A 57671-nucleotide genomic window follows, 5' to 3' on the forward strand; every position below is an offset into this window, starting at 1 on the left:
CGATTTATCTTCCGCCCCCCCCGATTGGGGAGTAGGTGTCCTTCCCAGCGCTGGGAAGGACACCTACTGCCATCTCGCGGGGCATGATGCTGGCCAAGGCGTGGCGTCATTGGCATGAATCGGCGCTCCGGGAAATAAATCACGACGGTGCCGACTTGTGCTTTAAGTGCCCTCCGGCACTGTTTTCCCCCACAGCATGGAGATATATGTCTACCGCACGCGCTTATGCCGCCACCTCGCCCACCGATGACCTGGTTCCCACCACCATCGAACGGCGCGACGTCGGCGCCCATGACGTCCTGATCGACATCGCCTACGCCGGTGTCTGCCACTCTGACATCCACACCGTCCGCGGCGAATGGGGCCAGATCAAGTACCCGCAGGTGGTGGGCCACGAAATCGTGGGCACCGTTGCCGAGGTTGGCGCCGAAGTTACCCGCCACAAGGTTGGCGACCGCGTGGGCGTTGGCTGCATGGTCAACTCCTGCCGCGAGTGCGAGAACTGCAAGGCCGGCATGGAAAATTACTGCCTCAAGGGCAACACCGGAACCTACACCAGTGTGGACCGCGACGGCAGCATCACCCAGGGCGGGTACTCCACGTCCATCGTGGTGGTTGAGGACTTCGTTCTCAGCGTTCCCGAGAGCATCCCGTACGAAGCAGCCGCCCCGCTGCTCTGCGCCGGCATCACCACCTACTCGCCCCTGGCCCACTGGAACGCGGGCCCGGGCAAGAAGGTTGCCGTCGTCGGCATGGGCGGACTCGGCCACATGGCCGTCAAGATCGCCGCCGCGATGGGCGCCGAAGTGACCGTGCTGTCACAGTCGCTGAACAAGCAGGAAGACGGCCTGCGTTTCGGTGCCGAGCACTACTACGCGACGAGCGACGCCGGCACCTTCGAGAAGCTGGCCAACACCTTTGACCTGATCATCAACACGGTCAGCGCTCCGGTGGACATGCAGCAGTACCTGTCGCTGCTGCGCCTGGACGGGACCATCGTCAACGTGGGCGCTCCGCCCGAGCCCCTGCCGATCTCCGTGTTCAGCCTCATGGGCAACCGCCGTTCCTTTGCCTCCTCCGGCATCGGCAGCATCGGCGAAACCCAGGAAATGCTGGACTTCTGCGCCGAGCACAACATCGCGCCGGAGATTGAACTGATCGACGCCGCCGAAATCAACACCGCCTACTCGCGCGTGCTGAAGTCCGACGTGCGCTACCGCTTCGTCATCGACGCGTCGACCATCTAACCCTTTAGCCGGCGGTATTCAGCCGGCAGGAAAAAGGCACCCCGCCGTTTGGCGGGGTGCCTTTTGCGTTTGGCTCACCCTTGGCGGAAGCGTACTCAGGCTGCCGGTTGGCGGTTCACCAGCAGCGCAACCAGTTCGTCCAGGGTGCCCTCGCCCATGAATCCGTCGCGGGCACCGCGGGTAATGTCCAGGTGGTAGCTGAGCCCGTCACCGGCCAGCAGCGCCAGCTTGGCCAGCGCGGGATCTCCCAGCGCTTCCACCAGCAGGGCATACCAGCGGTCGCGTCCGGAGCGCAGGACCTGGGCGGCTTCTTCATTCCCGCTCTGAGCCAGGCGCGTTGCAGCCACCACCATGCGTTCCAACGGGGATGCTTCGTCCAGCGACGAGGCCAGGTAATAGTGCACTGCGCGTTCGGGCGCCTGCGCCATGGCTGCGACGTCGTCATCGATCAGGGTGCGCAGCCGGCTGACGAGCCCGGCATCCAGGGCCTGCCGTGAGGGAAAGTGATGCAGCAGCCCGGCCTTGGACAGCCCGCAGTGGCGGGCGGTTGCCTCGATGGTCGCGTCGTGGAGTCCCTGTTCGGAAAGCAACGCGACGTAGGAATCGATGATGTTGTCCTGCTTGCTGCCTGTGGTCATTTACAGTGGTTCTCCGGAAATAAAAGCGGCGGCGCACCCCTCGGGTTGCGGAGGAAGTGCGCCGCCGACGCTCAGGTTCTGCTGGTCTGGTCTACTTCTCGACGATACCCCACGCCGATCCGTAGCCTGCGGGCTCTTCGGCAGCCAGAAGCTCCAGGAAAGGCTTCGCGTCGAAGGCCTCGGGGCCCAAAACGCCGGCGCCCTTCCAGACGCCGTCGGCCAGCAGTTCCAGGGCGATCACCGGGTTGATGGCGGTCTGCCAGACCACTGCCTGCGAATCGTCGCGCTTCATGGTCTCTTCATTGTCCGCCACATGGTAGAGGTAGCGTGAGCCCTTCGAGCCGTCCTTCAGGACACCGCTCACCAGGACACCGGCGCAGGTTTTGCCCTTCATGAGGGGGCCCAGGGAAGCGGGATCCGGAAGGCAGGCGGCGACGACGTCGCGCGGGGACACCTGCTGGCCGCGCACGGTGACGGGTTCGGTGGAGTCCAGGCCCAGCTTGTGCAGGGTCCGCAGCACCTCGATGAATTCGTTGCCCAGTCCGTACTTGAAGTCCACCCGCTTGGCGTCGATCCAGCGCGGCATCAGGGACACTTCTTCGTGTTCAACGTTCACGCATTCAACTTCGCCGATTCCCTCGGGGAATTCGAAGGTAATGGGATCCGAGAACGGTTCCGCGGCAAACCAGCCGCCCTTGTCCTTATCGAAGAGCACCGGGGGATTGAGGCATTCCTCAATAGTGGTCCAAATGGAGAAGGAGGGGGCAAAGTCGTAGCCCTCGACGGTGAGGTTGGCCCCGTCCCGCACGCTGATTTCTTCGATTTCGTCGAACAGTTCGTCGGCGGCATAGCGCGCGAGGACATCGGAGAGCCCGGGCTCCACGCCAATGCCCACCAACGCCAGCTGTTCGTCCTGCGCCCACTGGTCGGCGACGGCGAACTGGTCGTCACCCAGCATGACGTGGGTCTTGGTGAAGGGCTCTTCTGCATGCCGGACGGACAGGCTCATGGCCATGTCCAGGTAGGTTACCCCGGCGGTTTTGCAGGCGTTGAAGATCGGCATGACAAAGCGGGGATCGACGGCGTTGAGCACGTGCGTGGCCTTGCTGGACGAAATAAGTTCCACCAGGCTTTCCTCGCTGGAGGCATCCACCTGGGCGGCGCTGTACCGGGGATCTCCGATGGTTCCGACCAGTGCTTCCGGGCGGGAGGCGTCGTAGTCCGCGATGGTCATCCGGTCGAAGAAGGGACGGCGGGAGGCGATGCGGGCTGCGGCGGATCCAACGCCGCCGGCGCCGATGATGAGAATATGCATGATTCCTTGCTTTCCTTGGATAGGGATATGGAGTGGGGGATTGCGGGTTGGAAGGTGCTTAGTGCTCGGGGACCAGAACGGGGGTGTCTGCGTTGAGCGACCGGCCCTCAAAGTAGTCCCGTGCCGCCGGCCTCCGTGACCAGACGGCCATCACGGCAAGGCCTGCGGCGAGGGAGCCGACGCCCATGACAAAGGTGCCGCTCACTCCCAGCACGGTGGTGGTCCCGTATTCCGGATCCAGCATGCTGACCGCGGAGAAGAGGAACACTGCGGTCATCATCAGTCCGCCAATGAGCGGCATGGCGAAGCGCAGGGTGAAGTTCCGTGCGGACGAGAACAAGCTGGAGCGGAAGTACCAGATGCAGGCAAAAGAGGTAATGGCGTAATACATGGCCACCGCCAATGAAGTGCTTTCAATGGTGTCGGCCAGAATGTCGCCGGAGATGATCGTCATTCCCACGTAAAAGACCAGGGAGGCTGCTCCGGTGAACACGGTGGAATAGCTGGGGGTTTTGTACAGGCTGCTGATGGAGGCAAAGCTCTTGGGCAGCGCTCCGTACACACCCATGGCCAGGGTGCCGCGGGCGGTGGGCAGGATTGTCGTCTGGCAGGTGGCCAGTGCGGAAACCGCGACGGCGAAGACCAGCAACCAGCCCCAGGAACCCAGGGCGTCGGTGCGCAGTGCAAAGAAGACGTCTTCGGCGCCGTCGGGATTCGCCAACCCCTTGCCTTCGGTTCCTACTCCGGCAAACAGCATGGCCAGAACGGTGATTCCGATATAAGTGACCAGCAGCATGACGGTTGACAGCAGTGCCGCGAAACCCGGCGTGGTGCGCGGGTTTTTTGTCTCTTCCGCCAGCGCCAGGCAGGTGTCCCAGCCCCAATAGATGAAAATGGCAATCAGTACGCCCTGAATGAATCCCGCAGGATTGTCGGTCGCGAAGGGATTGAACCAGTCCCAGGAGAATTCCATGCCCAGGGTTGGCGCAGCAGCAACAGCGAAGTAAAGACCAAAGCAAAACGCGATGATTGCTGCATATTGGAGGGCCATCAGCAGGTACTGCGTCCAGGCGCCGGTCTCGACATCGCGGTAGGAAATCCAGGTCATCACCACGATGATGACGGCACCGAATGATGTGACCAGAACTTTGTTCTGGGCGATCGAGCCGTCACCTATCAGGAGCAGGAGGTACTTGGAGGCAACCTCTGTCTGGCTGGCCATCACGATGACACCCGCCACCATGACGCCCCATCCGGCCATCCAGCCCGTTCTGGGGCCAAAGGCCTTGGTTCCCCAGGTGAACGCCGTGCCGCTGTCCGGAATTGCAGTGTTCAGTTCGCGGTACGCGAATGCTGTCAGGCACATCGGGATGAAGGCTGCGATCAGGGCTGCGGGTGCCTGGGCACCGGCGGCCATCACTATGAATCCCAGGGTGGCGGCAAGGGAATAGAGCGGAGCGGTGGAGGCCAGCCCGATCACCGTCGAAGGCAGCAGCCCCAGCTTTCCGGAGGCCAGTCCTTTGCCGCCGTGGTCCAGCGCAGCGGTCGGTCGGCTTTGCATGGAACTAGCCATCAATCCCCCCAATTTTCTGTCTCGTCCGTAAAGCCGACCAACTGGTCGGTCGGGAACATCCTGACCGAATATGCAGAGTGAGTCAAGTCACGTTGGGGTGCGGGGAAGGGCGGGAAGCGTGAGCGGTCATCCCGGGGGCGGAAATCAGCAGGATGGTGTCCTGTGCGCTTGGCCAAGTTCCCGGCGATTTTGGGCTGGTGCTTAGCACCGAAGGGTGGGTCCCGGTGGATGAGGTGCTCTCTGCCCCGCGCCGGTTGGGGGAGAAGCGTGCATCAGTTGGCGAAGCGATGCTTCATGCGGTGCTGGACGCCGCAGTTATCGGGGCCCTGGAGGCGGGTGACTGATTATTCCCCCACGCCTCGAGCTTGGAGGGATCTGTGGCGCGGAACTTTCCGCCTGACCCACAGGTGGCGGCAACCCGCTGAAAGAACGACATCGGGCGGGCTGCTCCCGGCAGCCCGCCCGATGTTAGTTGAAGGGGATGAAGCGTTGGATGAAGAGAATAAAGAAGAGTGCGACGGCAATGCCGGTCACCCATGCGGCACCCTTTTGCAGTGAGCGGCTCCCGGCATGGCGGCGCAGCCTCACGGTTGCCCAGATGAGCATTGCGATGGAGAGTACCGGGAAAAGGAAGTAGATGAAGCCAACAATGGAACCCACGATCAGCCAAATGTCCGCCCAGGGGCGAGGTGCGGCGGGTGCGGCAAAAGCAGGGGGCGCGGGAGTGGCGGCGGCAGCAATTTGCTCAACGGGTCCGAAGTCGGCGATGACGCGTTCTGCCGTCTCCTCTGAAGCTCCGAACTGGTTCAGCATTTCGACAGCATCCTCGCGCATGGCCTGGATTGTCTCGGCACGCTCCCGCGGATCAGCACCGATCAGTGCCCGGTCAAGGTCGGCAAAGTATGTCTCCAGCAGTGCCGGCAGCGGTTCAGTGGTGTTCATGAGGCTTCCTTAATCATGGTTGTAACGTCCGAGGCGAACAGGTTCCACGTCTGGGTGAAGACCTGCAATGCGTTCTCGCCCTCCTCGGTGAGGTGGTAATACCGGCGGGGCGGTCCAACCGGTGACGGCTCCAGCGTGGTGGTGACCCACCCCTGCTGCCGCAGTCGGGAAAGCAGCGGATAGAGGGTGCCTCCGCTGGCAAACAACACTTTCCCGTCCCCCAGGCGCTCGGCAATCTCAAGCCCATAGGCGGCCCCGGAGCGCAGGCAGGCGAGAACGCAATAGTCCACGGTTCCCTTGCGGAGCTGGGTTAGAACGGATTCAGTGGACGGTGTCATGCACTGCACGCTACCGGTAACTTGCAGTACATGCAACCAGTTTTTCACTGGGACTGATATTCACCGGATGGATGCCCCCGGAAGGTTGGGGCGTGAATCAGAGGCAGGCGTGAACTGCGTGCCCGTGCCGAAGGTCAGGGGGATGCGGCAGGTCAGCAGGACGTAAGGATGTCGCAGCTCCGGCGCCCGAGCAGCAAGGGGATTCATCCGCTCAATGCGGAGGGTTCTCCCATCCCCGGCTGCAGTGGCGGCCGAAGGGACCGGGAGATTAGAGGCCTATCTCCGCGCTTTGCAGGAGTGCGACGGCGTCCGGCTGGCCCTCGAACATCACGAGCGCCTGCTTGGTTCGGCCGTGGGCATGCATCAGCAGTTCACCCGGCTCGCCGACGATGGCTACGGACACGGGGGCACGCTTGGCCACATGCCGCGGTCCGTCCGGACGGACCAGCACAATGCCCAGGTCCACGCCCCGGTACAGCAGGGCGGCACGCTTGATGAGGTCCGCCCACAGGGCGTCCGAGTATTCGGCGTCCAGGGCGCGCGGTGCCCAGCGGTCGCCGGCGCGGCGGACGTCTTCGGTGTGGATGAAGTACTCGGTGAGGTTGGCGCTGTTGTCCACGGCGCCCAGGCGCATGGGGGACAGACGCGGGGGTCCGGAGCGGAAGGCCCGGACCAGTTTGGCGTAACCCTCCACGGTGTTCGCCTGCGCCGTGGTCTCCTCCATGGCCCGGTCCGTCTTCGCAGCAAAGGGCTTCAGGAAGAATCCCAGTGCGGCGGCGGGTTTATGCTCCCGAAGGTACAGGTGGGCGGCAAGGTCTTTGGTCAGCCAGCCTTCACACAAAGTGGGTGCTTGAGGGCCGGCCGCAAGCAACGTTTCGGCCAGGACTTCACGGGAGGGCTGTACAAATCGCATCACTGCTGAAACTAGCACGTTAAGAACCGTTTGGCTTGGGTGGCAGGCTGTGCCGCCGGCATCAGCGCTAAAGGTTTGCCCGCGGCGGGTCAGTGCTGCTGGTTGCTCGGCCTGACAACAATCTCATTGACGGCCATCCGCCGCGGCTGGGCCAGGATAAAGACGATGACGCCGGCTATGTCTTCGGGGGTGACGGTGATGTGTGAATACAGTTCTTCGGTGGATTCGCGTGCCGCGGAGTCCGTGATGTGGGTGGGCAGATCAGTGGCCACATATCCCGGCTCAACCACCGTCACCCGGACATCGGGCAGCAGCTCCTGCCGCATGCAGTCAGAGAAGCCGATCAGTCCCCACTTGGTGGCCGCGTACACGGCTGCTCCGGGCCGCGCCGTGCGGCCGGCTACTGAAGACATATTGATGAGGTCGCCGCCGCCGTCGCGCAGCTGGTCCAAAAACACCTCGGTAGCTGTGATGGCACCCAGCAGGTTTATCCCGATCATGTTCCGGTAGTCGTTATCGCGGTCCGGGCCAAACGCGCCAAGGAGCATGACGCCGGCATTGTTGACCAGGACGTCGGTGCCGCCAAGTTCGCTTTTCACCCGCTGGGCGGCCGCCTGAAGGGCGGCACGGCTGGTGACGTCCGCCTCGATGGCTACGGCGCCTTCACCGAGTTCCGCAGCGAGGCTGTTAAGGCGGTCCAGCCGCCGGGCAAGCAGCGCCACCCGGTATCCTGCGGCATGCAGAGCCCTGGCTGTTGCTGCGCCTATGCCTGATGAAGCCCCGGTAATCACGGCCACGGGGCCGGCAGGTGAGGGTGAAGTGGTCATGGCGGGGTCCTTCCCGGCTGATCTGGTATCCCGGCGCGGCGGCCTTCCTTCCACGGTAGCGGCGCGGTTTGCGCCCCATAAGCTCCGGTGTCCAAAGCGGCATGGAAAGCTCCATGAACAGCGCGGGAGGTTCACGGCGAACGCTCGGCGGCCGCACCCACTAGAATCGATACGATGTCTCCTTCACTTTCTTCTTCCGAATTCCCGCCGGTATCCGGCCTGGACCCTGCTATCAGCGCCGCCCTGAAGCGCGACCCGGCCGGGCTGGTGGCCGCCGTCGTCCAGCAGCATGACACCGGTGAGGTGCTGATGCTCGGCTGGATGGACGACGAGGCGCTGCACCGCACCCTGACCACCGGCCGCGTGACCTTCTGGTCACGCTCGCGGGAAGAGTACTGGCGCAAGGGCGACACGTCCGGACACGTCCAGTGGGTCAAGTCGGTGGCACTGGACTGCGACGGCGATGCCCTGCTGGTCCGCGTGGACCAGGTGGGCGCCGCGTGCCACACCGGAACCCGCACCTGCTTTGACGGACGGGACCTGCCGGTCCTGGCCGCGACCGACGCTCCCAGCTGACACGGAAAGAAAACATACATGCAGGATCTTGGAGTAATCCGTCCCGGCCTCGAGGAATTCCGGGCGCTCGCCGCTGAGCACCGGGTCGTTCCGGTGCATATGAGCGTGCTGGCCGACGCCCACACGCCCATCGGCATCTACCGCAAGCTCACCGCCGGCGCGCCCGGAACCTTCCTGATGGAATCCGCAGCCGCCGGCGGCGTCTGGTCCCGCTACTCCTTTATCGGTGCTTCCTCCCGCGCCACCCTCACCACGCACGACGGCGGAACCCACTGGCTCGGCGAGCCGCCGGCCGGGGTGCCGGTGGACGGAAACCCCGTGGAAGCCGTAGCCCGCACCATCGAACTGCTGAAAACCGAACGGCTGGACGGCGTGCCTCCCTTCACCTCGGGACTGGTGGGATTTGTCGGCTGGGAAACCGTGCGGCACTGGGAGAAACTGCCCAACCCTCCCGTCGATGACCTGGACCTGCCCGAGCTGGCCATGAACCTGGTTTCGGACATGGCCATCCATGACAACTCGAACGGCACCGTCATGCTGGTGGCCAACGCCATTAACATGGACGGCTCCGACGAACGCGTGGATGAGGCCTGGCACGACGCCGTCGCCCGGGTGGAATCGATGCTGCAGCGGCTGGCCGAACCCACCCCGCAGCCGGTCTCCGTCCTGCGCGGCGGCACCGTGGACACCTCCACCCTCACCGACGGCGTCAAAGAATCCTGGCCCAAGCCCGACTACACCAAGGCGGTGCAGCGGGGCAAGGAAGCCATTGTGGACGGCGAAGTGTTCCAGGTGGTCATTTCCCGCCGCTTTGAACTGGATTGCGCTTCGGACGCGCTGGATGTGTACCGCGTCCTGCGCAACACCAATCCGAGTCCGTACATGTACCTGTTCAACTTCGAGGACTCGCGCGGCAATCCGTTCGCCGTCGTCGGCTCCTCGCCCGAAGCGCTGGTGACGGTCACGGGCAGCGAAGTCATTACCCATCCGATCGCCGGATCACGGCCGCGCGGAAAGACCACGGAACTGGACCGGGGACTGGCTGATGAACTGCTGGCGGATGAGAAGGAACGCGCCGAACACCTGATGCTGGTGGACCTGGCCCGCAACGACCTTTCCAAAGTGTGTGTTCCCGGCAGCGTGGACGTCACCCAGTTCATGGAGGTGGAGCGCTTCAGCCACATCATGCACCTGGTCTCCACGGTGGTGGGCGAACTCGCACCGCAGCGCAGCGCCTACGACGTGCTCGCCGCAACCTTCCCGGCGGGGACCCTGTCCGGTGCTCCCAAGCCGCGCGCCCTGCGCCTGCTGGACGAGCTGGAACCGCACCGCCGCGGCATCTACGGCGGAGTGGTGGGCTATCTGGACTTCGCCGGGGACATGGACATGGCCATCGCCATCCGGTCCGCGCTGCTGCGGGGCGGCAAAGCCTTTGTCCAGGCCGGCGGCGGAATCGTTGCGGACTCCGACCTCGAAGCCGAGGCGCAGGAAACCGTCAACAAGGCAGCGGCACCATTGCGTGCGGCGCTGATCGCCGGAAGCCTGGAAACCGTCAGCGCCACCGAGCAGCTGAGCAGCACCGAGCAGTTCAGCGGCGCAGCGCAGTTCACCAGCACCGAGCAGTTCTCCAAATCATAGAAGTTCCACCTCTCAGAGCAGGAAGTACCGCAGTGAGCACACCCACCAAACGGTGGCAGCGCAAGGGAACCGTCATTATGGCGGCGGTGCTTTTCGGCATCGCGGCCTTTGCCACCACCACGCGCACCTGGCTGGATGTCCAGCTGCCCCGCACAGCCGTCCAGACCCCGGACCTGGCCGTTTCGGGGTCCGACGCAGCAACGGCAGTCACCGCCTTCGCCGTCGTCGCCATCACCGCCGGCCTGGCGGCCTCCATCGCCGGACCGGTGGCCCGCTGGATTGTCAGCGTCATTCTCCTCATCTCCGGCGCAGGCATTGCGGCGGCCAGCTGGACGGTCATCAACGACCCGGCACAGGGTGCGTCCGGCGCCATCGGGCAGGCCATCGGTGTCAGCGGATCCGACAACACGGTCATCACGCTGACCGCCATGCCGTGGGCCGCTTTGGTCTGCGGAATCCTGGTTGCGCTCACCGGCGTCTGGCTGGCCGTGGCCGGCCGCAGCTGGAAGTCCTCGCGCCGCTACGCACCGGCACCGGCTGCGGCGGCGGAATCCGCCAACGCGCAGGGCGGTTCGAGGACCGCAGGCCAGGAGGCAACGGCGGGGGAGGGCACGACGGCGTCGTCCGCAGCGGCCGCTGACAACGCAGCTGACAGCGATGCAGGCCCCGAACCCGTGGATGAGATCGACAGCTGGGACCGGCTGACCCGCGGGGATGACCCCACCAACTACCGCTGATTTTTATTTCGCCGGCTCCGGCACAACGCCGGGCGCACCGAAGCACCGCAATATGTGAAAGAGTTTCCGCCAGTCAATGGCAGAATGGAAACTGATTCGTCTAGAGGAGATTTACCATGAGCTCAAACGCCACCAGCAGCAACGTTGACACCAAGCCGGAAAATGAAGCCGAGCGTCACGCCAGCATCCACGATGAGACCATCGGTCACGGCAACACCCCCGCAGCCTGGACCTGCGTCCTGATCATGATCGTCGGCGCCGCGGTATCCTGCATCGCCTTCATCGCCGCCAGCACCCTGTGGTTCTGCGTCGGCCTGGGCGTCATGGTCGTGGGCCTCCTTGTCGGTTTTGTCATGAAGAAGGCCGGCTACGGCGTAGGCGGCTCCAAGCTTTCCAACAGCGGACACTAAATGACTGTCCTGGACGACATCATCGCCGGCGTCGCCGAGGACCTTGAGGCACGCCGGCGGTCGGTTCCGCTGGAACAGATGCGGGAGCGTGCCCGTGCGGCCGCTCCCGCCCTGGACGCCTTTGCCGCCCTGGGCGGCTATGACTCTCCCCGCGGGGAGCTGCGCGTCATTGCCGAGGTCAAGCGCAGCAGCCCGTCAAAGGGCGCCCTCGCTGAAATTGCCGACCCCGCGTCACTGGCCGCCAGCTATGAGACGGGCGGCGCGGCCGTCATTAGCGTGCTCACCGAACAGCGCCGCTTCGGCGGATCCCTGGCGGACTTCGACGCCGTCCGCGCCGCAGTGGATATTCCGCTGCTGCGCAAGGACTTCACCGTTGATGAGTACCAAATCTGGGAAGCCCGGGCCCACGGCGCGGACCTGGTGCTGCTGATCGTTGCAGCACTGGACGACGCACAGCTCAAGGACTTCCTGGCGCTCACCCACGAGCTGGGCATGAATGCCCTGGTGGAAACGCACACCGCTCAGGAAGTTGAACGCGCCGTCGCGGCCCGCGCCAGCATCATCGGCGTGAACGTGCGCAACCTGAAAACCCTGGACGTGGATCGTTCGGTCTTCGCGCCGCTGGCCGGCAGCATCCCCGCCGCAGCGCTCGTGATCGCTGAATCGGGCGTCCGGGACGCATCCGACGTCGAGCAGTACGCTGCGGACGGCGCCAATGCCGTCCTGGTGGGCGAGGCACTGGTGCGCCACAACGATCCGGCTGCCACCATAGCCGAGTTCACCCGTATCGGCCGAGAGGCCATTGCCGCCCGCAGCAGTTCCGGCAGAAGCTGACGGCAGGAACAGACAAAGCACCATCTTCCCTGTCCGGGCGGTCCGCCGCCCGGACCAAAGCAGGACAGGAACCAGCCCCATGACCGGGAACCCGGATATGACAGGCGCGGCACAGAGCAACGCCGCGGCACCAGCACCCGCCACTGACACCGCGCCCGCGGACGACGCCCAGCGCGCCGCGGCCGGAACCGTCACGGAGGAGGTGGCCGAGGCCTTCCTGAACGTGCACGGCTCGCTGCGCCATGCCGCCGGCCCCTACTTTGGCGAGTACGGCGGGCGATGGATGCCTGAATCCCTGATTGCCGCCCTGGATGAGCTGGAAGACACCTTCGAGAAGGCCAAGGCCGACCCGGAGTTCCGCGCCCAGATTGCGGACCTGAACAAGAACTACTCGGGCCGCCCGTCACTGCTGACCGAGGCGAAGCGCTTTGCGCAGCACGCCGGCGGAGTGCGGATCTTCCTCAAGCGCGAAGACCTGAACCACACCGGATCCCACAAGATCAACAACGTCCTGGGCCAGGCACTGCTGGCCAAGCGGATGGGTAAGACCCGCATCATCGCCGAGACCGGCGCCGGCCAGCACGGCGTGGCCAGCGCCACCGCGGCCGCCCTGCTGGGCCTGGAGTGCGTGGTGTACATGGGGGCCGAGGACTGCCGCCGGCAGGCCCTGAACGTGGCCCGGATGGAACTGCTTGGCGCCACCGTCATCCCGGTCACGCACGGTTCCGCCACGCTGAAGGATGCCATCAACGAAGCGCTGCGTGACTGGGTCGCCAACGTGGACAACACGCACTACCTGCTGGGCACCGCCGCCGGAGCGCACCCCTTCCCGGCCATGGTCCGCTACTTCCACGAAGTCATCGGCGAGGAGGCCCGGGCCCAGATCCTGGAACAGACCGGCCGGCTGCCCGACGCCGTGTGCGCCTGCATCGGCGGCGGCTCCAACGCCATCGGCATTTTCCACGGCTTCCTGGATGACGCGTCGGTGAAGATCTACGGCTTCGAAGCCGGCGGCGACGGCGTGGAAACCGGCCGGCACGCGGCCACCATCACCCTGGGCCGCCCCGGCGTGCTGCACGGCGCCCGCTCCTACCTGATGCAGGATGAAGACGGGCAGACCGTGGAATCGCACTCCATCTCCGCCGGTCTTGACTACCCGGGCGTCGGCCCGGAGCACTCCTACCTCTCGGACATCGGCCGGGTATCCTATGAGCCCATCACCGACAGCGAGGCGATGGACGCCTTCCAGCTGCTGTGCCGCACCGAGGGCATCATCCCCGCCATCGAGTCCGCGCACGCACTGGCCGGTGCCATCAAGGTGGGCCAGCGGATTGCCGCTGAAGCGGCCGACGGCGGCGCAGACGTGTCCGAGAAGATCGTGCTGGTGAACCTGTCCGGCCGCGGGGACAAGGACGTGGCAACAGCCGCGGAATGGTTCAACCTGCTGGATGACAAGTCAGCCGAAGCAGAACTCGGCAAAGAGGGAGAGCAGCTGTGAGCACCGCAGTGGACAACACATCCGGAGCCGGCACCACCGCTGCCAGCAAGTCGGCGGCGGCCATTGACCGCGCCGCCGCGGACGGCCGTGCCGCCCTGATCGGTTACCTGCCCGCGGGCTACCCCACGGTGCAGGAAACCATCGACGCCGGTATTGCACTGGCGCGCAACGGTGCAGACCTGATCGAAATCGGCATTCCGTACTCGGATCCGGTCATGGACGGCCACGTCATCCAAGCCGCCACCACCGAAGCGCTGGCCTCCGGTTTCCGTGTCAGCCAGGTGTTCGACGTCGTTGCCGGCATCACTGCCGCCACCGACGCCGCCGTGCTGGTCATGACGTACTGGAATCCCGTGGTCCGCATGGGCGTGGACGAATTCGCCCGCCGGCTGGCAGAAGCCGGGGGAGCGGGCTTGATTACTCCGGACCTCGTCCCCGATGAAGCGTCCGCATGGATGGCAGCCTCGGACAAGTACGGCCTGGACCGGGTATTCCTCGTGGCTCCCTCCTCCACTCCTGAACGGATGAAGAGCACCGTGGCAGCCAGCCGCGGTTTTGTCTACGCGGTGTCCATCATGGGCGTCACCGGCGCCCGCACCTCGGTGAGCAGTGCCGCCAAGGACGTAGTCTCCGCCGCCCGTGCAGCGGGTGCGCAGCGGGTCTGTGTGGGCCTGGGCGTCTCCAACTCCGGCCATGTCAGGGAAATCGGAGCCTACGCCGACGGCGTCATTGTGGGCACGGCCCTGGTGGCCGCGCTGCGCGACGGCGGCGTTCCCGCCGTGGCGGACCTGACCCGTGAACTGAGCACCGGAACCCGAAAGAGCAGCTAATGAACCTGATGTCCGTGACGGCTCCGGCCAGCATCCCCAGCCCGTCCGCGGACTTCAGCAGTTTTTCGCTGGGGCCGCTCACCATCCACGCCTACGCGCTGTGCATCCTGGCCGGCATCATCCTGGCCCTGTGGATGACCTCCGTACGCTGGAAGCGACGCGGACTTCCCGAAGAAGCCGTCTGGGACATCGCCATCTGGGCCATTCCCTTCGGCATTATCGGCGGGCGGCTCTACCACGTCATCTCGTCTCCGGACGCCTATTTTGGCGCGGACGGGGACCTGTCCCTGATCCCGCAGATCTGGCGCGGCGGGCTGGGCATCTGGGGCGCCGTCGCCCTGGGCGGATTTGGCGCCTGGATTGGCTGCCGGCGCGCCGGGATCAAGCTTTCCGCCTTTGCCGACGCAGGCGCCCCCGGGCTGCTGCTGGCGCAGGCCGTGGGCCGCTGGGGCAACTGGTTCAACCAGGAGCTCTTCGGCGGGCCCACCGACGCGCCCTGGGGCCTGGAAATCGACCCCAACAACGCCAACTTCCCCTCAGGGACGGCCCCGGGCACCCTGTTCCATCCCACGTTCCTCTACGAGTCCCTGTGGAACCTGGCCGGCGTGGTCCTGCTGCTGGCCCTGGACAAGCGGTTCCGGCTGCGCGGCGGACGCCTGTTCTGGATTTATGCCGCGTTCTACACCCTGGGACGGCTGTGGATCGAGCTCCTGCGCATTGACGACGCCGAAATGATTACGTTCCTCGGCGTCACACAACGGCTCAATGTGTGGACCAGTATTCTGATCTTCCTCTTCTCCGTGGGCATGTTCATTTTCCTCACAATCCGCGCCGGTAAAGGGCACAGTGGGTCCCTCTACCTGTCCGGACATGAGCCGGCAACCGTGGCAGCCGAAGACGGCGCAGATAACAACACTGAAACGGAACCGCAGGATTCCGGATCCGGCCCGTCCGGCAAGCAGCCGCGTGCTAATCTCGCAGAGACAAAAAACGAGGACATCGATTCTCGTCAGCCCGGAAACCCGGGCACTGCAAAGTAGCACCGGTCCGGATTACCCTCCCGGCGGGTGCTTCTGCCACGTTGATGTGGCCGCCCGGGAGGGTTCAGGGGAACCACCCCGCACTTCTCTCCCGCGGCGAACCGAAACACCGCGGAGCGCTTAGGCCTGCCGCCGTGGGGCCAGCGTTGTCCCCTCCCAGCTCTCAATCAGGGGGAAGGACTTACCTCTCATGACTGAACCGTTTCCGCCCGGCGAAGCAGACGCTTCTTCTGTGCTCTCGCCCTTCACCCGCTTCGCCAACTTCCCGGCGGATTCCGGGCTGTACCGGGCCGAGAATGAAAAGGACGCCTGCGGCCTGGCCGTCATTGCCACCCTTCGCGGAGAACCCGGGCACGACATTGTTGATGCCGCGCTGACCGCCCTGCGCAACCTCGAGCACCGCGGTGCCGTGGGTGCTGATGAAGGCACCGGCGACGGTGCCGGGCTGCTCACCCAGGTGCCGGATGAATTCTTTCGGGCCGTGACGTCCTTTGACCTTCCCCCCGCCGGCGCCTACGCCGTCGGCACCGCTTTCCTGCCCACCGAGGGACGGGAGCAGGACACCGCCCGTGCCGGCGTGGAAGCCATGGCGGAGTCCGAGGGGCTCACCGTCCTGGGCTGGCGCGAAGTTCCCGTGGTGGCGGATCTGGTGGGCGCCATGTCCCGGGCCTGCATGCCGCACTTTGCCCAGGTTTTCCTGGCACCGGCCGACGGCGACGCCTCCGACCTGGATGCCCGCGCCTTCCGCGTGCGCAAGCGGTCGCAGAACAAGTTCGGCGTCTACTTCCCCTCGCTGTCCTCCAAGACCATGGTCTACAAGGGCATGCTCACCACCGCGCAGCTGGAGCCGTTCTACCCGGACCTGTCGGATCCGCGCTTCAAGACGAAGCTGGGCATTGTCCATTCCCGGTTTTCCACCAACACCTTCCCGTCCTGGCCGCTGGCCCAGCCGTTCCGCACCATTGCGCACAACGGCGAGATCAACACGGTCAAGGGCAACCGCAACTGGATGCGTGCCCGGCAGTCCCAGCTGAAGAGCCCGCTGTTGGGGGAGACGCCGGAAGAGCTGTTCCCCATCTGCACCCCCGGGGCCTCGGACTCGGCGTCCTTTGACGAGGTTGCCGAGCTGCTGATGCTCTCCGGCCGGCCGATCACCCACGCCATCATGATGATGATTCCCGAAGCCTGGGAAAACCACGCCACCATGGATCCGGCCCGGCGTGCCTTCTACCAGTACCACTCCACGCTGATGGAACCGTGGGACGGTCCCGCTGCAGTGTCCTTTACCGACGGCACGTCCGTGGGCGCGGTCCTGGACCGCAACGGCCTGCGCCCGGCCCGTTACTGGGTGACCGAGGACGGACTGGTGGTGCTCGCTTCTGAAGTGGGCGTGGTGGACATTGATCCGGCGAAGGTGGTCCGCAAGGGCCGGGTTTCCCCGGGCAAGATGTTCCTGGTGGACACCGAAGCCGGCCGCCTGATCGAGGACGCGGAAATCAAGGCGGAAATGGCCGCCGCCAACCCGTGGGCGCAGTGGGTGAAGGAAAACCAGGTTTCCCTGGAAGATCTGCCCGAGCGCGAACACGTGCTGCACACCAAGGCGTCCATCAACCGCCGCCAGCGGACCTTCGGCTACACGCAGGAAGAACTGCGCATCCTGCTGGGCCCGATGGCCCGAACCGGCGCCGAACCCCTGGGTGCGATGGGCTCGGACACGCCGATCGCGGTGCTCTCACAGCGCCCGCGGCTGCTCTTCGACTACTTTGTGCAGTCCTTTGCCCAGGTCACCAATCCGCCCCTGGATTCCATCCGCGAGGAACTGGTGACCTCCATGCGTGCCTCCATTGGACCGGTGGGCAACCTGCTGGCCGCCGGCCAGGTCCGCACCCACCAGGTGGCCCTGAACTTCCCGGTCATCAACAATGACCAGCTGGCCAAGATCGCCAAACTGACCAACGCCGACGGCGAAAAGATCGCACTCAAGGTCCGCGGGCTGTACCGGCCGCAGGGCGGCGAAGCGGAACTGCGCGCCCGGCTGGCGGAAATCTGCGAGAAGGTGTCCGGCGCCGTGAACCGCGGCATCGAGTACATTGTCCTTTCGGACCGGGACTCCAGCGCGCAGTGGGCACCCATCCCGTCGCTGCTGCTGCTCTCCGCCGTGCATCACCACCTGCTCAAGAGCGCCAACCGCACCAAGATCTCCCTGTTGGTGGAAGCCGGCGACGTCCGCGAAGTCCACCATGTTGCAGTGCTCATGGGCTACGGCGCCTCGGCAGTCAACCCGTACCTGGCCATGGAAAGCTGCGAGGAACTGGTCCGCAACGGGGACATCACCGGTGTCACCCGTGAAGAAGCGGTAGCCAACCTGATCAAGGGCCTGGGCAAGGGCGTCCTGAAGATCATGTCCAAAATGGGCATCTCCACAGTCGCTTCCTACTGCGGAGCCCAGACGTTCGAGGCCCTGGGCCTGGGCCAGGAACTGGTGGATGAGTTCTTCCACGGCACCCAGACCCAGCTCGGCGGCGTCGGCCTGGATGTCATCGCGGCGGAGGCTGCCGCCCGGCACGCCAGCGCTTACCCCGACGACGAAATCGAGGATCCGCACCGCCCGCTGGACAACGGGGGCGAGTACCAGTGGCGCCGCGAAGGGCCGCCGCACCTGTTCAACCCGGAGACCGTGTTCAGGCTCCAGCACGCCACCCGGGAACGCCGTTATGACGTGTTCAAGGCCTACACCACGGGAGTGGATGACCAGTCCCGGAACCTCATGACCCTGCGCGGACTGCTGGACTTCCGCGTCGGAGAGCGGCCCGCTGTTCCGCTGGAAGAAGTGGAACCGGTGTCGAGCATCGTCAAGCGCTTCTCCACCGGTGCCATGAGCTACGGCTCCATCTCGCAGGAAGCCCACGAGACACTGGCCATTGCCATGAACCGGCTCGGCGGCAAGTCCAACACCGGTGAGGGCGGCGAAGACCCGGAGCGGCTGCTGGATCCGGAGCGCCGGTCCGCCATCAAGCAGGTGGCCTCGGGCCGCTTCGGCGTCACCAGCCTGTACCTCACCAATGCCCAGGACATCCAGATCAAGATGGCCCAGGGCGCCAAGCCCGGCGAGGGCGGGCAACTGATGGCGCAGAAGGTGTACCCGTGGGTGGCACGCACGCGGCACTCCACGCCCGGCGTCGGCCTCATTTCTCCGCCGCCGCACCACGACATCTACTCCATTGAGGACCTTGCCCAGCTGATCTACGACCTCAAGCGCTCCAACCCGAGTGCCCGGGTCCACGTCAAGCTGGTGTCGGAAGCCGGAATCGGAACCGTGGCGGCAGGCGTGACGAAGGCCAAGGCCGACGTCGTTCTCGTCTCCGGGCACGACGGCGGCACCGGTGCCTCGCCGCTGAACTCGCTCAAGCACGCCGGCGCGCCCTGGGAACTCGGCCTCGCCGAAACCCAGCAGACCCTGATGCTCAACGGCCTGCGGGACCGCGTGGTGGTGCAGGTGGACGGCCAGCTCAAAACCGGCCGCGACGTTGTCATTGCCGCGCTGCTCGGCGGCGAGGAATTCGGCTTCGCCACCGCTCCGCTGGTGGTCTCCGGCTGCGTCATGATGCGCGTGTGCCATCTGGACACCTGTCCGGTGGGCGTGGCGACGCAGAACCCCGAGCTGCGGGCCCGGTTCTCCGGCAAGCCCGAATTCGTGGTCAACTTCTTCGAATTCCTGGCCGAGGAAGTCCGTGAAATCCTGGCCGAACTTGGCTTCCGCTCACTCGAGGAAGCCATTGGCCACACTGAGCTGCTGGACACCAAGGCCGCGGTGGACCATTGGAAGGCCGACGGGCTGGACCTGGAGCCGATCCTGCGCGGCGCCGACGTCGTGGAACCCGGGACGCCCATGCGCAGCATGGTGAAGCAGAACCATGACCTGGATTCGCACTTCGACAACAAGCTGATCGAGATGAGTGCCGACGCCCTGGCGAACCGCAATCCGGTGCGCATCACGCTGGACGTGGTGAACACCGACCGCTCGGTGGGCACCATGCTCGGCCACACCGTCACCAAGACCTTCGGCATCGACACCCTTGCCCCGGACACCATCGACGTGACCCTGACCGGCCAGGCGGGGCAGTCACTGGGCGCGTTCCTGCCGGCCGGCATCACGCTGCGCCTGCTCGGGGACTCCAACGACTACGTGGGCAAGGGACTGTCCGGCGGACGGATCATCGTCCGCCCGGACCGGGCCAACGTCTTTGACGCCGCACACAACGTCATTGCCGGCAACGTCATCGGCTACGGGGCCACCAGCGGTGAAATGTTCCTGCGCGGCCAGGTGGGTGAACGCTTCCTGGTCCGCAACTCCGGTGCGACGGCGGTGGTCGAGGGAATCGGCGACCACGGCTGCGAATACATGACCGGGGGACAGGCCCTGATCCTGGGGCCCACGGGCCGGAACTTCGGCGCCGGGATGTCCGGCGGCACCGCCTACCTGCTGGATCTCCGCCCCGAACGGATCAACAAGGACTCGCTGGAAAAGGGCGAACTGCGCCTGGAATCCCTGGATGCCGAGGACGCGGACATTGTCCGCGGCCTGCTGATCCGGCACGTGGAGGAAACCGAATCGGTGCTGGCCGCCTCCCTGCTGGAGGATTTCGCCAACACCGCAGGGCGGATGACCAAGGTGCTGCCGCGTGACTTCGCTGCCGTACTGGACGCCCGTGCTTCCGCCGTCGAAGCGGGCCTTGACCCCGACGGCGCCGAAGCATGGACCAAGATCTTGGAGGTAACCGGTGGCTGACCCACGCGGATTCTTAAAAGTACGTGACCGCCAGACCCAGCCCCGCCGGCCCGTGCCGGTGCGCATCATGGACTGGAAAGAGGTGTATGAGGCCCAGGAGAAGGGCGTCCTGAAGGCTCAGGCCGGACGCTGCATGGACTGCGGCATTCCGTTCTGCCACCAGGGCTGCCCGCTGGGAAACCTCATCCCGGAGTGGAATGACCTGATGTGGCGGGACAAGGGACGCGAGGCCATTGAACGGCTGCACGCCACCAACAACTTCCCGGAGTTCACCGGACGGCTGTGCCCCGCACCGTGCGAAGCCTCCTGTGTGCTGGGCATCAACCAGCCGGCGGTGACCATCAAGCAGGTTGAGGTCTCAATCATCGACCAGGCCTTCGATGAAAACTGGGTGCACCCGCACGCACCCGAGCGGCTCACGGACAAGACCATCGCCGTCGTCGGCTCCGGTCCCGCAGGCCTGGCCGTGGCCCAGCAGCTCACCCGCGCCGGACACACGGTTGCCGTGTACGAACGGGACGACAAGATTGGCGGGCTGCTGCGCTATGGCATCCCGGACTTCAAAATGGAAAAACTGCAGGTGGACCGCCGGCTGGACCAGATGCGCGCCGAGGGCACCCGCTTCCGTACCGGCGTCGAGGTGGGACGGGACATCAGCTGGGAGCAGCTGCGCCGCCGGTATGACGCCGTGGTGGTAGCCACCGGCGCCACTGTGCCCCGTGATCTTCCCATTCCCGGCCGCGAGCTGTCCGGCGTGCACTTTGCCATGGAGTACCTGGTGCAGGCCAACCGGGCCGTGGCGGGGGAGCAGGTCCGGAACCCAATTTCCGCGGAGGGCAAGCACGTGGTCATCCTGGGCGGCGGAGACACCGGTGCCGATTGCCTGGGCACCGCGCACCGCCAGCAGGCGGCCTCCGTCACAACACTGGCCATCGGTCAGCAGCCGCCGGCTGAGCGTGCCGCGCATCAGCCGTGGCCGATGTATCCGACCCTGTTCGAGACTGCCAGTGCCCATGAGGAGGGCGGCGAACGGACCTACTTGGCCTCCACCGTTGAGTTTGTGGGCGAAAACGGGCGGCTCACCGGCGTGAAAATTGCCGAGACCGAGTTTGTGGACGGCCGCCGCGTCCCCAAGGCCGGAACCGAGCGGATCATTCCCGCGGACCTGGTGTTCCTTGCCCTTGGCTTCACCGGCCCGGAACCCGCCGGCCTGGCGGACCAGGTGCACACGGAGTTCGACGAGCGCTCCAACGTGGTGCGCGACGGCTACTACATGACCGGCACCCCGGGAATTTTTGCTGCCGGTGACGCCGGCCGCGGCCAGTCCCTGATTGTCTGGGCGATTGCCGAGGGCCGGGCCTGTGCCGCAGCCGTGGACCAGTGGCTGATGGGCTCCACCAGGCTCCCGGCACCTGTTGCACCGACGGACCGGGCCATCACTGCGCTGTAGGACTTTTGGCAGTTTTACCACTTCGCGGGGCCGGCGCCGAGGGATTCCACCCGGTGCCGGCCCCGCCGTTTGAGGGCCGCTGCTTTCAGCCGGGGGAGTCTGTTGAGCCCAGTGCGGCCAGGGCACGGACGGTGAGCGGCAGCAGTTCCTCGCCGTCGAGGCGCACCCAGTACTCCAGTGCCACGGTGGCTGCCGCCCACATGACCGCCACTTCCACGCGGGCCGCAAGTTCGTCCCCCGGGCCCAGTGTCCGCAGATACGTGGAGGTCATTTCTGCCAGGAGTGACTGGTTGTACTCGGCTGCGCTGGCCCGAAGGACGCGGTCCTCCCGCATCAGCCGCCGCAGCATGAGGTAGTCCCGGCGCCGGGGTTCGTAATCCTTTGCCGCCTGCAGCAGCGCCTGGTGCAGTGCATCCCGAGGCTCGGCGGTCTGGCTGCGGGCCTCAAAGTCCGCCTTCATGTTGTCCAGTGCCTGCCTGCTGGAATGGAACAGGGCAGCGTCCTTGGTGTCGAAATACCTAAAAAAAGAGCTGCGCGAAACTCCGGCTGTTTCCACGATCTGGTCCACGGTGACGGCAGCGAATCCGTTCCGCGAGAACAGCTCCCTGGCCGTCTTCAGGAGCAGGGCCTGGACCTGTGCCTTCTTGCGTTCCCTCAGGCCGGGAACCGGGGTGCCATCAGATAGGTCCTGCTGCTGCGACACGCTTCCCGACATAGTGCTCCTGACAATCGCTTGCTTGTAGTGACCCGCTGCCAGGTTCCACTTTTTTCCAGCCTACTAGGAGACCTGCCCCAGTCCGTAAATGTTCCTTCGGGCAGCTCCGCTCACGGGATCTGATCAGCCGGCTGGCCGGGGATTCCGCCAAACCCGGGCTCTGCATCCGCTGCAGGGTGTGGATCTCTGCCGGCTCCGGAACGACCGCCGCCTGCCCGAGGGAGCTGTTTGAGACAAATAACACGGGACGCAGTCAAAGCTGCCGACGGACAGTCCGGCCCGCCTTCATGCGTAATCGCTGCAAGGAGACTAGGCTAGAGCATATGAGACGCGCAAAAATTGTGGCCACATTCGGCCCCGCAATCGCAAGTTATGAAAACACGCTCGCGGTCCTCCGTGCAGGTGTGGACGTTGCTCGCATGAACATGAGCCATGGCGATCACGACGTACATAAGTCCGTCTACGACAACGTGCGCCGCGCTTCGGAAGAACTGGGCAAGCCGGTCGGCATTTTCGCCGACCTGCAGGGCCCCAAGATTAGACTGGGACGTTTCGTTGACGGCCCGCATTACCTGAACAAGGGTGACGTTTTCACGATCACCATCGAAGACGTTCCCGGCACCAAGGAAATTGTCTCCACCACGCACACCGGCCTGCCCAATGACGTCAACGTGGGGGACACCCTCCTCATCGACGACGGCAAAGTATCGCTGCGCGCCACTGCGGTGGACGACGTCCGGGTTGTCACCGAAGTGACCGTCCCGGGTCCTGTCTCCAACAACAAGGGCCTGAACCTGCCCGGCGTTGCCGTGAGCGTCCCCGCCATGAGCGACAAGGATGAAGCGGACCTCCGCTGGGCCATCCGCACCGGCGTTGACATGGTTGCCCTGTCCTTCGTGCGCAATGCCGTTGACGTGCGCCGTGTCCACGAAGTGATGGACGAGGAAGGCCGCCGCGTGCCGGTCATCGCCAAGATCGAAAAGCCGCAGGCAGTTGCTGCGATCGAGGAAATCATTGACGCCTTTGACGCCATCATGGTTGCCCGTGGCGACCTTGGCGTCGAGCTTCCCCTGGAAGACGTCCCCCTGGTGCAGAAGAACGCCATTGAGCTGGCCCGCCGCTGGGCGAAGCCGGTCATTGTGGCAACCCAGGTCCTGGAATCCATGATCGACAGCCCGCGCCCCACCCGCGCCGAAGCTTCCGACTGCGCCAACGCCGTTCTTGACGGCGCCGACGCGGTAATGCTCTCCGGCGAAACCTCCGTGGGCAAGTACCCGATCGAGACCGTGACCACCATGGCACGCATCATCGAGTCCACCGAAGAGCACGGCCTGAACCGTGTGCCGGCCCTGGGTTCCAAGCCGCGCACCCGCGGCGGTGCCATCACCCGTGCCGCTGTGGAGATTGCCGACCAGCTGGACGCCAAGTTCGTGTGCACCTTCACGCAGTCCGGAGATTCGGCCCGCCGGCTCTCCCGCCTGCGCCCGAAGAAGCCCGTGCTGGCCTTCACTCCGGTTGCTGAAACCTACCGCTACATGACCCTGTTCTGGGGTATCCAGCCGATGCTGGTGGAGTTCGCTGAGAACACCGACCAGATGACCGCCCAGGTGGACCGCACCCTGTTCGAGAATGACCTCGTGGAACTCGATGACCTCGTGGTCATTGCCGCCGGTTCGCCTCCCGGACAGGCCGGTTCCACCAACTCCATCAAGGTACACAAGGTGGGGGACATCGCCGACGCCGGTCAGCGCCTCGAGGGGCAGATGCAGGTCAAGGAGAAGGTTGGCCCGTGGCCGATCAAGAGCTCCAACAAGGGCAAGGCCAAGTCCATCTAGTTTGGATTGAACCAAGCAAGTCCTGCAAAGCTGCCCGGCCGGTTCTCCGGCCGGGCAGCTTTTGTTCAAAATCATATCCAATTTCATCCAGCAATATCCATTTATTCGGATATGGTCCCCCGCACTCAAAACCCTCCACACAAGTTTCGCTGTTCCCCGCGAGGCCGAGGGACCCGGGCAGGAATCCTGGACCGCGGGGGCGGAAGAAGCGCGGTGTCGGAAGGAAATGCGGCCGGCAGAGGGAGCAGTTGGTTCTTTCGCTGCTGCCGGGGCCTGAATCATCCGCCGGGGATGGCCCCGCCGACACACCGGGGGTGATGATCTTAACTACCTGCGGGTGCGGTGCCGCTGCGTGGGGGATCGCATCGTGTCATCGCGGGTGCCGCGCCACACCTTCTGAGAGCGGAGCAGTCATGAGTTACTGGGACAATTTTTGGGACATCATTTGGTGGGTCTTCACGGTGACCGTCCTCTTTGCTTACTTATTTACCCTCTTTGCGGTGATCAGCGACCTGTTCCGTGACCGCGGGCTCAGCGGCTGGGCCAAAGCTGTGTGGATCATCTTCCTGGTGTTGTTTCCGTTCCTCACAGTCCTCGTTTACCTCATCGCCCGCGGGAAGGGAATGAATGAACGTGCCATGAGGGAATCGCAGGAAGTCAAGAACAGCACGGAGGAGTACATTCGGCGGGTAGCCTCCAGTCCCAGCGATGAAATCACCAAAGCCAAGGACCTGCTCGATACAGGCGTCATCACGCCCGAGGAATTCGAAACCATCAAGGGCAGGGCGCTTTCTGCGGCCTGATTCCGAGCATAAAAAACCCCGCCCGACGACGTCGGGCGGGGTTTCCCGCTTTGGTGCGTCCGGCGGGGAGGCCTTAGTTGACCTGGTTGATGATGGTCTCGGCTACTTCGCGCATGCTCAGCCGGCGGTCCATGGAGGTCTTCTGGATCCAGCGGAAGGCCTCGGGCTCGGTGAGGCCCATCTTGGTGGTCAGGAGCGACTTGGCGCGTTCCACCAGCTTGCGGGTGGCGAACTGCTCCTTGAGGTCGCTGACCTCTTCCTCGAGGGCCTTAATCTCCTCGTGGCGGGACAATGCGATCTCGATGGCCGGGATCAGATCGGCCGGGGTGAAGGGCTTGACGACGTAGGCCATGGCTCCGGCCTCGCGGGCCCGGTCCACCAGTTCCTTCTGGCTAAACGCGGTCAGCAGGACCACGGGCGCAATGCGGGCCTTGACGATCTGCTCGGCGGCGGTGATGCCGTCCATCACGGGCATCTTGACGTCCATCAGGACCAGGTCGGGCTTGAGCTCGGTGGCCAGCGCTACGGCCTTTTCGCCGTTGTCCGCTTCGCCCACGACGTCGTATCCCTCGCCTTTGAGGATTTCCACGATGTCGAGGCGGATCAGCGTCTCATCCTCGGCGACGATGACGCGCCGTGCCGGCGTGTTGGAGGGGGCGGGCTCGGTTGACTCAGACACAGGTGCTCCTCGGGGTGCGGTTGGACTGCCGTGTGCGAACTGACAGTTCACACAAATAGCCTATCCGCATGTACAGTAGATTTGCGCCCAACACGGATGGTGAACTTGTGATTCACACCGCAGGGAAGGCCCGAATGGCGGAATTGGCAGACGCGCTGCACTCAAAATGCAGTATCGAGAGGTGTGTGGGTTCGAGTCCCACTTCGGGCACCAAAAAGAATCGTCGGGACATTCACAATGAGTCGTGACAAAGGCAACACCCCGGTCTTCGGACCGGGGTGTTTTCTTTTGCCTGATCATTTTTGCCTGATCAAAGAGGACCGCTCGGACTGACCTGCTGATCGTCTCGCGCCGAACGCCGATGCGGGTCAGGTGTCCGACGGATCCGGCGATGGTGCGGATCATCACTCATCAGCCACCCGGCAGACGTCCGCAGATTTAGGTTCCCCGATTTGCAAAAAAGTTGTTGGCATGTCTTGACAATTCTTTGAATTGGTGGAGGAGGTCGCTATATTTGTGTTCAGAGAGCCCAAGCTGGGGCGACGTGCCTCCGGCTGTGGGACGCTGACCACGGGGATGGGCCACGAAGACAAAGGAGACTCTCGTGTCACACAACCTTTCCCTGCGGAAACTGGCGGCAGCAGCAGTGCTGGTTCCGCTCCTTGCCGTCGGTGCCTGCTCCAGCTCAGGGGGACGCTCCCCCGAAGCGGACAGCGAAAACGGCGGCACCGTCGCCGACACTGACCGCATTAAGATCGCGCTCATCACCCACTCCGGTCCCGGGGATACCTTCTGGGACATTGTGCGCAAGGGCGCGGAAGAAGCCTCGGCAAAAGACAATGTGGAACTGCAGTACCTCTCGGATCCCGAGGGCGGCCGGCAGGCCCAGTTGATTGAACAGGCCGTGGAGCAGAACGTGGACGGAATTGCCGTCACTCTGGCCAAGCCGGATGCGGTCGCTTCCGCTCTCGCGAAAGCGGAGGCGGCAGGCATTCCCGTGGTGAGCCTGAACTCCGGGGAGGACAGGTCTGCGGAACTCGGGGCCTTCACCCACTTTGGCTCCAACGAACGCCTCGCCGGCGAAGCCGTGGGAAAGCGCCTGGCAACGGACGGCTATACGCATCCCATCTGCGTGATCCACGAGCAGGGCAATGTGGGACATGAGAACCGCTGCGCGGGCGTGAAAGCGGAAGTTCCCGGCACCGAAATCCTGTACGTGCAGGGAAGCGACATGACCCAGGTGGAGTCCACGGTAACGGCCAAACTGCAGGCGACCGCAGATGCCGACGTCGTTGTTGGACTGGGCGCCCCCTACACGCTGACGATCCTCAAATCCGTGGACTCGTCCGGAAGCGGCGCAAAGGTGGCGTCCTTTGACCTGAACCCCGACTTGGCGGACAAGATCGCCAGCGGCGACGTTGTCTTCACGGTTGACCAGCAGCCGTGGCTGCAGGGATACGGCGCGGTGGACGCGCTCTGGCAGCACACGCGCGGCGGGTTTGAACTTGGCGGCGGGCAGCCGGTCCTCACCGGGCCCACCATCATCGATTCCTCGAACGCCGCGCAGGTCGCAGAATTCGCCGCGGACGGTATCCGCTGATGTCGTCCTCCAGACCGGCCTGCAGTTCAGAGATCAACCCGGGGAAAGCAGCACGCAGAAATGGCTAGTTCAGTTCAGGTTTCCCGGCCGTCGTCCGACGAACGGGTTGGCGGCAAGAGCCCGATTGCCAAAATGCTGGGACGCCCTGAGATCGGCGCCCTTGTAGGGGCCATCGCCCTCTTTGTCTTCTTCTCGGCGGTTGCCCCGGTGTTCCTCCAGCCAGGGTCCATTGCCACCGTCCTGTACGGAGCGTCCACCATCGGAATCATGGCGGTGGGAGTTTCGCTGTTGATGATCGGCGGCGAATTTGATCTCTCCACCGGTGTGGCCGTGATCAGCTCAGCCCTGATGGCCTCACTGTTCAGCTGGTACTTCTCCACCAACGTGTGGGTGGGAGTGGCGCTGGCGCTGGTAATGTCACTGGCCGTCGGCTTCGTGAACGGCTGGATCCTGGTGAAAACCAAGCTTCCGTCCTTCATCGTTACGCTGGCCTCTTTCCTGATGCTCACCGGTCTGAACCTTGGCCTCACGCGGGCCATCGGCGGAAGCGTCGCGTCGCCCTCCATCTCCAACATGGACGGCTTCGACTCCGCCAAGGCCGTCTTTGCCTCATCGGTCACCCTCGGAGGCGTTGAGGTTCGGATCACCGTCTTCATCTGGATCGCCCTGGTGGCGGTGGCGTCCTGGATCCTCCTGCGGACCAGGATGGGCAACTGGATTTTCGCAGCCGGCGGAGACGATTATGCTGCCCGCGCCGTCGGCGTTCCCGTGGTGAAAACCAAGATCGGGCTCTTCATGGGCGTTGGCTTCTGCGCCTGGATCCTGGGGATGCACAACCTGTTTGCGTTCTCCACCGTGCAGTCCGGAGAAGGAATCGGCAACGAATTCCTCTACATCATTGCTGCTGTGATCGGCGGCTGCCTGCTCACCGGCGGCTACGGATCCGCCATCGGCGGGGCGATTGGAGCCTTCATCTTCGGCATGGCCAACAAGGGCATCGTCTACGCGGAGTGGAACCCTGACTGGTTCAAGTTCTTCCTCGGCCTGATGCTGCTGTTGGCCACCCTCGTGAACCTGGTGGTCAAACGCCGGGCCGAACAAAGCTAGCGGACGGATAACAGGCATGGACACCAAGAAAAACGGCTCCCATCCGGAGCCCGACGGCGGCGCTGCCGCACCCTGGCCGGCACCGGAACCTCTGCTGCGGCTGGACAAGGTCGGGAAGCACTACGGCAACGTCATTGCCCTGCACGACGTCACGATGGACGTTGAGGCAGGAAAGGTCACCTGCGTGCTGGGCGACAACGGCGCCGGCAAATCCACCCTGATCAAGATCATTGCCGGCCTGCATCCCCATGATGAAGGAACCTTCTCCGCACTGGGGGCGGAGCGCCGGTTCTCCTCGCCGCGCCAGGCGCTGGACCTGGGAATCGCCGCCGTCTACCAGGACCTGGCAGTGGTTTCGCTGATGCCTATCTGGCGCAACTTCTTCCTCGGCTCCGAGCTGACCACCGGCGTCGGCCCGTTCAAGCGGCTGGACGTTGAGCGGATGAAGCAGATCACCAAGCAGGAACTGCAGGACATGGGCATTGACCTGCGGGACGTTGAGCAGCCCATCGGCCAGCTCTCCGGCGGTGAACGGCAGTGCGTCGCCATCGCCCGCGCGGTGTACTTCGGCGCCAAGGTGCTCATCCTGGATGAACCTACAGCCGCGCTCGGCGTCAAGCAGTCGGGGGTGGTGCTGCGGTACATCCTGCAGGCGCGGGACCGCGGGCTGGGAGTAGTCTTCATTACCCACAACCCGCACCACGCCTACCCGGTGGGGGACCGGTTCCTGCTGCTCAAGCGCGGCCGGTCCATCGGCTACTACGGGAAGGAGAACGTCACGCTGGACCAGCTCACGGAGCAGATGGCAGGCGGTGCCGAACTCGTGGAACTGGCGCAGGAACTCGAGACGCTGGGCGGGCACAGGGACATCATTGCCGAGGTGAATGCCGAGGTCCGGGCGGTCCGCGACTGACTCCGCGGACTGCTGTCGCCGATGACCCGGCCGGTGCGGCCGGTGCAGGGTCACGCGTAGCGGTCAAAGGAGTCCAGCAGCCGCTGCACGGACCCGCCGAGGTTCCACTGATCTGCTAGCCGCTCCAATTCCGCACGTGCATCGCCGGTCACCGGCTGAAGCCGCGCACCGGCGTCGGCCGGGGCGGGCACTGCGAGATCGCGGACCACCCGGACGACGTCGGGGGCCACCGCAAGATAGTCCGCAGCAGCCGCCAGCTTTGAGCGCACCGGCCCGGAGACGGAGCTGGCCGGATCAGCCGCCGCAGCGAGCAGGGCATCCAGCGTGCCGAACTCGCCCAGCAGCGACGCAGCGGTCTTCTCGCCGATTCCCGCAACGCCGGGCAGCCCGTCGGAGGCATCCCCGCGCAGCGTGGCGTAGTCGGCATACTGCTGCGGCAGCACCCGGTACCTGGCCACAATCGAGGATTCGGTCAGCACATCGAGGTTCTTCATGCCCCGCGCCGTGTAGATCACGCGGACGCCGCATCCGTCGTCGATCACCTGGAACAGGTCCCGGTCCCCGGTCACCACGTCCACGGGCGATTCAGCGGTCGTCGCGTAGGTGCCGATCACGTCGTCGGCCTCATGGTCCCGAACGCCGACGACGGCGACGCCGGCAAGTTCCAGCGTGCGGCGGATCATCGGAATCTGGGCCTCCAGCGGGTCCGGGACCACTTCCAGGTCCGGTGCGCCGGCCACCTCCTCGGCCACCCGGTGCGCCTTATAGGTAGGCAGCAGATCCACACGCCACTGCGGCCGCCAGTTCTCATCCCAGCACGCGATCAGATCCGTTGCTTCATAGTCGGCGGTCAGCCGGGCAATCATATCCAGCAGGCCGCGCACCGCATTCACCGGTGTGCCGTCACTGCGGCGGATCGTGTCCGGCACGCCGTAGAAGGCGCGGAAGTACAGGGAAGCAGTGTCGAGCAGCATCAGGCGCCGGTTCATAGGTGCGATCCTCGCACGAACGGCACCTCAACGGTATGACGCCTAAGATGAGCCCATGATTCACAGTGCGGGGATTTTGCTGTACCGCCGGGTTCCGGCGGACGTGGCGGGAGAGCAGCTCGAGGTGTGGATCGGGCACATGGGCGGGCCGTTCTGGGCCCGGCGGGATGATCATGCCTGGTCCATCCCCAAGGGGGAGTACCCGCCGGAGGAGGATCCGCTGGCCGCCGCGCTGCGGGAATTCGCTGAAGAAACGGGCACCCCTGCGCCCGCCGCGGACTACGCCCTGCTCGGCAGCTTCCGTGCGTCCGCCCGGAAGACCATTACCGTTTTTACGGCAGAAACGGATTTCGCGCCGGAGCGCATAGAGAGCAACACTTTTAGCCTGGAATGGCCGCCGAAGTCCGGCAGGGTCCGGGAATACCCGGAGATGGACGACGCCGGCTGGTTTCCTGAGCCCGTTGCGCGCACCAAACTGGTCAAAGGCCAGCAGCAGGTCCTGGATGCGCTGATCCTGCGCCTGAACTGCTGATGCACCTGATGCTGCTGCTGATTTAGCGGCGGAAGTCAGCCGGCGGGGACCGACTGTATCGGTGCCGAAACGGCACGGATACCCTCGAATAAGCAGGACGATCCCACATCTTGATGCCGGCGCGGCCGCCGGGCCTTTGGAGGTATGTCCCATGCCCGCACACCAGGTGAACACAGACTCACGAAACTCAGGAGAACCCACAGCCACGGGCCCAAGGGGCCCTGGCTTTTTCGTGTCCCCCCGGACGTGGCTGCTGCCGTTCCTGGTCCTCCTGCTGCTGGGCGGAACCGGTACGGCTTTGTATATCGGCGGGCTCGGGAGCCCGGGCAAGCATTTGGATCATTTCCCCATTGCGGTGGTGAACCAGGACAAGGGCACGGTGACGCCGGACGGCGGGCGTGAGGACCTGGGGCAGAACATCACGGAAGAAATGCAGAAGGGATTCAGCAGCTCGAACGAAATCGAACTCCGGGTCCTGTCCTGGGATGACGCGCAGGCGCAGATGCGCCAAGGGGACGTCCATGGCACGGTGGTCATTCCCGAATCCTTCTCGGCAGATGCCACCGCCCTGGTGAGCGGGTCCCTCAGCGCCGATGTGGTGTCACGGCCCTCCATCACCGTCTATACCAACCCTCTGGCCGGACCGCTGGCCAGCAGCCTGGCCACAAATGCGATCCATCCGGCACTCGAACAGGCGAACCGCGGGCTGGGCGAGCAGCTGTCCAGCTCCGCAACGCAGGCGCAGGACCAGGCGCAGACGGAGCTCCGGGGCCAACTGGAGGAGCTGGGCACACAACTTCCCGCCCAGCTGGAACAGCAGATTGCCCCAAAGATTGGCGGAACATCGGCCGATCTGCTGGCTGATCCGATTGCGATCACGACCACAGCCTTCGAAGAGCCCCCCGAGGGCGCGGCCCTGGGTGAGGGGGCCTTCTTCTATTCGGTGCTGCTGATGGTGGTGGGCCTCAGCGGATCCGTGGCTCTGCACTTCCTCATCGATTCCCGGCTGGGGGTGGCGCCGGTGGAATTGGGTCCGCGTTTCGTCCTGGGACCACAGCTGCGCCCGGCACGCTGGTTCACGTATCTGGTCAAGTGGGGCATCGTGATCATTGCGGCCCTGCCAACAGCCGGACTGATGATGTGGGTGGCGTCCGCCGTCGGAATGGCCATTCCACACGGAGGCTGGTTCTTCCTCACCACCTGGCTCTCGATTGTGACAGTGTCCGCGGTGACCTTTGCACTGATTACCCTGTTCGGCAGCGCGGGCATGATCCTGTCCCTCATTTACGTGGTGTTCATGGGACTGCCGGCGGCCACCGGCGTGGTCCCGCTGGAGGCCCTGCCGGGGTTCTTCCGGGTCATAGCCCCTGCTGAACCGCTGTACCACATGACCATGGCCAACCGGGCGGTTCTCTATTTTGACGCGAGCGCCGATGCCGGAGTGCAGGGCGGGATTATTGGCATGCTCGTCATCACCCTCATTGCCGTGGTGGCTGCCGTGGTGTTCTCAGCCATCTATGACCGGATGCTGGGCAGACGCGGTGCCAACCTGGCTCCGTCCGCCGGGGGCACCGCCGCCTGACTCCTCTGGCCGGCCTGACCCGTCTGGCCCGCCTGGCTGACCGTGCGGACGAACGCCGGTCAGCCCGGATTTACCTGGCGGCGGGCCGTGCCCGCAGGTGGGCCCGCTCTCCCTGGGGGCCAAACAGGGCGAGGAACTCCACGCTTTGCGCTGTGGCGTTGTCCATCCAGTGCGGAGTACGGGTGTTGAATTCTGCAGCTTCGCCCGGTTTCAGGGTCAATTCCTGCCCGCCCAGCACCAGCCGCAGCCTTCCGCTCAGGACATAGAGCCATTCGTAGCCCTCATGGGTCTGCGGATCCGGGGTACCCGGGGATTTCCTGCCCGGAAGTATGTATTTGTACGCTCCAATTCCTCCGGCCTGCTCCGTCAACGGAATGATGGTTGCTCCGTGGCGGCGGATTGGACGCATATGCACGCGGGGGTCCCCGGTGGCCGGAGCGTCCACCAGCTCATCAATAGTTACGCCGTAGATCTTCGCCAGGGGCATCAGCAGTTCCAGTGTGGCTCGGCGCTGGCCCGATTCCAGCCGGGAGAGGGTACTGACCGAAATTCCGGTATCGGCGGAGATTCCGGCAAGTGTCAGGTGTCTTTCGATTCGCAGCGCTCGGAGCCGGGCACCAACGCCGGCCAGGGCTGCAGCAGGGGAATGATCCATAGCTGCCATTTTGCCATCACAGCAAAACATATTGCTCGTGAGAGCGGCTCCGCCGGACACTGGGATCCGGCCCCGGCCACAACGGCACGGGGAACAGACACAGGAGAGCGGACATGGAAACATCGGCAGGGACCAACAGCGAAAGAGCCGGCAACCGGTACGACGTCGTCGTCATTGGGGGTGCCGCAGCCGGACTCAGCGGAGCGCTGGCTCTGGCCCGGGCACGCAGGTCAGTACTGGTGGTGGACGCGGGGCAGCCGCGCAACGCGCCGGCGGCCCACATCCACAACTACCTTGGCCGCGAGGGCGCAGCGCCGGCGGAGCTGTACGGCAGCGGGGCGGATGAGGTGCGCAGCTACGGCGGCACCGTACAGTCGGGCCGGGTATCCACCGTGGCCAGGGAAGCCGACGGAAGTTTCCGGGTGCACCTGGCCGACGGCGGGCAGGTGCTGGCCCGCCGGGTGCTGGCTGCCACCGGCGTACGGGACATCCTGCCGGACCTGCCAGGGATTCAGGAGCGCTGGGGCCGGAGCGTCCTGCACTGTCCGTACTGTCACGGCTGGGAAATCCGGGACAAGGCCGTCGGCATCCTGGCCACAGACCTGGGAATGGCCATGCACCAGGCCCTGCTGTGGCGCCAGTGGAGCGCGGACGTGGTCCTGTTCCTGCATACGGCAGGCACTCCGGACGCCGCCCAGGCGGAGCAGCTGGCAGCACGGGGGATCCGGACGGTTACGGGCGAGGTCACGGGGCTGGAGGGAGACGGTGCCGGTGTCCGCCTGGCCAGCGGAGCCCTGGTGAACCGGGACGCACTGGTGGTGTTTGCCCCGCTGGAGGCCCGGGCCGGGTACCTTGCGGAGCTGGGGGTCCTCCCGGTGGATCAGTACATGGGCGAGGTGGTCTTCGGGACCGCAATTCCGGCCGGACCCACCGGTGCAACCGCGGTGCCCGGTCTCTACGCGGCAGGCAACCTGACGGCACCAACCACTCAGGTGATGGCTGCCGCTGCTGCCGGCCTGATGGCGGGCGCCGCCATCAACGGAGACCTCATCGCCGAGGAGACGGCGCTTGGCGTCACGGCGCTCGCGGGCGCCGCGCAGAACAGCTAGAGCAGGTAGACGGAGGAAGGCCGCGCCAGGAAGTCTCCCGGATGGGTGACCGGCGCGGCCAGCATCCCCACGCAGGAGTCGATGAGGAAGTAGCCAACGCCGGTCCAGTTGGGCTTTTCCACTCCGTCCTGGATGCGGGCCTCATACTCGGCGCAGACGCCGAGCACCATTCCGCCCAGGATGGAGGACCGTCCGTACAGGACCGACGGCGGCACATCGCCGGCTGCAGCGTGGGTTCGTGCCACCAGCTCCTCCATGGCGGGGCTGGCGACAGCGGCCTCGGTAAGCACCTGATGAACCGAGGGCACCGAGCGGATCTGGTGCACAAAGCGTGCCCGCCAGCTGGGTACGGGCAGCGAAGCCAGATGTTCCACCCAGGGAAGGATCATCACGGTGAGCAGATCCGGCAGGGGAGCATCCGCCGGCAGGTTGGCGAGCAGCTCGGTTCGCCGCCGGTTCGTGTCCTCCAGATGTCGGGTGACGAGCGCACGGAGCAGTTCGTCCCGGCCGCCGAAGTGGTAGGCCACGGCGGAATGGTTGGCCGTGCCCGCGTGCTCGGCGATCCGCCGGTTGGACACTGCATCGATGCCAAACCGGGCAAAAAGCTCCTCGGCTGAATCCAGCAGGGTGCCGCGTGCCTTCTCGCCGTGTTGTCCCATACTCGGTGGTTCCTCTTTCGGCGTTCTGATCGGTCGATTTCCAATTTTACGCCAGGTGGCGTAATTTTGACGAGTTGGTCCCACTGACCTGCCCCGGCCGTTTCCGGCCCCGGCATACCTCGCCCCGCCTTCCATTCTTCAGCACAGGAGCACGTTCTTGACCAATTCTTCCCCTGCCTCCACCGACTCCCCGCCGGAGATTGATCCGGCCGCGGAGCCAACCCGGGAAACGGAAAGCCGGGACGTCGAGGCCGCCGCCAAGAGGGCCAAGGCTGAAAAGATCGGGCGCTACGTCGCCATGTTCGTGATGCCCCTGCTGATGGTGTCCATGCTGGTGGGCGGTTACCTGGCCGCCATGCATTCCCCGGCCCCGCACAATCTGCCGGTTGCCGTCAGCGGTTCCGCCCAGCAGGCGGACAGCTTCGCCGAGGCACTGGAATCCGCCGACGCCGATGGCATTGAGGTCCGGATTGTGGACACGGCCGACGACGCCCGGCAGCTGGTGCTGGACCGCGAGGTTGCCAGCGCTGTTGCGCTCGGCGACGGAACCGCCACCCTTTACACCGCCGGTGCAGCCGGCGCCTCCCAGGCCAGCACGGTCACCGCCATGCTGGCACCCCAGGTGCTCGCCTCCGGCCTGAGCCTGCAGACCGAGGACATTGCGCCGCTGCCGGCCAAGGACATGGCCGGCCTGGGTGCAATGTTCATGACCACGGCCCTGATGCTCGCAGGCTACATGCCTCTGAGCCTGGCCCTGTCCAACTCTCCGGAACTGATGCGCTTCCGCCGTTTTGTTCCGCTGCTGGCCGGCTGGTCCGCGCTGATTTCCGCCCTGGTCTGGACCGTCGTCGGCCCCGTCATGGGCATCGTCGAGGGCCACACGGCTGCTGTCCTGGGGATCTGCTGGCTCGCCGTGTTCGCAGTGGGCAGCGTCCAGTTGTTCCTCACCCGGATCCTGGGCCCGATGGCCGTACTGATTGGCATGCTGTTCCTGATGGTGCTGGGTGTTCCCTCCTCCAACATGAGCATGTCCGTGCACACCATGCCCGGGCTGTACCCGTTCCTGCACAGTTTCCTTCCCGCTGCCGCAACCGGTGAATCCCTGCGGTCCGTCCTGTACTTCGACGGAAACGGCGCGGGCCGGCATCTGATGGTGCTGGTGATCGGTGCGGTTGCAGCCCTGTTGCTGACGCTTGGCATCGATGCCGCGAAACGGCGCCGCAAGCCGGACGCGAAGCCCCTGGCCGTCAATGTTGCCTCACTGCACGGCGGACCCCGCCCAAAGAGCCGGGCTTGGCGCTATGTCACCCTCGGGTTCCTGCCGCTGACGATGGTTGTGATGATGCTTTCGCTGATGCTGGGTGCGATGTACCAGCCCACGCCGCGGGACATGCCCGTCGCCGTCGTCGGCGCCACTGCCGAACAGGCAGAACAGGCAGTTGCCGGACTGGAAGAAAACATGTCAGGCCTCTTTGACCTGCGGGCGATGGACTCCGCCGACGACGCCCGGGACCAGGTCCGGGACCGGACCATCACGGCGGCCTATGTGCTGCCTTCGGCCGAGAACCCGGCGTCCACCCTCATCTCCAACCAGGCTGCCGGCATCAGCGCCCAGCAGGTGGTCAACCGTGTCTTTACGCAGGTGGCCGCAGGCCAGCAGATGGAGCTGACCACTCAGGACGTGGCACCGCTGCCCACTATGGACTCCATGGGCATGTCCACCATGTACCTGGCCATGGGCTGGATCATGGCCGGCTTCATGATCATCATTGTGGGCTCCACGGCCCAGCCCGCCAGCCGTCCGCTGCGCAAGCTGGTGCCGATTGTTGCCGGCTGGGCCGTGGGGTATTCGGCCCTGCTGTGGGTCATCGTCGACGTCTTCGTGGGTGCGATCGACGGCCACTTCCTCGCACTGTGGGGCGCCGGCGTCGTGGCGATCTTCTGTGTCGGGATGTTCACGGCGGTTTTGGAACGCCTGATCGGCATGCTCGCCATCCTTCCGGCGATCGGCATCCTGATGTTCCTGGGCATTCCGGCCTCCGGTGCGGCAATGTCCATCTACATGGAGCCGGAGTTCTTCCGGGTCCTGCACGGGTTCCTGCCGATGCCGGCTGCGGTGGAGTCCATCCGCTCCATCCTGTACTTCGGCGGCGACACTGTCGGTTCGCACCTGCTGACGCTGGGTATCTGGGGAGCCGCTTCCCTGGTGGTTCTGGTAATCATGGACCGGATCAGGCCGCCGCGGGACACCGCTTGGCCGGTGGACGACGCTCCGGTTGAGCCGGCCCCTGAAAGAGCCGAAGAAAAGGAGCTCGCCGCGGTATAGTCCGCTGCAGCTCAGGCATCCCTGCGGTGCCGAAAAACATATCAAGGGCCGCTGCCTCCGCAGCGGCCCTTGATGGTTTTACGGGCCCGCAGGGCTCGGTTTAAAGAAATGCGGCCGGAATGAGGAAAACTCTGTTGACCGTTGGAATGTTAGCGTTCACAATTGCGCGCAGGGCAGGAAGCCCCCGCAGCGAAGGCGATGCATAGCGTCCCTGCTGCGTTCCTTACTCCAGGAGGCAGCAGTGTTTCGGAAAACCCTTATGACAGCAGTGGCCGTTTCGGCGCTGGCATTGTTGTCTGCGTGCGGCGGCTCGGATGCGGGCGGCGGGTCCGATGACGGGATCACCATGGGCTTTGCCCAGGTGGGAGCCGAAAGCGGTTGGCGGACCGCCAATACAAAATCCGTGAATGAGGCGGCAGAGGCAGCCGGCATTGACCTCAAATTCAATGACGCCCAGCAAAAGCAGGAAAACCAGATCAAAGCCATCCGCTCCTTCATCCAGCAGAAAGTGGATGTCATCGCTTTCTCGCCGGTGGTTGAATCCGGGTGGGACACCGTCCTGAAGGAAGCCCAGGATGCGAATATCCCGGTAATTCTCACAGACCGGGCCATCGACTCCACCGATACTTCTCTGTATAAGAGCTTCCTGGGCTCCGACTTCATTGAAGAGGGCAAGAAAGCCGGCCAGTGGCTGGTGGAGGACTCAGCTGCCGTGGACGGTCCGGTAAACATTGTGGAGTTGCAGGGAACCACGGGCGCCGCACCGGCCCTGGACCGGAAGGAAGGCTTTGAAGAAGCCATCGCTGCCGATCCCGATCTGTTGATCGTGCAGTCCCAGACGGGTGATTTCACCCGCAGCGGCGGCAAGCAGGTCATGGAAGCCTTCCTCAAGAACACGCCTGATATCGACGTTGTCTACGCCCACAATGACGACATGGGCCTCGGCGCAATTGAGGCAATTGAAGCTGCCGGCAAGGTGCCGGGCAAGGACATCAAGATCATCACCGTGGACGCCGTCAAGGACGGAATGACGGCGCTGTCCGAGGGCAAGATCAACTACATCGTTGAGTGCAATCCGCTGTTGGGGGATCAGCTGATGGATTTGGCAGAGAAGGTTGTTGCGGGCGAGGACGTACCGGAGCGCGTTGTCACGGAAGAGACTGCCTTCACCCAGGAACAGGCCACGAAGGCCCTTCCGGATCGAAAGTACTGAACCGGCGGAGGCTGTTCCGGAGACAACCATCGGGAGGAGTGCGGTGAGCCGGTGCTCACCGCACTCCGGCACAGAAAAGATGCATCCATGAATGAGATCGTTCCCCTCGTGGAGATGACTGGAATCTCCATTGAATTTCCCGGTGTCAAAGCCCTGGACGGCGTAGGCTTCCGGCTCTTTCCGGGTGAAGTGCACGCTCTTATGGGCGAAAACGGCGCGGGCAAGTCAACGCTGATCAAGGCCTTGACGGGCGTCTACCCGGTGGACAGCGGAACAATCACCGTTGCGGGGACGGAGCGGAACTTTGGCAGCCCGGCCGAGGCCCAGGCTGCCGGCATCAGCACCGTCTATCAGGAAGTGAACCTCTGCCCCAACCTGTCGGTGGAAGAGAACATCCTCCTGGGACGGGAACCCCGCCGGCACGGGCGCATCGACTGGAAGGCAGTGCGCCGGAGCGCACGCCGCGTCCTGGGGGATCTGCAGCTGGACCATTTGGATCCCGGGTCGGTCCTTTCCACCCATTCCCTGGCAATCCAGCAGCTCGTGGCCATTGCCCGGTCCGTCCAGATTGAAGCGAAAGTCCTCATCCTGGATGAGCCCACCTCCAGCTTGGACGCGGAAGAAGTGCAGCAGCTCTTCACCGTGGTCCGTTCACTGCGCACACAGGGAGTCGGGATTGTTTTCGTCTCGCATTTCCTGGAACAGGTGTATGAGATTTCAGACCGGATGACGGTGCTCCGGAACGGGAAGCTGGTGGGCGAATACCTGACCGGCGAACTGCCTCGCATGGGCCTGATCCAGAAGATGATCGGCAGGGATGTCGAAGTCCTGGCCGAACTGGACCGTTCCGAAACGGCGGTGTCCAGGGCAGAAACGGCACCGGGAACAGCGCTGCTTCAGACGAAAAACCTCGGGCGGAAGGGTTCCGTCGGGAACATCAGCATCAGCGTGGCGCCGGGACAGATCCTGGGACTTGCCGGACTGCTTGGATCCGGACGCACCGAAACCGCACGGCTCCTCTTTGGTGCAGATCATGCAGATCAGGGTGAGCTGCGCATCAGCGGAACCAGCCGGAACCTGCGCAGTCCGCGTGCCGCCATCAACGCCGGAATCGGGTTTTCCTCCGAGAACCGCAAGGAAGAAGGCCTCATCGGTGACCTCTCAGTGAAAGACAACCTGGTCCTGGCGATGCAGGCCAGCAAGGGCTGGCTGCGGCGGATCCCCGGCCGGCAGCAGGACCAGCTGTCGCAAAAATTCATCGAGACACTGGATATCCGGCCGGCCAATAAGGATGCGCTGATCCGCAACCTCAGCGGCGGAAACCAGCAGAAGGTGCTTCTGGCCCGCTGGCTGATCATGAACCCGCAGCTGCTCATCCTCGACGAACCCACGCGCGGCATCGACATTGGTGCCAAGACACAGATCCAACTCCTCATCAGCAACCTGGCCGCAGAAGGAATGGCGATGATCTTTATTTCCTCCGAGCTCGAGGAAGTCCTTCGGCTCAGTGACTCCATAGCCGTCCTGAAAGACCGTGAGATGGTGGCTAACCTGCCCAACAACGGCGTCACCATGGATGACGTGATGGCCATCATTGCCGGGAGCAACGCGTGAACGGGGTTTTGCGGCACCGCCTCACCTGGCCCGCCCTCGCACTGGTCCTGCTGCTGCTGCTCAACCAGGCGTTCCGGTCCGATTTCCTCACGGTCCGGGTCCAGGACGGGCATCTGTACGGCAGCCTGATCGATATCCTGCGCAACGGCGCGCCCACCATCCTGATTGCCCTGGGCATGACCCTGGTGATTGCCTCCCGGGGAATTGACCTTTCGGTGGGGGCGGTGGCGGCCATCGCGGGAGCAATCTCGTGCACCTATATCTACAATTCCCCTGATCCCGGTTCCGCGCAGACCGCGATGACGGCGGTGCTGATCGCGGTTGCCGCCGGCCTGGTTTTGGGGGCATGGAACGGTTTCCTCGTAGCCGTCATCGGAATCCAGCCCATCATCGCCACCCTGGTCCTCATGACCGCCGGGCGCGGGCTGGCACAGCTCGTAACCGATGGTCAGATCATTTCGGTTTCCAATGACACCTTCCATGCCATCGGTGCAGGCTTCTTCCTGGGCCTGCCCGTCTCGATCCTGATTGCGGCCGCGGTGTTGGTTGCTGCCGGGCTGCTGACCCGCCGCACGGCGCTGGGAACACTGATCGAAGCCGTCGGCATCAACCCCGCGGCCAGCCGGCTGGCCGGGATCAAAGCCCGCAGCATTACCTGGATCGTCTATATCTTCAGCGGGTTCTGTGCGGCGGCTGCCGGGCTGATGATCAGTTCCAACGTCACAGCAGCTGATGCCAACAACGCCGGGCTTTTCATCGAAATGGATGCGATTCTCGCCGTCGTTATTGGCGGGACCTCGCTCGCCGGCGGCCGCTACAGCCTCGTGGGCACCTTGATCGGCGCACTGATCATCCAGACGCTGACAACTTCGGTGTACACGCTGGGCATCCCGCCGGAAGCAACCCTGGTGTTCAAGGCGCTGGTCGTGATCATTGTCTGCCTGCTGCAGGCTCCGAAGGCACGGACCCTGCTCCGGCAACGAAAACGTTCCGTTCCTGAACCTTCCGGCATTAAGGCGGCCGTCTGATGTCAGTGCTCACCAGCCCTTCCTCGCCCTCCACCCGCAACCGCATCAACCGGCTGCGCGGTGCCGCGAAATTTGCTCCCACCCTGGCGGCCATCGGACTGTTCCTGGCAATGTTCGCCGCCGGGTCCGTGATGTATCCGGGGTTCCTCTCCGGACAGGTGTTCCTCAACCTGCTCATCGACAACACGTTCCTGATCGTGCTCGCCGTCGGCATGACCTTTGTCATCCTCACCGGAGGCATCGACCTTTCAGTGGGCTCCGTAGTTGCCCTCTCCATGATGATCGCGGCCAGTCTCCTGCAGGCCGGCTGGAATCCCTTTGCCGTCATTGTGCTTGTGCTCCTGGCCGGTGCAACGTTCGGGCTGCTGATGGGGCTGATCATCCAGGTTTTCGAAATCCAGCCCTTCATCGTGACCCTGGCCGGACTCTTCCTGGCCAGGGGGCTGTGCTACGTCATCAGCTTGGACGCGATCACTGTGACTGATCCGTTTTTCACCTCCATGGCCCAGTCCCGGATCCGCTTCGGCGGCCTGTTTGTATCCCCGGGCGTGATCATTGCCCTGCTCGTGGTTGCGGCGGCGGTGTACGTCCTGCACCAGACGCGCTTTGGCAGGACGGTCTATGCGATTGGCGGCGGAGAATCTTCGGCGGTGCTGATGGGACTGGCCGTGCCCCGGACAAAGGTGCTGGTGTACGCGATCAGCGGCCTGTGTTCCGCAACCGCCGGCATCCTCTTTTCCTTCTACAGTCTCTCCGGCTACAGCCTGGCCGCGCAGGGCATGGAGCTGGACGCGATTGCTGCCGTGGTGGTCGGCGGAACACTGCTGACCGGCGGGTACGGCTACGTGATCGGTTCGCTGACCGGGGTCCTGGTCCTGGGAATCGTCCAGACCTTCATTTCCTATGAAGGAACGCTGAGCTCCTGGTGGACCCGGATCGTCATCGGCGCCCTGCTGCTGGTCTTCATCCTGCTGCAGAAGCTCTTCTCGCGAACAGCGAAACTCGCGTAGCCGCACCTAACCCCGCCCGCCGCCGTCGTCACTGTTAGGCACGACGGCGGCGGCGGGTACGCGAGTAGCTCCGCGTCACAAATAGCGCACCCGCGCGGCAGATGCCAGCATGTGGAGATGTCAGCGAACCCCATCACCTCAGCACCCAAACGGATCCGGACGGCCGAAGAGCGCAGCGCGCGCGTGGCCGTGACAGTGTTCCCCCTGCTCATTCTCGCCGGGGGAGCGGTCGCCCTGTTTTTCCCCGAACCCTTCACCGGGCTGTCAACGTTCGTTAATCCGGCCCTGATGCTGATCATGTTCGGCATGGGCCTGACCCTGACCCTGCCCGACTTTGCGCTGGTGGTCCGGCAGCCGCTGCCCGTGCTGCTGGGGGTGGTGGCGCAGTTCGTGATCATGCCGCTGCTCGGAGCGGGCATCGCGTGGGCCCTGCAGCTCAGTCCCGAGCTGGCGGCCGGCGTCATCTTGGTGGGCTGTGCACCGGGCGGAACGGCATCCAATGTGGTGACCTACCTGGCCAAGGGCAACGTGGCCCTCTCGGTGGCCATGACATCTGTCTCCACTTTGCTGGCGCCGCTTTTGACCCCGCTGCTGGCACTGTGGCTGGCCGGCCGCTACATGACAGTGGACGCCGGTTCGATGGCCCTGTCGATCGTCCAGATTGTGCTGATCCCCGTGGTCCTGGGTCTGGTGATCCGTTATGCGGTGCCGCGGCTGGTGGACCGGGTCTTGCCGGTACTGCCCTGGATCTCCGTCCTGGCCATCACCTTTGTGGTCCTGGCCGTGGTGGCCGGAAGCGCTGCGGCCATTGTCACCGCCGGCTGGCTGATCCTGCTCGCCGTCATCCTGCACAACGGCATGGGCCTTGGATTGGGTTACGGAACCGCAAAACTCTTCCGGCAGCCCATTGCCTCCCGCCGCACCATGGCCGTGGAAGTGGGGATGCAGAACTCCGGGCTGGCCGCCGGACTGGCCAAGCAGTACTTCACCCCCGAAGCCGCCCTGCCGGCAGCGGTCTTCTCCGTGTGGCACAACGTATCGGGTGCGCTGATGGCGGCCTTCTGGCGGCGGCGGCCCACCGTGTAATCCGGCACAGTGTGATCTGCACTGCCTGATCCGGTTTCACCTCCTGAACCGCGCCGGACGGCTACCTTTCCCGAATCCGCCCGGCTAGGGTGATGCCGTCCCGGCACTTCAGAGGAAAGCAGGCCTCCCGTGGCTTCCAAGACCATCGTCATCACCGGCGCGTCCGACGGCGTGGGGGCGGCTGCCGCGGCCAGGCTGGCCCGGGACGGCCACCATGTGGTGGTGGTTGGCCGTTCACCGGAAAAGACGGCCGCCGTGGCGGAACAAACCGGCGGCGAATACCTGCTGGCCGACTTCGCCGTCCTGAACGACGTGCGGAACCTTGCCTCGGAGCTGCTGCAGCGTTATCCCCGCATTGATGTGCTGGCGAACAACGCCGGTGCCATCTTCGGCAAGGAGCGCCAGGTGACGGGCGACGGGCATGAAATGACGTTTCAGGTGAATTACCTGGCTCCGTTCCTGCTGACCCGCCTGCTGACGGACCGGCTGCTGGAGTCCAGGGGAACCGTTATCAACACCTCCAGCGTGGCAAACCGGTTGTTTGCCCATATTGATCTGGACGACCTCGAGGAGGAAAAGAACTACAAGCCGCGCAAAGCGTACGGGGACACCAAGCTTGAGCGGATCCTCTTCACCCAGGAGTTCGACCGCCGGTACCGTTCGCACGGCGCCACTTCCACGGCGTTCCATCCGGGCAACGTCGCGTCGGGTTTTTCCAGCACCAGGGGTTCGGCGATGCATGCCCTCTATTCCACGCCACTGCGACGGCTTTTCCTGACCAGCCCGGAGAAAGGTGCGCGGACACTGGTGTTCCTCGCGGAAGGAACGCCTGGGGAGGACTACCCGACGGGAAAGTACTACGAGCGGTGCAAGGTTGCCCGTCCCAACCGCCAGGCCGCAGACGGAGCCCTGGCGCTGGGCTTGTGGAACCGGTCGGTGGCGATGCTGGAATCCTAGCCCGGGGCAAAATCGGCGGCAGCAGCTTGGCTTGATTGTCCGGCGCTCTGTCGGGGACGCGACGACGGGTGTATACCGATTGTCTGGTGTCCGGCGGAACTGCTTGATTGGCGCCGTTGAGGACCACCGCCAAGCAGGACAAGTACCGCACACAGGACCATCGCCCAGCACAGGAGCCCGCCGTGACCAGTGAGCCTGAATCCGTCCGCCCGAGAGGTCCCCTGCCTGCAGGAGCCCATCCGCTGCGCAGGGCCGCATCAGCTGATGCCGAAGCGGAGCCGGGTGCGGGCCGGCCAGCCAAAAAGCTGCGCACCCGGCACGTCACCATGATCACGCTGGGCGGCATTATCGGAGCCAGCCTGTTCGTCGGCTCGGCCAACATCATCCGAAACACCGGACCGGCGGCAATCCTCTCCTACGCGCTCGGCGGCCTGCTGGTCTTCCTGGCAATGCGGATGCTCGGCGAAATGGCCGCAGCCCGGCCCGCCGTCGGCTCCTTCATGGAGTATGCGCGGGTGGGCTTGGGCAACTGGGCTGCCTACATCGTCGGGTGGCTGTACTGGTATTTCTGGGTGGGCGTGATCGCGTACGAATCAGTGGTGGGCGGAGGCCTGCTCCACAACTGGTTCCCCGGCCTGCCGGCATGGACCGGTTCGCTGATCCTTCTGGGGATCTTCGTCTGCAGCAACCTGATCTCGCTTCGCACCTTCGGGGAAACGGAGTTCTGGCTTGCCAGCATCAAAGTGCTGGCCATCGTGGTGTTTCTGGCGGCGGGCATCCTCTACATCCTCGGTCTGCTTCCCAACGCCTCGCTTTCGGTCTCAAACCTGTGGGCTAACGGCGGGTTCATGCCCAATGGATTCAGTGCAGTCCTGGCCAGTGTGGCGCTGGTTCTGTTCTCCTACTTCGGCACCGAAATTGCCGTCATGGCGGCCTCGGAATCGGAAAACCCCGCCGCTGGAATCCGCCGGGCGGCAAACACCGTGATCTGGCGGGTGATGCTCTTTTACGTCGGAGCCATCTTTGTCATCGTCACCATTGTTCCGTGGAACCAGCTCCCGGATGCCGCCGTGATTGCGCCCTTCACCTATGTGTTCAATCTGTTCGGGCTGCCGGGCGCCGAGACCATTATGGGCCTCGTGATTTTCACGGCGGTCCTGTCGGTGCTCAATTCCGGCACATATTCGGCGTCAAGGATGTTTGCCGCGCTGGCTGAACAGCGGCTGGCGCCGTCACTCATTGCGGTGCGGAACAAGCGCGGTGTTCCGGTGTTCGCGGTTATTGCCTCCACCGTAGGCGGCCTCGTCGCCACCCTGGTGAACTTCATCGCGCCGGGTTCGGGAATCTATGAATTCATCATGAATTCAACCGGTCTGGTGGCCCTCTTTGTCTATGTGTTCATTGCGGTTACGCAGTGGCGGCTCCGGACCAAAATGAGCCCGGAGGAACAATCCGCCCTGAAGATCAAGGTGTGGCTGTTCCCCTGGCTGAACCTCGTCCTGATCCTGGGGGCAATCGGAATTGTCACCATCATGATGTTCAGTGAGAGCGGGCGGACCCAGGTGTATACCAGCTTCCTCGCAGCAGCTGCGCTGGTGCTGTTCTGGCCCGCCGTGCGCCGAAGCCTCGCGCTGCACAAGCCCGAAATGCCTTCGATCAAACCGGCTCCGGGACTCGCCTAGCACGGCGGACGGGCCGGTTCTGCACTCTGCGACTCGCGGGCGCGGGATAGTTGAATAGACGCACCCGACGGTTACGGTATGAGGTACCTCACACTCGCCGTCCGCTGCAGTTCGGACGGTTCGCCCGTCCCACTGCAGGAGCCACCTTGACAGCTGTCAGTCTCGAACCTTCCCTCGTCCTCGACACCACCGGCGCCTGCCGCGTTCATCTGTGCAGCGGGGGTGTGTCGGTGCTGGTGGATCTTTCCCATGACCAACTGCCGTCCGTGGTGCACTGGGGAGCGGCGCTGCCCGGGCTCGGAGCCGAAGAAGCCGCCACGCTCACTGCTGCTGCAGTTCCGCACGGATCGGCCAACAGCTTGGACGTTCCCGTCCGGCCGGACCTGCTCGGTTCACTCCATGCCGGATGGACCGGCCGGCCGGGTCTTGCAGGGGACCGGAACGGCACGGCGTGGACTCCGCTGTTCACCGTCACCCGGGTGAACCTGGGAGTGCCGTCGGAGCAGGACGCAGCAACAGATGGAGCCCTTACCAGTGCCGGTGCCGCCCAGCTGTTCGTGACGGCTCTGGATGAGCTCTCCGGGCTGGAGTTGACGATCGAGCTGGAACTCGCGCCGTCGGGCCTGCTGCGCACCCGCGCGGGCGTGACCAACACCGGGGAGGGACAGTACCGGGTCCAGGAACTGGGCCTTGTCCTCCCTCTTCCCGCGCGTGCCAGGGAAATCCTTGACTTTGCCGGGCACTGGGGCGGAGAACGTACGCTCCAGCGCACTGCGCTGCCGGTGGGAATCCACCTGCGCGAGGGACGCAAGGGCCGTACCGGTGCGGATGCCGCCTATGTCCTGTCAGCGGGTGAGCCGGGATTCGGATTTGCCGACGGCCAGGTGTGGGGGCTGCACGTAGGGTTCTCCGGCAACCACCGGGCCTGGGCAGAGCGGCTCTCCAACGGGCTGCAGGTGTTGGGCGGCTCCGAGCTGCTCCTGCCCGGAGAGCTGGCGCTTGGACAGGGGGAGAGCTACACCTCGCCCTGGTTGTACGGTGTCTGGGGGAACGGGCTTGATGACCAGGCCCGGCGCCTGCACGCCTGGCTGCGAGCCCGCCCGGAGCATCCCTCCCGTCCGCGGCCCGTCACCTTGAACGTTTGGGAAGCCGTGTACTTTGACCACCGGCTGAGCCGGCTGACCGAGCTGGCGGACCGTGCAGCGGAGGTCGGCGTTGAACGCTTTGTGCTCGACGACGGCTGGTTCGGCTCCCGCCGCGATGACACCTCCGGGCTGGGAGACTGGGTGGTTTCCGCGGAGGTATGGCCCGACGGCCTGGATCCGCTGATCGACCACGTGCGCTCCCGGGGAATGGAATTCGGTCTCTGGTTTGAGCCCGAAATGGTCAATCCGGATTCGGAAGTGGCCCGCGCCCATCCGGAGTGGATCATGGCGCCGGCCGGGAGGCTGCCGGTGGAATCCCGGCAGCAGCAGGTCCTCAACATCGGCATGCCCGGAGCCTATGAGCATGTGCGCAACCAAATGGTTGCCCTGCTGGAGCGCTATCCGATCGCCTACATCAAATGGGACCACAACCGGGATCTGACCGAGGCCGGAACCCAGCCCGACGGACGCCCGGGTGTCCACGTCCAGACGTTGGCCGCCTACCGGCTGATGGCCGAACTGAAGGACAGGTTCCCGGACCTGGAAATCGAATCCTGCTCCTCCGGCGGTGCCCGCGTGGACCTGGGCGTCCTGGAGCACACGGACCGGGTCTGGACCTCTGACTGCATCGACCCCCTTGAACGGCAGCGGATGCACCGCTGGACGCAGCAGCTGATCCCGCCGGAACTGATGGGGTCCCACATCGCCTCCCTGCGCTCCCACACCACCGGCCGGATGCACACACTGCACTTCCGGGCGGGAACGGCCGTGTGGGGGCATTTGGGCATCGAGTGGGACCTGACGGAGGCCACCGCGGAGGAGAGCAGCGAGCTGGCCCAGTGGGTGGATTTCTACAAGGAACACCGCGCGCTGCTGCACACCGGAAACATGGTTCGCCTGGACTCCTTCGATCCGTCCCTGCAGATCCACGGGGTGGTGGACCAGGCCGGCAGCGAGGCTCTTTTCGCCGTCGTGCGCACCGCGGTCTCGGATGTTGAGCCGCTGGGCAGGTTCCAGTTCCGCGGGCTGGAACCGGAACAGGCCTACCGGCTGCGCGACGTAACCCCCGGCCCTGCTCCGCACGGCTTCCGGCCGCCGCCGTGGTGGCCGGGCAGCGAGGGCGCCGTCCTGACCGGGCGGGCACTGGAGCAGGTGGGCGTCCACACTCCGGGGCTCCATCCGGATGAGATGCGCATACTGCACCTGGAGGCGGTCTCCCCAAGCGCAGCTGCGGTCCAGGGCTAAGGCACCGGCCATGGCAACCACCACGCCGCTGCAACGGAGCAGCGTCGCCGCGGCACCGCCGAAACGGAGTCCGCGTTCCGGCCAGGACACCAAGCTTGCCCTTCTATTCATCACTCCTGCCGCACTTGGCTTCATCTTCTTCCTTGCCTGGCCCACAGTCCGCGGCATCTGGCTGAGCTTCACCAGCTTCAACCTGCTGACGCCGTCGGAATTTGTGGGCCTGGACAATTACCGGCGGCTGGTCCAGGACCCCGTCTTCTGGGACTCCCTGGTGGTCACGGTCCAGTACGTGGTGATCAACATCGGCGTGCAAACCGTTGTGGCTCTGCTGATAGCGCTGTTGATGCACCAGCTGACCCAGTCATCGCTGCTGCGCGGACTGGTGCTGGGTCCATATCTGGTGGCCAACGTTGTGGCGGCGATCGTCTGGCTATGGATCCTGGATACCCAGTTCGGCGTGGCCAACCAGGTGCTGGAGTGGATCGGGCTGGATCGGATTGGCTTCCTGTCCAGCGAGACCTGGGCCATTCCCACCATTGCGCTGATCAACGTGTGGCGGCACATGGGGTACACAGCCCTGCTGATTTTCGCCGGCCTGCAGGCCATTCCTCCGCAGGTGTATGAGGCGGCAAGGATCGACGGTGCCGGAGAGATCCGTACCTTCTTCTCCGTCACCCTCCCGCTGCTGCGCCCCATCATGGCCCTCGTGCTGATCATGACCGTGATCGGCAGCTTCCAGGTTTTCGATACGGTGTCCGTCACCACCGGAGGAGGCCCGGCCAACGCGACCAACGTCCTGCAGCTTTACATCTTCGAAATGGCCTTTGGGCGCTTCCAGTTCGGTTATGCCTCTGCCATGTCCGTGGCGCTGCTGGTGGTCCTGGCGGTCATCACGTTTATCCAGTTCCGTTTGACCCGCGCCGGCTCCACCGACCTGAACTGAATCCGAGGATCCCAGAATGAACGCGATTCCCGCACCGGGTGCCCTCGGAAGCACCCTGGCCTCCACAGACGTATCCCTGGATGCTCCGCCCCGCGGCGACCACCCGGAACAGGTACGACGACGCCGGCGCCTCACCCCGGGCCGGGCACTGGCCTGGGCTTTCCTGGTGGCCGTCATCCTGATTACCCTGTTTCCGTTTTACTGGATGCTGCGCACAGCACTGTCCACGAACGCCGGCCTGCAGGCGCATCCTGCATCTTGGCTCCCGCCCGAGTTCAGTTGGGGTGCCTTTGAACGGGTGCTCGGCATGGCCACCACCGAGGAAGCCATTGCGGAGGGCGGCGCCGGCACCGCCATGAATTTCTGGCGCTACCTGTTGAACTCGGTGGTAGTAGCCACTCTGGTGACAACAGGGCAGATCTTCTTCTCCGCCATGGCGGCCTACGCCTTCTCCCGGCTGAAGTGGCCCGGACGGGACAAGGTGTTTGCGCTGTTCCTGGCCGGGCTGATGGTTCCCGCCATCTTCACGCTGCTGCCCAACTTTGTACTTATCAAGCAGCTGGGCCTGGTGGACACCCTGCTGGGAATTGCCCTGCCCAGCATGTTCATGACGCCGTTCGCCGTGTTCTTCCTGCGCCAGTTCTTCATGAGCGTGCCCAACGAACTGGAAGAGGCGGCCCTGCTGGACGGAGTCTCCAAGGCGGGCATCTTCTTCAAAGTCATCCTGCCGCTTTCCGCGGCGCCCCTGGCCACACTCTCCATCCTGACCTACATCACGTCATGGAATGAGTACTTCTGGCCCCTGATGGTTTCCTACACCGACAAGTCCCGGATCCTCACCGTCGCCCTGGGCGTCTTCCGGGACCAGTCGCCGCAGTCGGGCACGGACTGGGCCGGCCTGATGGCGGCCACCCTGGTTGCCGCTTTGCCGATGGTTGCCCTCTTCGCGGTCTTCGCAAAGCGCATCATCAACTCCATCGGTTTCAGCGGCATCAAGTAGGAGCACACCATGACACACTTTGGCATTTCCCCGCGCCGCCGGGTGACCCGGTCCGGCGTCGTCCTTACCGCCGCTGTCCTGGCCCTGAGCGGATGCGGAGGGCAGGCAGAAAGCGACGCCGGCGGCTCCGGTGTCGTTGATTACTGGCTGTGGGACAACAATCAGCTGCCCGCCTACCAAAAATGCGCGCAGATGTTCGAGCAGGAAAACCCCGGCCAGGAGGTGCGCATTTCCCAGACCGGCTGGGACAGCTACTGGACCAAACTCACCGCGGGGTTCATCGCCGGCACCGGTCCGGACGTGTTTACCAACCATGTCTCGAAGTATCCGCAATTCACTGAGCTCGAAGTGCTGGCGCCACTGGATGAGCTGCCCGCCACGGCAGCCGTGGATCCCGACGATTTCCAGGCCGGCCTGTCTGATCTGTGGACCGGCCCGGACGGACACCAGTACGGCATGCCGAAGGACTGGGACACCATAGCCATGTTCTACAACGCCGATCTGCTGGCGGAAGCCGGATTCACGGCTGCGGACCTGGACGGGTGGAGCTGGAACCCGGAGGACGGAGGAACGTTCGAGAAAATAGTGGCCCGCCTGACCGTGGACGGCAACGGGGTGCGCGGCGACGAGCCGGGCTTCGATAAGGACAACGTGTCCGTTTACGGGTTCGGTGTGGCCACGGCAGGGGGCGACAACGCCGGGCAGGCCCAGTGGTCCGCTTTTGCGGCCTCGAACGGCTGGACCTCCACCAACAAGGCGTTGTGGGGGGACCGCTACAACTACGACGACCCGGCGCTTCACGAAACACTCGACTGGTTCTTCTCCCTGACGGACAAGGGTTTCATGCCGCGCTACGGACAGTTCAACGCATCAGAAGGAACCAGCGGGCAGCTGGCTTCCGGGAAGGTAGCCATAGTTCCTGACGGGGCCTGGACCATTACGTCCTATGCCAAGGCTGAAGGAATGCAGGTTGGTACGGCGCGGACTCCCATCGGCCCGGACGGCACATCGAAATCCATGCTTAACGGGCTGGCAGATTCCGTAGTGAAGGACACCGATAATCCCGAGGGTGCCGCGGCCTGGGTGGCGTTCCTGGGCTCCGCCGCCTGCCAGCAGGAGGTTGCTCAGGCCGGTGTGGTCTTCCCGGCCCGGCGTGACGCCACGCCCATCGCCGCGGAAGTCTACCGAAACATGGGAATAGACCCGGATCCCTTTATCGCCCCCGTGGAGGAAGACACCACCTTCTACGTCTCGGTCACCACGCACGCAGCAGATGTCACGGCCCTGATGAAACCGTCCCTGGAGGACATCTGGGCCAACCGGGTGCCTGCATCTTCCCTTAACGGGACGAACGACGCGATCAACGTCCTCTTTGAAACGGGAGGATAACCGGGGCTGCACTGTCAGGCAGAGGCCAGCAGCCGCGCCGAGTTCTCATCCAGCATGAGGTCGGTGACCAGCCCGGCCCGCAGCGCGCCCAGGAGGCTGGTGACCTTTGATTCCCCGGCCACCACGCAGATCCGGCGGGGTACCTGGCGCAGCTGCTCCAAATCCGGGCCGGTGCTGCGTTCGTTGAGGCGGATGCCGTCCCAGGTGCCGTCGGCCCGGTAGAACATGGTGGCAACATCGCCCACCACCTCCTCGGCCATCAGATCGTCCAGGTCCTCTTCGTCCAGGTAGGCGCCGTTGTAGACGTGGCTGGGTACACCTGCCTTGATGGAACCGACGCCGAAGATGGCGGTGTTCATCCGGGCCTGCAGGTCCAGCACGCGTTTCACCGGACGCTCCCGCCACATGGCTTCCTTGGTTTCCGTATGGTCAAAGAACGCGGGAACCGGGAACTGCACCACGCGCGCACCATAGGCGTGGCCGAACCGCTGGAGGATTTCGCTGGCATAGGTGATGCCCGACGTGCGGAAGTTTCCCGCCCCGTTCATCTGCACAATTGTGCTGTCGTGGGTGTTCTTCACGGAAAGATACTGGCTGACGGCGCCGAGGGTGGAGCCCCAGGCAACACCCACAATGGCGTCGGAATCGATGAGCGGGCCAATCAGGTGGGCCGCCTGCACGGCAACGCGCTGCAGCGTCTGGGACGGGGATACGCCCTCTGCCACAGGGATGACCCGGGCATGGATGCCGAAGCGGGAGCTGATCTCCTTTTCCAGCGCCGGGGCACGGTCCGAGGGGCTCTTGATGCGGATCTCCACCAGCCCGGTGCTGCGAGCATGGGAAAGGAGACGGGAAACCGTGGAGCGTGATATCCGCAGTTCCCGGGCGATTGCCTCCATGGTCAGATTCTGCAGGTAATACATCTGGGCGGCCCGCAGGGCGTCCCGGTCACGGCCTTCCCGCTCGGTCGCGGCAGGGCCCTCCGGGGGCCGCACCGGAAACGCATTGGTGACATCTTTGTTCACTTGCTGCCCGCCAACACTGCTTCGATCCACATGATTCCATTATGGCAGGCTGCACGTTTGTGCATCAGCTCGATTGCCGGTGCCCCTGACTCAGAACATTGTGGGATATGGCAAAGCCGCCACAGAAGCGTTTGGAGATAGTCGTGGACAATTCCGTGAACCCCAACAAGGGAAAAACCGCCGTCCGTCCGGTGGTGCAGCAGCTGAAGGACCGCCCCCGGGCCTCAGTGCTCATCGTAGGCGGCGGCATCAATGGCGTAGGCACCTTCCGTGACCTGTCGCTGCAGGGAGTGGACGTAGCCCTCGTGGAGCGCGGTGACTACTGCCAGGGTGCATCGGGCGCCTCATCGCACATGATCCACGGCGGCATCCGCTACCTGGAAAACGGCGAGTTCCGCCTTGTGCATGAGTCCGTCGTCGAGCGCAATGCGCTGCTCCGTCTGGCCCCGCACTATGTAAAGCCGCTGCAGACCACCATCCCGATCACGAGCACGTTCTCGGGCATCACCGCAGCTCCGCTGCGCTTCCTGACTCACAAGCAGGGCAAGCACACCGAGCGCGGCGCCGTCCTGATCAAGGCCGGCCTGCTGATGTATGACTTCTTCTCCCGCGGAGGCCGCGTGGCCCCCCGCCACAACTTTGTGGGCAAGAAGAAGTCCCTGCAGGAACTTCCCAAGCTGCGTTCGGACGTCAAGTACACCGCAACGTACTTCGACGCCTCCGTTCACAACCCGGAGCGCCTGACCCTGGACGTGCTGCGCGACGGTCTTGAAGCCAACCCGCAGTCCCGCGCCAGCAACTACGTCTCCGCCGTGGGCACGACGGACGCCGGCACGCTGCTGCGCGACGAACTGACCGGCGAAGAGTTCCTGTTCGAGGCCGACGTCGTCATCAACGCCACCGGCGCCTGGGTCGACGAGACCAACGACTCCTTCGGCAAGCGCACTTCCTTCATGGGCGGCACCAAGGGCTCACACATCGTCCTGGACCACCCGGAACTGCTGGAAGCCTGCAACGGCCGCGAACTGTTCTTCGAGCACACCGACGGCCGCATTGTCCTCATCTACCCGATGGGTGACCGTGTCCTGGTGGGCACCACGGACATCGACGCCGACATCACCGAGGATTCGGTCTGCACCGACGAGGAAATCGAGTACTTCTTCGAACTCGTCGCCCACGTGTTCCCGACCATCGACGTGCGCCGCGACCACATCGTCTACACCTTCTCCGGTGTGCGCCCGCTGCCCAAGCACGATGACACGCAGCCCGGCTTCGTGTCCCGTGACTACCGCATCGAAAAGCGCATTGACCGCCGCGGCGGCAAGAACGTCACCAGCCTGTCCCTCGTGGGCGGCAAGTGGACCACGTTCCGTGCCCTCTCCGAAAACCTCGCATCCGAGGCCATGACCGCACTGGGCATGCCGCGGAAGACGACGACGTCGGAACTGCAGATCGGCGGCGGCAAGGGCTTCCCGAGCACCGAGGCCGAAGAGCGCCTGTGGGTCAACCGCACCGCCAGCGACATTGCTGACCGCGACCGCGTCCGCGTGCTGCTGACCCGCTACGGCACCCGCGCCACGGACGTCCTTGAGTTCCTGGCACAGGGTTCCGACCAGCTGCTGGCCTCCACCAACGAGCTGAGCACCCGCGAGCTGACCTACATGGTCCAGCACGAGCAGATCACCCGGATGTCCGACATCCTGATCCGCCGTACCTCGCTGGCCTTCCGCGGCCTGGTGACTGCCGAAATGCTGACCGAGCTGGCGGGCCTGCTGGCTCCGCAGCTGGGCTGGGATGACGCCGAAGCCGAGCGCCAGATCAAGGCTGCACGCGAGCTGCTGGTCAACATGCACGGCATGAAGATTGCTGCTCCGGTAGCCTAGGCAGCTCCGTTGAAAACAGCGCCGTTTCCTTAACGGCGCAGTTCATACCTGAAGGGCGGACACCGCAAAGGTGTCCGCCCTTCAGCTATTTAACGCTATGACAATTCGGAGGACTTTGTTTCATGGCACGGTCGGTGCGTTTTTTTGACGTATCCGGGTTTTGAGATGCAACGGCCACCCCGTAGGGTCTCCTATGACAATTTCCGTGCCCTGAAAGTCGGTTTCCCTTGGCCATAGCCATTATTTCCGTCGTCCTATTTGTTGCCGGCCTGGTAATTCTGATGTCAGGCCTGGCGATGCGGCGGACTCCGGTGCCGCCTGCCTCCCGGAACAAGACTGCAGAGCCGGCCGGTACTGACGGTGAGGCGTCGTCCGGGGAATTGGAAAAGGAAAAGTCAGCTTCTGTTTCGAAACCTTCTTCAAAAGCCAACCCGGCGATCCCGATCGGCATCGGCGTCGTCACCATTCTCATTGCACTGGGGATTCTTGCTTCCGGCCTCTTCACTACGGTGAGCGCAAAGAATGCCGGCGTGCTGGTGGCTTTCGGCAAGGTGTCCGAGAAAACGCTTTCTCCCGGCCTGCACACAAAGGCGCCCTGGCAAAAGGTGGTGGAAATTGACGGCACCATCCAGACGGACGACTACCGCGGTGAAGAATGCGTCGCCGTGCGCATCGGGGACGGGTCGCAGGCCTGCGTGTCCATCACCAACCGCTGGAACATCGTCGAGTCCGAGGCCGACCGGGTGTACAAGGATTTCAAGTCGGACGACCCGACCCTTTCATTCCGGGACGCGGTGATCAGCACGCAGCTGAAGGCGTCCCTGCAGAAAGCGCTCAGCGACTACAACCCCGTTGCCCAGTTCAACAGCGCGGACAATGACGCCTCATCCGCCGAGCTGTCCTTCTCTCCCGACTATGATGCGGTTTCCAAGGTGGTTGAGGAGGATATGAAGACCCGGCTCGGCGCCGAACCGATGGCACAAATCCAGTCGATCACCATCTCCTATATGCAGCTTTCGGAGACCACCCAGAAGAAGCTGGACGACTATGTTGCCGCGATCGGGGAAACCCGGATCGCCGAACAGCGGAAGGCGACCGCCGAGGCGCAGGCGGCGGCGAACAACACTCTGTCGGCATCCGTGAGTGACACCCCGAATGTCCTGGTGTCGCGCTGCCTGGACACGCTGGCAGAATCGGTCGAGAAGGGATACCAGCTGCCCGCCGGTTTCTCCTGCTGGCCCGGCGGGGGCAGCGGTGTCGTTATCCCTGGTGCCTCGCCGGGCCGGTAAAGAGGGAGCGGGCGGCTAGAGCTCGGTGGTCGCCGTCGCGTAGTCCAGACGGGGCAGGCGCGGATGGCGCGGTGCGCCGGCCGGAACACCGATGTTCACCACCAGGAAGGACTGCCGGTCCAGGCCCTGGTGCAGATCAGCGTCAAGCCCGGCGGCGTCAAAGCCGCCCATGGGGCCGGCGGCAAGGCCCGCGGCCCGTACTGCCAGGAGGAAATATCCGGCCTGGAGATGGGCATTGTTGTTGCCCATCACCGAGCTCAGTTCCGGGTTCGCAGCAAAGTCGGCTGCCCGTTCGGCGGCCGGCGGGAACACCGTGGGGAAATGCTCGTGCCACGTGCGGTCGTAGCTCAGGACGGCGACCAGCGGAGCTGCAGCGGTCTTGGACTGGTTGCCCGGGGCCATGTGCTTCACCAGGCGTTCCCGGGCTTCGGGGGAGCGGACCCAGGTAATCCGCAGCGGCTGGATGTTCATGGCCGTGGGTCCCATTTTGGTGAGGTCATAAATGGCCTGCAACTGGTCGCCCGTTACGGGCTCGTCCTTGAACTCGGCGACCGTGCGGGCCTCGACGAAGAGCTGGCCGAGGACTGCCGGTTCCAGAGCTGATGATTGCAGAATGCTGTCGCTCATATGAGCAGACCTCCTGGATAGGTTTAGTTGATGTTTCAAGTAAACCAGCAGGAGTTCCGCTGTGGTTCTTTCTGGAGTGTGACCTTGCTCGCACTTGGAGGGCCTGCCGGAAGACACCCGCCGCCCTCCGCTGCCGTCCGCAGGTAGGCGCTGGCGTTACCGGTCCGCCCCGCCCGTCGTGAACGGCAGCATGAGGCGGGAAGGGTGTCCGGCATCGCGGTAAATCTTATGCGTCACGGGACGGCCGACGGGCAGGTGAAAGGCATCGGGAGGCAGCAGTGCGTTGTGCTCATCGGCCAGAGGTTCGGCGTTGGAGAGCTCCGCCACCAGCCGGTGACCCTGCAGGAACGTGTTCGCGAACGGGTAGAGGCGCACCACATACTCCTGGACTTTGCCCGGCTCCACCGGGACGCTCCGTGTGTGCGGATGGTATGGGTTGCCCTCCGCGGTCCGCTCCGTGTCCAGCTCCCGGTGCGAGGCCTTCAGGTAACCGGTGGTGATCAGCTGCCGATTGCCGCCCGGCGCCGCGTCCCAAAGCCGGAGAATGAAATTGGTGTCCGGCTGGTCAATCTCCACGAACAGGTGTGCGGCTCCGGTGCCGATCATTTCGGCCCGTTCCTCGAACATATCCGTGCTCCAGGACAGGATTTCCACCTTGTCCGTCACGGTCAGCGGCGCCTGGTAGAAGCCGTCCGGCGCGGCGTACTCCGTCCCCATCAGTTCGGGGTCGGTGGAGAGCCTGCGGCGGGTGCGCAGGTACAGCGGCTTGTACTCCACTTCCTTCGGCGGCCAGGCATCAGCTGTGACGACCTCGCGGGAGCCTTCCACGAACACGCTGACCGCGGGCTCTTCCATGACACCGTTGTCGATGCCCTTGATCCAGTAGTCGTACCAGCGGAACATCTTGTCGTGCTCTTCGATGAAGGGCCGGGACTGCATGGGCGGGTACGGCCCGATGTCCAGCTTCTTCGGACCCTTAAGCGCGTTGAACAGCTCAATCGTTCCGTCCAGCGTCCAGCCGCGGCCCTGGTCCAGCTGAAGCCAGACCGGAATGTCGATGTTCGGGGCCAGCGTGATCGGATTGCGCTCCTTGTACCACTCGCCGTCGACGTCGTTCATCACGATGTCGAACCAGGCCTCGTGGTTCTTCGGATAGTTCAGCACATGGACCAGGTTCGGCCAGGCAGCGACGTCCGGATCCTCGAGGCGCTGGGCGACGAGTTTCTTTAGGTCCCCGGGGGAGTGCTTCTCGATCATCCGCGACTTCACCCGGTCGGTGAACGCCCAGCCGGAGTCTCCGCCGCGGCCTTCGCGGGCGGCGCGCGGCATGAACCACATGACCCCGCCGTGGTAAGTGGTTTCATAAAAGTCATAGTGGCCGCCGGAGACGAAGATGGCCTTCAAATGCGGCGGGCGTTCGGCGGCGGCCAGGACCT

49 protein-coding genes and 1 tRNA gene (1 of these 50 only partly in view) are annotated in these 57671 nt (G+C 64.5%); 35 read left to right on the forward strand and 15 right to left on the reverse strand.

Annotated elements, in window-relative coordinates; genetic code table 11:
- Positions 1-206 precede the first annotated feature (206 nt).
- The gene (locus ACIQXM_RS12630; RefSeq protein ID WP_400931979.1) at positions 207-1247 is read left to right on the forward strand and encodes an NAD(P)-dependent alcohol dehydrogenase; all 1041 of its coding nucleotides are present in this window, start codon (positions 207-209) and stop codon (positions 1245-1247) included.
- A 95-nt stretch (positions 1248-1342) separates the two neighbouring features.
- On the opposite strand, the gene ACIQXM_RS12635 is transcribed toward ACIQXM_RS12630, so the two are convergent.
- The 3 genes from ACIQXM_RS12635 to ACIQXM_RS12645 all read right to left on the reverse strand — a co-directional run bounded on the left by ACIQXM_RS12635 (position 1343) and on the right by ACIQXM_RS12645 (position 4761).
- Positions 1343-1885: a TetR/AcrR family transcriptional regulator gene (locus tag ACIQXM_RS12635; RefSeq protein ID WP_400931981.1), complete on the reverse strand. Its 543-nt coding sequence runs from the start codon at positions 1883-1885 to the stop codon at positions 1343-1345.
- A 91-nt stretch (positions 1886-1976) separates the two neighbouring features.
- Positions 1977-3200, reverse strand: coding sequence for a saccharopine dehydrogenase family protein (locus ACIQXM_RS12640; protein WP_400931983.1), 1224 nt, complete (start codon positions 3198-3200; stop codon positions 1977-1979).
- Positions 3201-3258: 58 nt separating this feature from the next.
- Positions 3259-4761: an APC family permease gene (locus ACIQXM_RS12645; RefSeq protein ID WP_400931984.1), complete on the reverse strand. Its 1503-nt coding sequence runs from the start codon at positions 4759-4761 to the stop codon at positions 3259-3261.
- Positions 4762-4970: 209 nt separating this feature from the next.
- Here ACIQXM_RS12645 and ACIQXM_RS12650 point away from each other — a divergent pair, with 209 nt between their 5' ends.
- Entirely contained in the window at positions 4971-5117 is a 147-nt protein-coding gene (locus tag ACIQXM_RS12650) for a hypothetical protein (RefSeq protein WP_400931986.1), read from the forward strand.
- 124 nt (positions 5118-5241) lie between these two features.
- Here the strand turns inward: ACIQXM_RS12650 and ACIQXM_RS12655 are convergent, their stop codons facing one another.
- The 4 genes from ACIQXM_RS12655 to ACIQXM_RS12670 form a co-directional block, all read right to left on the reverse strand.
- A complete protein-coding gene (locus tag ACIQXM_RS12655) occupies positions 5242-5715 on the reverse strand; it encodes an HAAS signaling domain-containing protein (RefSeq protein WP_400931988.1) in 474 nt (157 codons plus the stop codon).
- A complete protein-coding gene (locus ACIQXM_RS12660; RefSeq protein ID WP_400931990.1) occupies positions 5712-6053 on the reverse strand; it encodes a PadR family transcriptional regulator in 342 nt (113 codons plus the stop codon). Before ACIQXM_RS12660 ends, ACIQXM_RS12655 begins: the two co-directional genes overlap by 4 nt.
- 268 nt (positions 6054-6321) lie before the next feature.
- Complete coding sequence (locus tag ACIQXM_RS12665; protein ID WP_400931992.1) at positions 6322-6966, reverse strand: TIGR03085 family metal-binding protein; 645 nt, start codon at positions 6964-6966, stop codon at positions 6322-6324.
- A gap of 89 nt (positions 6967-7055) precedes the next feature.
- Positions 7056-7793 (reverse strand): SDR family oxidoreductase, encoded by a 738-nt coding sequence (locus tag ACIQXM_RS12670; protein WP_400931994.1) that lies wholly within the window; start codon positions 7791-7793, stop codon positions 7056-7058.
- A 174-nt stretch (positions 7794-7967) separates the two neighbouring features.
- On the opposite strand from ACIQXM_RS12670, the gene hisI reads away from it, so the two are divergent.
- The 10 genes from hisI to ACIQXM_RS12720 all read left to right on the forward strand — a co-directional run bounded on the left by hisI (position 7968) and on the right by ACIQXM_RS12720 (position 21595).
- Positions 7968-8369, forward strand: a complete 402-nt coding sequence (gene hisI / locus ACIQXM_RS12675) for a phosphoribosyl-AMP cyclohydrolase (RefSeq protein ID WP_400931996.1) — start codon at positions 7968-7970, stop codon at positions 8367-8369.
- 18 nt (positions 8370-8387) lie between these two features.
- Positions 8388-10007, forward strand: coding sequence for an anthranilate synthase component I (locus ACIQXM_RS12680; RefSeq protein ID WP_400931998.1), 1620 nt, complete (start codon positions 8388-8390; stop codon positions 10005-10007).
- A gap of 32 nt (positions 10008-10039) precedes the next feature.
- The gene (locus tag ACIQXM_RS12685) at positions 10040-10744 is read left to right on the forward strand and encodes a Trp biosynthesis-associated membrane protein (protein WP_400932000.1); all 705 of its coding nucleotides are present in this window, start codon (positions 10040-10042) and stop codon (positions 10742-10744) included.
- A gap of 116 nt (positions 10745-10860) precedes the next feature.
- Positions 10861-11154 carry an HGxxPAAW family protein gene (locus ACIQXM_RS12690; RefSeq protein WP_400932002.1) on the forward strand — a complete coding sequence of 98 codons (294 nt, stop codon included), beginning with the start codon at positions 10861-10863 and terminating at the stop codon, positions 11152-11154.
- The gene (gene trpC, locus ACIQXM_RS12695; protein ID WP_400932004.1) at positions 11155-11988 is read left to right on the forward strand and encodes an indole-3-glycerol phosphate synthase TrpC; all 834 of its coding nucleotides are present in this window, start codon (positions 11155-11157) and stop codon (positions 11986-11988) included.
- A gap of 79 nt (positions 11989-12067) precedes the next feature.
- Positions 12068-13486 (forward strand): tryptophan synthase subunit beta, encoded by a 1419-nt coding sequence (gene trpB / locus ACIQXM_RS12700; protein WP_400932006.1) that lies wholly within the window; start codon positions 12068-12070, stop codon positions 13484-13486.
- Positions 13483-14316, forward strand: coding sequence for a tryptophan synthase subunit alpha (gene trpA / locus ACIQXM_RS12705; protein ID WP_400932008.1), 834 nt, complete (start codon positions 13483-13485; stop codon positions 14314-14316). The genes trpB and trpA overlap by 4 nt, the downstream gene beginning before the upstream one ends.
- Complete coding sequence (gene lgt, locus ACIQXM_RS12710; protein ID WP_400932010.1) at positions 14316-15356, forward strand: prolipoprotein diacylglyceryl transferase; 1041 nt, start codon at positions 14316-14318, stop codon at positions 15354-15356. The genes trpA and lgt overlap by 1 nt, the downstream gene beginning before the upstream one ends.
- A 190-nt stretch (positions 15357-15546) precedes the next feature.
- A complete protein-coding gene (gene gltB / locus ACIQXM_RS12715) occupies positions 15547-20145 on the forward strand; it encodes a glutamate synthase large subunit (protein WP_400932012.1) in 4599 nt (1532 codons plus the stop codon).
- Positions 20138-21595 (forward strand): glutamate synthase subunit beta, encoded by a 1458-nt coding sequence (locus tag ACIQXM_RS12720; RefSeq protein ID WP_400932013.1) that lies wholly within the window; start codon positions 20138-20140, stop codon positions 21593-21595. The genes gltB and ACIQXM_RS12720 overlap by 8 nt, the downstream gene beginning before the upstream one ends.
- A gap of 85 nt (positions 21596-21680) precedes the next feature.
- Here ACIQXM_RS12720 and ACIQXM_RS12725 read toward each other — a convergent pair whose 3' ends face one another.
- Positions 21681-22310 (reverse strand): TetR/AcrR family transcriptional regulator, encoded by a 630-nt coding sequence (locus tag ACIQXM_RS12725; protein WP_400932015.1) that lies wholly within the window; start codon positions 22308-22310, stop codon positions 21681-21683.
- A gap of 323 nt (positions 22311-22633) precedes the next feature.
- Here ACIQXM_RS12725 and pyk point away from each other — a divergent pair, with 323 nt between their 5' ends.
- Positions 22634-24145, forward strand: a complete 1512-nt coding sequence (pyk, locus tag ACIQXM_RS12730) for a pyruvate kinase (protein WP_400932017.1) — start codon at positions 22634-22636, stop codon at positions 24143-24145.
- Positions 24146-24558: 413 nt separating this feature from the next.
- Complete coding sequence (locus tag ACIQXM_RS12735) at positions 24559-24948, forward strand: SHOCT domain-containing protein (RefSeq protein ID WP_400932019.1); 390 nt, start codon at positions 24559-24561, stop codon at positions 24946-24948.
- A gap of 73 nt (positions 24949-25021) precedes the next feature.
- Here ACIQXM_RS12735 and ACIQXM_RS12740 read toward each other — a convergent pair whose 3' ends face one another.
- Positions 25022-25627 carry an ANTAR domain-containing response regulator gene (locus ACIQXM_RS12740; RefSeq protein WP_400932021.1) on the reverse strand — a complete coding sequence of 202 codons (606 nt, stop codon included), beginning with the start codon at positions 25625-25627 and terminating at the stop codon, positions 25022-25024.
- A gap of 128 nt (positions 25628-25755) precedes the next feature.
- Between ACIQXM_RS12740 and ACIQXM_RS12745 the strand changes: the two genes are divergently transcribed.
- The 4 genes from ACIQXM_RS12745 to ACIQXM_RS12760 all read left to right on the forward strand — a co-directional run bounded on the left by ACIQXM_RS12745 (position 25756) and on the right by ACIQXM_RS12760 (position 29247).
- A tRNA-Leu gene (locus tag ACIQXM_RS12745) sits at positions 25756-25840 on the forward strand.
- Positions 25841-26231: 391 nt separating this feature from the next.
- Entirely contained in the window at positions 26232-27227 is a 996-nt protein-coding gene (locus ACIQXM_RS12750; RefSeq protein ID WP_400932023.1) for a substrate-binding domain-containing protein, read from the forward strand.
- Positions 27228-27287: 60 nt separating this feature from the next.
- Positions 27288-28334 (forward strand): ABC transporter permease, encoded by a 1047-nt coding sequence (locus tag ACIQXM_RS12755; protein ID WP_400932025.1) that lies wholly within the window; start codon positions 27288-27290, stop codon positions 28332-28334.
- A gap of 16 nt (positions 28335-28350) precedes the next feature.
- Complete coding sequence (locus ACIQXM_RS12760; protein ID WP_400932027.1) at positions 28351-29247, forward strand: ATP-binding cassette domain-containing protein; 897 nt, start codon at positions 28351-28353, stop codon at positions 29245-29247.
- A gap of 50 nt (positions 29248-29297) precedes the next feature.
- On the opposite strand, the gene ACIQXM_RS12765 is transcribed toward ACIQXM_RS12760, so the two are convergent.
- Positions 29298-30236: a 5'-3' exonuclease H3TH domain-containing protein gene (locus ACIQXM_RS12765; protein WP_400932029.1), complete on the reverse strand. Its 939-nt coding sequence runs from the start codon at positions 30234-30236 to the stop codon at positions 29298-29300.
- 55 nt (positions 30237-30291) lie between these two features.
- Between ACIQXM_RS12765 and ACIQXM_RS12770 the strand changes: the two genes are divergently transcribed.
- The gene (locus tag ACIQXM_RS12770; RefSeq protein WP_400932031.1) at positions 30292-30768 is read left to right on the forward strand and encodes an NUDIX domain-containing protein; all 477 of its coding nucleotides are present in this window, start codon (positions 30292-30294) and stop codon (positions 30766-30768) included.
- Between the two features lie 232 nt (positions 30769-31000).
- A complete protein-coding gene (locus ACIQXM_RS12775) occupies positions 31001-32350 on the forward strand; it encodes a YhgE/Pip domain-containing protein (protein ID WP_400932033.1) in 1350 nt (449 codons plus the stop codon).
- A gap of 70 nt (positions 32351-32420) precedes the next feature.
- On the opposite strand, the gene ACIQXM_RS12780 is transcribed toward ACIQXM_RS12775, so the two are convergent.
- Positions 32421-33005, reverse strand: a complete 585-nt coding sequence (locus tag ACIQXM_RS12780; RefSeq protein ID WP_400932501.1) for a helix-turn-helix domain-containing protein — start codon at positions 33003-33005, stop codon at positions 32421-32423.
- A gap of 113 nt (positions 33006-33118) precedes the next feature.
- On the opposite strand from ACIQXM_RS12780, the gene ACIQXM_RS12785 reads away from it, so the two are divergent.
- Positions 33119-34114, forward strand: a complete 996-nt coding sequence (locus ACIQXM_RS12785; RefSeq protein WP_400932035.1) for an NAD(P)/FAD-dependent oxidoreductase — start codon at positions 33119-33121, stop codon at positions 34112-34114.
- Here the strand turns inward: ACIQXM_RS12785 and ACIQXM_RS12790 are convergent.
- Complete coding sequence (locus ACIQXM_RS12790) at positions 34111-34773, reverse strand: TetR/AcrR family transcriptional regulator (RefSeq protein ID WP_400932037.1); 663 nt, start codon at positions 34771-34773, stop codon at positions 34111-34113. The genes ACIQXM_RS12785 and ACIQXM_RS12790 overlap by 4 nt on opposite strands.
- Positions 34774-34930: 157 nt before the next feature.
- Between ACIQXM_RS12790 and ACIQXM_RS12795 the strand changes: the two genes are divergently transcribed.
- The 12 genes from ACIQXM_RS12795 to ACIQXM_RS12850 all read left to right on the forward strand — a co-directional run bounded on the left by ACIQXM_RS12795 (position 34931) and on the right by ACIQXM_RS12850 (position 51411).
- Positions 34931-37099, forward strand: a complete 2169-nt coding sequence (locus ACIQXM_RS12795) for an ABC transporter permease (protein ID WP_400932039.1) — start codon at positions 34931-34933, stop codon at positions 37097-37099.
- 259 nt (positions 37100-37358) lie between these two features.
- Positions 37359-38312: an ABC transporter substrate-binding protein gene (locus ACIQXM_RS12800; protein ID WP_400932041.1), complete on the forward strand. Its 954-nt coding sequence runs from the start codon at positions 37359-37361 to the stop codon at positions 38310-38312.
- An 87-nt stretch (positions 38313-38399) separates the two neighbouring features.
- Positions 38400-39926, forward strand: a complete 1527-nt coding sequence (locus ACIQXM_RS12805) for a sugar ABC transporter ATP-binding protein (RefSeq protein ID WP_400932043.1) — start codon at positions 38400-38402, stop codon at positions 39924-39926.
- Entirely contained in the window at positions 39923-40954 is a 1032-nt protein-coding gene (locus tag ACIQXM_RS12810) for an ABC transporter permease (RefSeq protein WP_400932045.1), read from the forward strand. Before ACIQXM_RS12805 ends, ACIQXM_RS12810 begins: the two co-directional genes overlap by 4 nt.
- On the forward strand, positions 40954-41964 hold the full coding sequence (yjfF, locus tag ACIQXM_RS12815; RefSeq protein ID WP_400932047.1) for a galactofuranose ABC transporter, permease protein YjfF: 1011 nt from the start codon (positions 40954-40956) through the stop codon (positions 41962-41964). The genes ACIQXM_RS12810 and yjfF overlap by 1 nt, the downstream gene beginning before the upstream one ends.
- 117 nt (positions 41965-42081) lie before the next feature.
- The gene (locus tag ACIQXM_RS12820) at positions 42082-43050 is read left to right on the forward strand and encodes a bile acid:sodium symporter family protein (protein ID WP_400932049.1); all 969 of its coding nucleotides are present in this window, start codon (positions 42082-42084) and stop codon (positions 43048-43050) included.
- A 129-nt stretch (positions 43051-43179) separates the two neighbouring features.
- Positions 43180-44007 carry an SDR family NAD(P)-dependent oxidoreductase gene (locus tag ACIQXM_RS12825; protein ID WP_400932051.1) on the forward strand — a complete coding sequence of 276 codons (828 nt, stop codon included), beginning with the start codon at positions 43180-43182 and terminating at the stop codon, positions 44005-44007.
- Positions 44008-44189: 182 nt separating this feature from the next.
- Positions 44190-45689, forward strand: a complete 1500-nt coding sequence (locus tag ACIQXM_RS12830) for an amino acid permease (RefSeq protein WP_400932053.1) — start codon at positions 44190-44192, stop codon at positions 45687-45689.
- A gap of 146 nt (positions 45690-45835) precedes the next feature.
- On the forward strand, positions 45836-48079 hold the full coding sequence (locus tag ACIQXM_RS12835) for an alpha-galactosidase (protein ID WP_400932055.1): 2244 nt from the start codon (positions 45836-45838) through the stop codon (positions 48077-48079).
- 10 nt (positions 48080-48089) lie between these two features.
- Entirely contained in the window at positions 48090-49022 is a 933-nt protein-coding gene (locus ACIQXM_RS12840) for a carbohydrate ABC transporter permease (protein ID WP_400932056.1), read from the forward strand.
- A gap of 16 nt (positions 49023-49038) precedes the next feature.
- Complete coding sequence (locus ACIQXM_RS12845; protein WP_400932058.1) at positions 49039-50022, forward strand: carbohydrate ABC transporter permease; 984 nt, start codon at positions 49039-49041, stop codon at positions 50020-50022.
- A gap of 9 nt (positions 50023-50031) precedes the next feature.
- A complete protein-coding gene (locus ACIQXM_RS12850) occupies positions 50032-51411 on the forward strand; it encodes an ABC transporter substrate-binding protein (protein ID WP_400932060.1) in 1380 nt (459 codons plus the stop codon).
- Positions 51412-51425: 14 nt separating this feature from the next.
- Here the strand turns inward: ACIQXM_RS12850 and ACIQXM_RS12855 are convergent, their stop codons facing one another.
- Positions 51426-52334, reverse strand: a complete 909-nt coding sequence (locus ACIQXM_RS12855) for a sugar-binding transcriptional regulator (RefSeq protein ID WP_400932503.1) — start codon at positions 52332-52334, stop codon at positions 51426-51428.
- 209 nt (positions 52335-52543) lie between these two features.
- On the opposite strand from ACIQXM_RS12855, the gene ACIQXM_RS12860 reads away from it, so the two are divergent.
- Both ACIQXM_RS12860 and ACIQXM_RS12865 read left to right on the forward strand, forming a co-directional pair.
- On the forward strand, positions 52544-54319 hold the full coding sequence (locus tag ACIQXM_RS12860) for a glycerol-3-phosphate dehydrogenase/oxidase (RefSeq protein ID WP_400932062.1): 1776 nt from the start codon (positions 52544-52546) through the stop codon (positions 54317-54319).
- A gap of 227 nt (positions 54320-54546) precedes the next feature.
- Entirely contained in the window at positions 54547-55608 is a 1062-nt protein-coding gene (locus ACIQXM_RS12865) for an SPFH domain-containing protein (RefSeq protein WP_400932064.1), read from the forward strand.
- Positions 55609-55623: 15 nt separating this feature from the next.
- Here the strand turns inward: ACIQXM_RS12865 and ACIQXM_RS12870 are convergent, their stop codons facing one another.
- Both ACIQXM_RS12870 and ACIQXM_RS12875 read right to left on the reverse strand, forming a co-directional pair.
- Positions 55624-56235, reverse strand: a complete 612-nt coding sequence (locus ACIQXM_RS12870; protein WP_400932066.1) for a malonic semialdehyde reductase — start codon at positions 56233-56235, stop codon at positions 55624-55626.
- Positions 56236-56391: 156 nt separating this feature from the next.
- On the reverse strand, positions 56392-57671 hold the 3' portion of the coding sequence (locus tag ACIQXM_RS12875) for a CocE/NonD family hydrolase (protein ID WP_400932068.1). 451 nt of this gene lie beyond the right edge of the window; 1280 of the gene's 1731 nt are visible here — the last part of the coding sequence; the start codon falls outside the window, past its right edge — the gene reads right to left on this strand; its stop codon occupies positions 56392-56394.

The sequence above is a fragment of the Arthrobacter sp. NPDC097144 genome (assembly GCF_044762205.1).
Taxonomy (GTDB): Bacteria; Actinomycetota; Actinomycetes; order Actinomycetales; family Micrococcaceae; genus Arthrobacter_B.

Bases quoted from the DNA above. Each gene is read 5' to 3' on its own strand.
- ACIQXM_RS12630 (WP_400931979.1), top strand. From the start codon at position 207: ATGTCTACCGCACGCGCTTATGCCGCCACCTCGCCCACCGATGACCTG.
- ACIQXM_RS12635 (WP_400931981.1), bottom strand. From the start codon at position 1,885: ATGACCACAGGCAGCAAGCAGGACAACATCATCGATTCCTACGTCGCG.
- ACIQXM_RS12640 (WP_400931983.1), bottom strand. From the start codon at position 3,200: ATGCATATTCTCATCATCGGCGCCGGCGGCGTTGGATCCGCCGCAGCC.
- ACIQXM_RS12645 (WP_400931984.1), bottom strand. From the start codon at position 4,761: ATGCAAAGCCGACCGACCGCTGCGCTGGACCACGGCGGCAAAGGACTG.
- ACIQXM_RS12655 (WP_400931988.1), bottom strand. From the start codon at position 5,715: ATGAACACCACTGAACCGCTGCCGGCACTGCTGGAGACATACTTTGCC.
- ACIQXM_RS12660 (WP_400931990.1), bottom strand. From the start codon at position 6,053: ATGACACCGTCCACTGAATCCGTTCTAACCCAGCTCCGCAAGGGAACC.
- ACIQXM_RS12665 (WP_400931992.1), bottom strand. From the start codon at position 6,966: ATGCGATTTGTACAGCCCTCCCGTGAAGTCCTGGCCGAAACGTTGCTT.
- ACIQXM_RS12670 (WP_400931994.1), bottom strand. From the start codon at position 7,793: ATGACCACTTCACCCTCACCTGCCGGCCCCGTGGCCGTGATTACCGGG.
- hisI (WP_400931996.1), top strand. From the start codon at position 7,968: ATGTCTCCTTCACTTTCTTCTTCCGAATTCCCGCCGGTATCCGGCCTG.
- ACIQXM_RS12680 (WP_400931998.1), top strand. From the start codon at position 8,388: ATGCAGGATCTTGGAGTAATCCGTCCCGGCCTCGAGGAATTCCGGGCG.
- ACIQXM_RS12690 (WP_400932002.1), top strand. From the start codon at position 10,861: ATGAGCTCAAACGCCACCAGCAGCAACGTTGACACCAAGCCGGAAAAT.
- trpC (WP_400932004.1), top strand. From the start codon at position 11,155: ATGACTGTCCTGGACGACATCATCGCCGGCGTCGCCGAGGACCTTGAG.
- trpB (WP_400932006.1), top strand. From the start codon at position 12,068: ATGACCGGGAACCCGGATATGACAGGCGCGGCACAGAGCAACGCCGCG.
- lgt (WP_400932010.1), top strand. From the start codon at position 14,316: ATGAACCTGATGTCCGTGACGGCTCCGGCCAGCATCCCCAGCCCGTCC.
- gltB (WP_400932012.1), top strand. From the start codon at position 15,547: ATGACTGAACCGTTTCCGCCCGGCGAAGCAGACGCTTCTTCTGTGCTC.
- ACIQXM_RS12725 (WP_400932015.1), bottom strand. From the start codon at position 22,310: ATGTCGGGAAGCGTGTCGCAGCAGCAGGACCTATCTGATGGCACCCCG.
- pyk (WP_400932017.1), top strand. From the start codon at position 22,634: ATGAGACGCGCAAAAATTGTGGCCACATTCGGCCCCGCAATCGCAAGT.
- ACIQXM_RS12735 (WP_400932019.1), top strand. From the start codon at position 24,559: ATGAGTTACTGGGACAATTTTTGGGACATCATTTGGTGGGTCTTCACG.
- ACIQXM_RS12755 (WP_400932025.1), top strand. From the start codon at position 27,288: ATGGCTAGTTCAGTTCAGGTTTCCCGGCCGTCGTCCGACGAACGGGTT.
- ACIQXM_RS12760 (WP_400932027.1), top strand. From the start codon at position 28,351: ATGGACACCAAGAAAAACGGCTCCCATCCGGAGCCCGACGGCGGCGCT.
- ACIQXM_RS12765 (WP_400932029.1), bottom strand. From the start codon at position 30,236: ATGAACCGGCGCCTGATGCTGCTCGACACTGCTTCCCTGTACTTCCGC.
- ACIQXM_RS12770 (WP_400932031.1), top strand. From the start codon at position 30,292: ATGATTCACAGTGCGGGGATTTTGCTGTACCGCCGGGTTCCGGCGGAC.
- ACIQXM_RS12780 (WP_400932501.1), bottom strand. From the start codon at position 33,005: ATGGATCATTCCCCTGCTGCAGCCCTGGCCGGCGTTGGTGCCCGGCTC.
- ACIQXM_RS12785 (WP_400932035.1), top strand. From the start codon at position 33,119: ATGGAAACATCGGCAGGGACCAACAGCGAAAGAGCCGGCAACCGGTAC.
- ACIQXM_RS12790 (WP_400932037.1), bottom strand. From the start codon at position 34,773: ATGGGACAACACGGCGAGAAGGCACGCGGCACCCTGCTGGATTCAGCC.
- ACIQXM_RS12800 (WP_400932041.1), top strand. From the start codon at position 37,359: ATGACAGCAGTGGCCGTTTCGGCGCTGGCATTGTTGTCTGCGTGCGGC.
- ACIQXM_RS12805 (WP_400932043.1), top strand. From the start codon at position 38,400: ATGAATGAGATCGTTCCCCTCGTGGAGATGACTGGAATCTCCATTGAA.
- yjfF (WP_400932047.1), top strand. From the start codon at position 40,954: ATGTCAGTGCTCACCAGCCCTTCCTCGCCCTCCACCCGCAACCGCATC.
- ACIQXM_RS12820 (WP_400932049.1), top strand. From the start codon at position 42,082: ATGTCAGCGAACCCCATCACCTCAGCACCCAAACGGATCCGGACGGCC.
- ACIQXM_RS12840 (WP_400932056.1), top strand. From the start codon at position 48,090: ATGGCAACCACCACGCCGCTGCAACGGAGCAGCGTCGCCGCGGCACCG.
- ACIQXM_RS12845 (WP_400932058.1), top strand. From the start codon at position 49,039: ATGAACGCGATTCCCGCACCGGGTGCCCTCGGAAGCACCCTGGCCTCC.
- ACIQXM_RS12850 (WP_400932060.1), top strand. From the start codon at position 50,032: ATGACACACTTTGGCATTTCCCCGCGCCGCCGGGTGACCCGGTCCGGC.
- ACIQXM_RS12855 (WP_400932503.1), bottom strand. From the start codon at position 52,334: ATGTATTACCTGCAGAATCTGACCATGGAGGCAATCGCCCGGGAACTG.
- ACIQXM_RS12860 (WP_400932062.1), top strand. From the start codon at position 52,544: ATGGCAAAGCCGCCACAGAAGCGTTTGGAGATAGTCGTGGACAATTCC.
- ACIQXM_RS12870 (WP_400932066.1), bottom strand. From the start codon at position 56,235: ATGAGCGACAGCATTCTGCAATCATCAGCTCTGGAACCGGCAGTCCTC.